General features: G+C 69.5%; 51 protein-coding genes and 3 pseudogenes (1 of these 54 running past the window's edge). 21 read left to right on the top strand and 33 right to left on the bottom strand.

Going from position 1 to position 56,175, the window contains the following annotated elements:
• A protein-coding gene (locus tag ABT114_RS02345) for an ABC transporter permease (protein ID WP_351137633.1) crosses the window boundary here: on the bottom strand, positions 1-50 show its start. It extends 631 nt beyond the left edge of the window; only the first 50 of its 681 coding nucleotides appear in the window; its start codon is at positions 48-50; its stop codon lies off the left edge, out of view.
• Positions 51-153: 103 nt separating this feature from the next.
• On the bottom strand, positions 154-723 hold the full coding sequence (locus ABT114_RS02340) for a TetR/AcrR family transcriptional regulator (protein ID WP_351137631.1): 570 nt from the start codon (positions 721-723) through the stop codon (positions 154-156).
• A 154-nt stretch (positions 724-877) separates the two neighbouring features.
• On the opposite strand from ABT114_RS02340, the gene ABT114_RS02335 reads away from it, so the two are divergent.
• A complete protein-coding gene (locus ABT114_RS02335) occupies positions 878-1,735 on the top strand; it encodes an AAA family ATPase (RefSeq protein WP_351137629.1) in 858 nt (285 codons plus the stop codon).
• Positions 1,732-3,090: a VWA domain-containing protein gene (locus ABT114_RS02330; RefSeq protein WP_351137627.1), complete on the top strand. Its 1,359-nt coding sequence runs from the start codon at positions 1,732-1,734 to the stop codon at positions 3,088-3,090. Before ABT114_RS02335 ends, ABT114_RS02330 begins: the two co-directional genes overlap by 4 nt.
• Positions 3,091-3,124: 34 nt before the next feature.
• Here the strand turns inward: ABT114_RS02330 and ABT114_RS02325 are convergent.
• The 7 genes and pseudogenes from ABT114_RS02325 to sigJ form a co-directional block, all read right to left on the bottom strand.
• Positions 3,125-3,291, bottom strand: a pseudogene (locus ABT114_RS02325) (cupin domain-containing protein); the annotation flags it as partial.
• A 148-nt stretch (positions 3,292-3,439) separates the two neighbouring features.
• Positions 3,440-4,417 (bottom strand): threo-3-hydroxy-L-aspartate ammonia-lyase, encoded by a 978-nt coding sequence (locus tag ABT114_RS02320; RefSeq protein WP_351137625.1) that lies wholly within the window; start codon positions 4,415-4,417, stop codon positions 3,440-3,442.
• Positions 4,414-5,115 carry a helix-turn-helix transcriptional regulator gene (locus ABT114_RS02315; RefSeq protein WP_351137623.1) on the bottom strand — a complete coding sequence of 234 codons (702 nt, stop codon included), beginning with the start codon at positions 5,113-5,115 and terminating at the stop codon, positions 4,414-4,416. The genes ABT114_RS02320 and ABT114_RS02315 overlap by 4 nt, the downstream gene beginning before the upstream one ends.
• Positions 5,116-5,369: 254 nt before the next feature.
• Positions 5,370-6,083 carry an alpha/beta fold hydrolase gene (locus ABT114_RS02310; protein ID WP_351137621.1) on the bottom strand — a complete coding sequence of 238 codons (714 nt, stop codon included), beginning with the start codon at positions 6,081-6,083 and terminating at the stop codon, positions 5,370-5,372.
• A 21-nt stretch (positions 6,084-6,104) separates the two neighbouring features.
• Positions 6,105-7,076, bottom strand: a complete 972-nt coding sequence (locus tag ABT114_RS02305) for an alpha/beta hydrolase (protein ID WP_351137619.1) — start codon at positions 7,074-7,076, stop codon at positions 6,105-6,107.
• A gap of 108 nt (positions 7,077-7,184) precedes the next feature.
• A complete protein-coding gene (locus tag ABT114_RS02300; RefSeq protein ID WP_351137617.1) occupies positions 7,185-7,313 on the bottom strand; it encodes a hypothetical protein in 129 nt (42 codons plus the stop codon).
• Between the two features lie 362 nt (positions 7,314-7,675).
• A complete protein-coding gene (gene sigJ, locus ABT114_RS02295) occupies positions 7,676-8,593 on the bottom strand; it encodes an RNA polymerase sigma factor SigJ (RefSeq protein WP_351137615.1) in 918 nt (305 codons plus the stop codon).
• A gap of 101 nt (positions 8,594-8,694) precedes the next feature.
• Here sigJ and ABT114_RS02290 point away from each other — a divergent pair, with 101 nt between their 5' ends.
• The gene (locus tag ABT114_RS02290; protein ID WP_351137613.1) at positions 8,695-9,069 is read left to right on the top strand and encodes a hypothetical protein; all 375 of its coding nucleotides are present in this window, start codon (positions 8,695-8,697) and stop codon (positions 9,067-9,069) included.
• Between the two features lie 91 nt (positions 9,070-9,160).
• On the opposite strand, the pseudogene ABT114_RS50530 reads toward ABT114_RS02290, so the two are convergent.
• Positions 9,161-11,113: pseudogene (locus ABT114_RS50530) on the bottom strand (AfsR/SARP family transcriptional regulator).
• A gap of 412 nt (positions 11,114-11,525) precedes the next feature.
• Here ABT114_RS50530 and ABT114_RS02275 point away from each other — a divergent pair.
• Entirely contained in the window at positions 11,526-13,409 is a 1,884-nt protein-coding gene (locus tag ABT114_RS02275; protein WP_351138189.1) for an ATP-binding cassette domain-containing protein, read from the top strand.
• Between the two features lie 199 nt (positions 13,410-13,608).
• On the opposite strand, the gene ABT114_RS02270 is transcribed toward ABT114_RS02275, so the two are convergent.
• On the bottom strand, positions 13,609-14,439 hold the full coding sequence (locus ABT114_RS02270; protein ID WP_351137611.1) for a class II aldolase/adducin family protein: 831 nt from the start codon (positions 14,437-14,439) through the stop codon (positions 13,609-13,611).
• Positions 14,440-14,733: 294 nt separating this feature from the next.
• Between ABT114_RS02270 and ABT114_RS02265 the strand changes: the two genes are divergently transcribed.
• The gene (locus ABT114_RS02265; protein WP_351137609.1) at positions 14,734-16,422 is read left to right on the top strand and encodes a PucR family transcriptional regulator; all 1,689 of its coding nucleotides are present in this window, start codon (positions 14,734-14,736) and stop codon (positions 16,420-16,422) included.
• A gap of 368 nt (positions 16,423-16,790) precedes the next feature.
• Here ABT114_RS02265 and ABT114_RS02260 read toward each other — a convergent pair whose 3' ends face one another.
• Complete coding sequence (locus tag ABT114_RS02260; RefSeq protein ID WP_351137607.1) at positions 16,791-17,108, bottom strand: SDR family NAD(P)-dependent oxidoreductase; 318 nt, start codon at positions 17,106-17,108, stop codon at positions 16,791-16,793.
• A gap of 248 nt (positions 17,109-17,356) precedes the next feature.
• Here ABT114_RS02260 and ABT114_RS02255 point away from each other — a divergent pair, with 248 nt between their 5' ends.
• The 6 genes from ABT114_RS02255 to ABT114_RS02230 all read left to right on the top strand — a co-directional run bounded on the left by ABT114_RS02255 (position 17,357) and on the right by ABT114_RS02230 (position 25,841).
• Entirely contained in the window at positions 17,357-19,672 is a 2,316-nt protein-coding gene (locus tag ABT114_RS02255) for a LuxR C-terminal-related transcriptional regulator (RefSeq protein WP_351137605.1), read from the top strand.
• A 321-nt stretch (positions 19,673-19,993) separates the two neighbouring features.
• Complete coding sequence (locus ABT114_RS02250; protein ID WP_351137603.1) at positions 19,994-21,451, top strand: aldehyde dehydrogenase family protein; 1,458 nt, start codon at positions 19,994-19,996, stop codon at positions 21,449-21,451.
• A gap of 14 nt (positions 21,452-21,465) precedes the next feature.
• Positions 21,466-22,935, top strand: a complete 1,470-nt coding sequence (locus ABT114_RS02245; protein WP_351137601.1) for an APC family permease — start codon at positions 21,466-21,468, stop codon at positions 22,933-22,935.
• A 41-nt stretch (positions 22,936-22,976) separates the two neighbouring features.
• Entirely contained in the window at positions 22,977-23,336 is a 360-nt protein-coding gene (locus ABT114_RS02240; RefSeq protein ID WP_351137599.1) for a cupin domain-containing protein, read from the top strand.
• Positions 23,333-24,619 (top strand): flavin monoamine oxidase family protein, encoded by a 1,287-nt coding sequence (locus ABT114_RS02235; RefSeq protein ID WP_351137597.1) that lies wholly within the window; start codon positions 23,333-23,335, stop codon positions 24,617-24,619. The genes ABT114_RS02240 and ABT114_RS02235 overlap by 4 nt, the downstream gene beginning before the upstream one ends.
• Positions 24,620-24,764: 145 nt before the next feature.
• Positions 24,765-25,841 carry a LuxR C-terminal-related transcriptional regulator gene (locus ABT114_RS02230; protein ID WP_351137595.1) on the top strand — a complete coding sequence of 359 codons (1,077 nt, stop codon included), beginning with the start codon at positions 24,765-24,767 and terminating at the stop codon, positions 25,839-25,841.
• A gap of 123 nt (positions 25,842-25,964) precedes the next feature.
• Here ABT114_RS02230 and ABT114_RS02225 read toward each other — a convergent pair whose 3' ends face one another.
• From ABT114_RS02225 to ABT114_RS02170, 12 genes are all read right to left on the bottom strand, one after another.
• Positions 25,965-26,756, bottom strand: coding sequence for an SDR family NAD(P)-dependent oxidoreductase (locus tag ABT114_RS02225; RefSeq protein WP_351137593.1), 792 nt, complete (start codon positions 26,754-26,756; stop codon positions 25,965-25,967).
• Positions 26,753-27,034, bottom strand: coding sequence for a dihydrodiol dehydrogenase (locus ABT114_RS02220; RefSeq protein WP_351137591.1), 282 nt, complete (start codon positions 27,032-27,034; stop codon positions 26,753-26,755). Before ABT114_RS02220 ends, ABT114_RS02225 begins: the two co-directional genes overlap by 4 nt.
• A gap of 29 nt (positions 27,035-27,063) precedes the next feature.
• Positions 27,064-27,585: an aromatic-ring-hydroxylating dioxygenase subunit beta gene (locus ABT114_RS02215; protein WP_351137589.1), complete on the bottom strand. Its 522-nt coding sequence runs from the start codon at positions 27,583-27,585 to the stop codon at positions 27,064-27,066.
• Positions 27,582-28,898: an aromatic ring-hydroxylating oxygenase subunit alpha gene (locus ABT114_RS02210; RefSeq protein ID WP_351137587.1), complete on the bottom strand. Its 1,317-nt coding sequence runs from the start codon at positions 28,896-28,898 to the stop codon at positions 27,582-27,584. Before ABT114_RS02210 ends, ABT114_RS02215 begins: the two co-directional genes overlap by 4 nt.
• Positions 28,899-28,901: 3 nt before the next feature.
• Entirely contained in the window at positions 28,902-29,939 is a 1,038-nt protein-coding gene (locus ABT114_RS02205) for a dihydrodipicolinate synthase family protein (protein WP_351137585.1), read from the bottom strand.
• Positions 29,940-29,975: 36 nt separating this feature from the next.
• Positions 29,976-30,818 carry a DODA-type extradiol aromatic ring-opening family dioxygenase gene (locus ABT114_RS02200; protein WP_351137583.1) on the bottom strand — a complete coding sequence of 281 codons (843 nt, stop codon included), beginning with the start codon at positions 30,816-30,818 and terminating at the stop codon, positions 29,976-29,978.
• Positions 30,815-31,069: a hypothetical protein gene (locus tag ABT114_RS02195; protein WP_351137581.1), complete on the bottom strand. Its 255-nt coding sequence runs from the start codon at positions 31,067-31,069 to the stop codon at positions 30,815-30,817. The genes ABT114_RS02200 and ABT114_RS02195 overlap by 4 nt, the downstream gene beginning before the upstream one ends.
• Before the next feature lie 54 nt (positions 31,070-31,123).
• Entirely contained in the window at positions 31,124-32,290 is a 1,167-nt protein-coding gene (locus ABT114_RS02190; protein WP_351137578.1) for an alpha/beta hydrolase family protein, read from the bottom strand.
• Positions 32,291-32,359: 69 nt separating this feature from the next.
• Positions 32,360-33,559 (bottom strand): NAD(P)/FAD-dependent oxidoreductase, encoded by a 1,200-nt coding sequence (locus ABT114_RS02185; protein WP_351137576.1) that lies wholly within the window; start codon positions 33,557-33,559, stop codon positions 32,360-32,362.
• Positions 33,556-33,762 (bottom strand): ferredoxin, encoded by a 207-nt coding sequence (locus ABT114_RS02180; RefSeq protein WP_351137574.1) that lies wholly within the window; start codon positions 33,760-33,762, stop codon positions 33,556-33,558. The genes ABT114_RS02185 and ABT114_RS02180 overlap by 4 nt, the downstream gene beginning before the upstream one ends.
• 30 nt (positions 33,763-33,792) lie before the next feature.
• On the bottom strand, positions 33,793-34,992 hold the full coding sequence (locus ABT114_RS02175) for an amidohydrolase family protein (protein WP_351137572.1): 1,200 nt from the start codon (positions 34,990-34,992) through the stop codon (positions 33,793-33,795).
• On the bottom strand, positions 34,989-35,570 hold the full coding sequence (locus ABT114_RS02170) for an amino acid synthesis family protein (protein WP_351137570.1): 582 nt from the start codon (positions 35,568-35,570) through the stop codon (positions 34,989-34,991). The genes ABT114_RS02175 and ABT114_RS02170 overlap by 4 nt, the downstream gene beginning before the upstream one ends.
• 396 nt (positions 35,571-35,966) lie before the next feature.
• On the opposite strand from ABT114_RS02170, the gene ABT114_RS02165 reads away from it, so the two are divergent.
• From ABT114_RS02165 to ABT114_RS02150, 4 genes are all read left to right on the top strand, one after another.
• Positions 35,967-36,974: a helix-turn-helix transcriptional regulator gene (locus ABT114_RS02165; protein ID WP_351137568.1), complete on the top strand. Its 1,008-nt coding sequence runs from the start codon at positions 35,967-35,969 to the stop codon at positions 36,972-36,974.
• Between the two features lie 179 nt (positions 36,975-37,153).
• Positions 37,154-38,521, top strand: a complete 1,368-nt coding sequence (locus ABT114_RS02160; RefSeq protein ID WP_351137566.1) for an aminotransferase family protein — start codon at positions 37,154-37,156, stop codon at positions 38,519-38,521.
• Entirely contained in the window at positions 38,522-39,988 is a 1,467-nt protein-coding gene (locus tag ABT114_RS02155; RefSeq protein WP_351137564.1) for an APC family permease, read from the top strand.
• On the top strand, positions 39,877-40,323 hold the full coding sequence (locus ABT114_RS02150; RefSeq protein ID WP_351137562.1) for a trehalase-like domain-containing protein: 447 nt from the start codon (positions 39,877-39,879) through the stop codon (positions 40,321-40,323). Before ABT114_RS02155 ends, ABT114_RS02150 begins: the two co-directional genes overlap by 112 nt.
• Positions 40,324-40,390: 67 nt before the next feature.
• Here ABT114_RS02150 and ABT114_RS02145 read toward each other — a convergent pair whose 3' ends face one another.
• Positions 40,391-40,531 (bottom strand): hypothetical protein, encoded by a 141-nt coding sequence (locus ABT114_RS02145; RefSeq protein ID WP_351137560.1) that lies wholly within the window; start codon positions 40,529-40,531, stop codon positions 40,391-40,393.
• A gap of 335 nt (positions 40,532-40,866) precedes the next feature.
• Here ABT114_RS02145 and ABT114_RS02140 point away from each other — a divergent pair, with 335 nt between their 5' ends.
• From ABT114_RS02140 to ABT114_RS02130, 3 genes are all read left to right on the top strand, one after another.
• Positions 40,867-41,598, top strand: a complete 732-nt coding sequence (locus tag ABT114_RS02140; RefSeq protein ID WP_351137558.1) for an SDR family NAD(P)-dependent oxidoreductase — start codon at positions 40,867-40,869, stop codon at positions 41,596-41,598.
• Positions 41,599-41,642: 44 nt separating this feature from the next.
• Positions 41,643-42,410, top strand: coding sequence for an IclR family transcriptional regulator (locus ABT114_RS02135; protein ID WP_351137556.1), 768 nt, complete (start codon positions 41,643-41,645; stop codon positions 42,408-42,410).
• Positions 42,411-42,614: 204 nt separating this feature from the next.
• A complete protein-coding gene (locus ABT114_RS02130) occupies positions 42,615-44,222 on the top strand; it encodes an FUSC family protein (RefSeq protein ID WP_351137554.1) in 1,608 nt (535 codons plus the stop codon).
• A 370-nt stretch (positions 44,223-44,592) separates the two neighbouring features.
• Here the strand turns inward: ABT114_RS02130 and ABT114_RS02125 are convergent, their stop codons facing one another.
• The 4 genes from ABT114_RS02125 to ABT114_RS02110 are packed head-to-tail and all read right to left on the bottom strand — an operon-like array spanning position 44,593 to position 49,409.
• A complete protein-coding gene (locus ABT114_RS02125) occupies positions 44,593-45,957 on the bottom strand; it encodes a glycine cleavage T C-terminal barrel domain-containing protein (protein WP_351137552.1) in 1,365 nt (454 codons plus the stop codon).
• A gap of 36 nt (positions 45,958-45,993) precedes the next feature.
• Positions 45,994-46,887, bottom strand: a complete 894-nt coding sequence (locus tag ABT114_RS02120; protein WP_351137550.1) for a bifunctional 5,10-methylenetetrahydrofolate dehydrogenase/5,10-methenyltetrahydrofolate cyclohydrolase — start codon at positions 46,885-46,887, stop codon at positions 45,994-45,996.
• Between the two features lie 45 nt (positions 46,888-46,932).
• A complete protein-coding gene (gene purU, locus ABT114_RS02115) occupies positions 46,933-47,826 on the bottom strand; it encodes a formyltetrahydrofolate deformylase (RefSeq protein WP_351137548.1) in 894 nt (297 codons plus the stop codon).
• Positions 47,823-49,409, bottom strand: a complete 1,587-nt coding sequence (locus tag ABT114_RS02110) for an MFS transporter (protein WP_351138187.1) — start codon at positions 49,407-49,409, stop codon at positions 47,823-47,825. Before ABT114_RS02110 ends, purU begins: the two co-directional genes overlap by 4 nt.
• 240 nt (positions 49,410-49,649) lie before the next feature.
• Between ABT114_RS02110 and ABT114_RS02105 the strand changes: the two genes are divergently transcribed.
• Complete coding sequence (locus ABT114_RS02105; RefSeq protein WP_351137546.1) at positions 49,650-50,642, top strand: Lrp/AsnC family transcriptional regulator; 993 nt, start codon at positions 49,650-49,652, stop codon at positions 50,640-50,642.
• 352 nt (positions 50,643-50,994) lie between these two features.
• Positions 50,995-51,548: pseudogene (locus tag ABT114_RS02100) on the top strand (transposase).
• Positions 51,549-51,632: 84 nt separating this feature from the next.
• Here the strand turns inward: ABT114_RS02100 and ABT114_RS02095 are convergent.
• From ABT114_RS02095 to ABT114_RS02080, 4 genes are all read right to left on the bottom strand, one after another.
• Positions 51,633-52,148, bottom strand: coding sequence for a nuclear transport factor 2 family protein (locus tag ABT114_RS02095; RefSeq protein WP_351137544.1), 516 nt, complete (start codon positions 52,146-52,148; stop codon positions 51,633-51,635).
• Between the two features lie 196 nt (positions 52,149-52,344).
• Positions 52,345-53,361: an LLM class flavin-dependent oxidoreductase gene (locus ABT114_RS02090; protein WP_351137542.1), complete on the bottom strand. Its 1,017-nt coding sequence runs from the start codon at positions 53,359-53,361 to the stop codon at positions 52,345-52,347.
• 110 nt (positions 53,362-53,471) lie between these two features.
• The gene (locus tag ABT114_RS02085) at positions 53,472-54,395 is read right to left on the bottom strand and encodes a nuclear transport factor 2 family protein (protein WP_351137540.1); all 924 of its coding nucleotides are present in this window, start codon (positions 54,393-54,395) and stop codon (positions 53,472-53,474) included.
• 112 nt (positions 54,396-54,507) lie between these two features.
• On the bottom strand, positions 54,508-54,882 hold the full coding sequence (locus tag ABT114_RS02080; RefSeq protein WP_351137538.1) for a MerR family transcriptional regulator: 375 nt from the start codon (positions 54,880-54,882) through the stop codon (positions 54,508-54,510).
• Positions 54,883-55,132: 250 nt separating this feature from the next.
• Here ABT114_RS02080 and ABT114_RS02075 point away from each other — a divergent pair, with 250 nt between their 5' ends.
• A complete protein-coding gene (locus ABT114_RS02075; protein ID WP_351137536.1) occupies positions 55,133-56,131 on the top strand; it encodes an LLM class flavin-dependent oxidoreductase in 999 nt (332 codons plus the stop codon).
• Positions 56,132-56,175 lie beyond the last annotated feature (44 nt).

The following is a 56,175-nucleotide window of genomic DNA, read 5'->3' as shown; positions in this document are numbered from 1 at the left end:
CCACAGATCCACTCGTTGCGCGCGAGGCAGTCGTCGGGGGACGCGGTCACGCGTCCATTGCACCGGCTGGGCCGTGGGGTCGGCTCGTTGTGGTGACCCGTACGGGCGGGTGGCCGACGGCCGCTCGGACGGCTGCCTCTGTTCCCGCGTGCGCTACCGCACGCCCGCCGCGTCCAGCAGCGCCTCGGCGGTCGTCGTCACGAGCCCGTCCAGCGTCTCGATGCGGGCGCCGGCGCGGGCGCTGGCTCCGTCGAAGAGCAGCATCAGCTGCCGGGCGAGCAGCTCCGGGTCGCGGGCGCCGCCGAGCTCGGCCTGGCCGCGGAAGGCGTCTTGCATGCGGTCCTTCCTGGCGCGGGCGACCGCGCTGGCCGGATGCGCCGGGTCCTTGAGCTCGACCAGTACGGCCAGGTAGGGGCAGCCACGGTAGTCGGGGTCGGCGGAGGCCTGCTCCTGCTGCCGGAAGACGTGCAGAATGCGCTCGCGCGGGGTGCCGGCCTCCTCGGGGCCGGGCACGAACAACGCCTCGTACCGGGCGCTCCGGCGCTCCAGGCTGGCGGCCAGCACCTCGTCCTTGCTGTCGAAGAGCTGGTACATCGACCGCTTGGAGACCCCGGCCGTCCGGCACAGCGCCTCGACTCCGATGGAGACGCCGTCGCGGTAGAAGAGCTCGGCCGCCGCGTCGAGCAGCCGGTCCCGGGTGGAGGCCTTGTCGGTCGTGGTCATGCGGCGAGGGTACCGCGCCGGCGCCAGCGAGGAAACCGATCGGTATCCAGCCCTGGTCGCACCCTGCCGCACCGGAAGCCGGATGACAGCAGCGGTGAACAAGCGCTTAGATAGTGCCCGGAAGCCGATTCGCCCGCGACCGCCGGAGGCCCTGTTGTTCACGTCCGTCGACGATGTCTCCGCCCGCCTGGCCGAGACCGGCTATCTGGCCTCCCCCGCCGTGGCGACCACCGTCTTCCTCGCCGACCGCCTCGGCAAGCCCCTCCTGGTGGAGGGCCCCGCGGGCGTCGGCAAGACCGAGCTCGCCAAGGCCGTGGCGCAGGTGGCGCGGGCACGGCTCGTGCGGCTGCAGTGCTACGAGGGCGTCGACGAGTCACGCGCACTGTACGAGTGGAACCACGCCAAGCAGCTGCTGCGCATCAGCGCCGGGCGTGACGAGAGCTGGGACGAGACGCGCACGGACATCTTCAGCGAGGAGTTCCTGCTTCCGCGCCCGCTGCTGACCGCCATCCGCGGCGACGAGCCGACGGTGCTGCTGATCGACGAGACCGACAAGGCCGACGTCGAGGTGGAGGGCCTCCTGCTCGAAGTGCTCAGCGACTTCCAGGTCACCGTCCCGGAGCTCGGGACCATCACGGCGACGCGCCGCCCGTTCGTCGTGCTCACCTCCAACGCCAGCCGCGAGCTGTCCGAGGCGCTGCGCCGCCGCTGCCTGTTCCTGCACATCGGCTTCCCCGAGGAGGAGCTGGAGCGGCGGATCGTACGGCTGAAGGTGCCGGAGCTGGGCGAGGCGCTGGCGGAGTCGGTGGTGCGGGTGGTCGGCGCGCTGCGGGCCATGGACCTGCGGAAGGTGCCGTCGGTCGCCGAGACCATCGACTGGGCGCGTACGCTGCTCGCGCTCGGCGCCGACACGCTCGACGAGACCGTCGTACGCGACAGCCTGGGCGTGCTCCTCAAGCATCAGGACGACGTCCTCAAGGCGGCCGCCAAGCTGGATCTGGACGCCGTATGACCGCGACGACGGATGTGGCGACGCGCCTGACGGGCTTCGTCGCCGCGCTCCGCTCGCACGGTCTGCGCATCGGCACCGGCGAGACCGTGGACGCCGCGCAGGCCGCGGCGGCGCTGGGCCTGGCCGACCGTGAGCTGCTGCGGGAGGGGCTCGCCGCGACGCTCCTGCACACAACGGATCAACGGCGGGTCTTCGACCCGGTCTTCGACCTCTACTTCCCGAGGAGCGTCGGCGCGCCCGACGCGGGCCCCGCGGACCGGGAGGACCTGCGCGACCGGCTCGCGGCGGCCCTCGCCGCCAACGACGTGGCCATGATGGAGCGGTTGGCCGTCGAGGCGGTCGACGGCTTCGGCGGATACGGGAATTCGCCGGGGTCGGACGGCTGGTCGTCGTACCAGGCCCTCGACCGGCTCCGCCCGCAGACCCTGCTGGCCCGCGTCCGGGACACCGTCCGTGCGCAGGACGGTGGCTCCGGGTTCGCCGAGCGACTGCTGGACGACGAGATCCGGCGGCGGATCGAGGTCTTCCGCGGGCAGGTGGCGGCGGAGGCGCGGCGCCGGGTGGCCGAGCGGCGCGGCCGGGACGAGATCGCCCGGCGGGCGGTGGCCCCGACCGCCGACCGGGTCGACTTCCTGTACGCCGGGAAGGACCGGGTCGCCGAGCTGCGCCGGACCGTGCAGCCACTCGCCCGCAAGCTGGCCACCAGGCTGGCCGCCCGCCGCCGCCGGGCCGCCCGCGGCACCATCGATCTACGGCGCACCCTGCGCGGTTCGCTGTCCACGGGCGGGGTGCCGATGCGGCCGGTGCTGCGCCGCCGCCGGCCCGTCCGTCCCGAACTGGTGCTGCTGTGCGACGTGTCGGGCTCGGTGTCCGGCTTCTCGGACTTCACGATGCTGCTGGTGCAGGCGCTGCACGACCAGTTCAGCAAGGTGCGGGTGTTCGCCTTCGTCAACCGGATCGACGAGGTGACCGGGCTGCTCGTGCGCGGCGCGGCCGACGCCGAGGGACTGAGCGCCCGCATCCGGGCGGAGGCGACGCTGACCGGCTGGCACGGCAGCAGTGACTACGGTGTCGCGCTGGGCGAGTTCGCGGAGCGGTACGAGGCCGCGGTCGGCCCGCGCACGACCGTCTTCGTCCTCGGTGACGCCCGGACGAACATGAGCGACCCGAACCTGCCGGCCGTACGGCAGATCGCCGCGCGCGCCCGCCGCCTCTACTGGCTCAACCCCGAGCCCCGAGCCCAATGGGGGACCGGCGACTCGGCCGCGCCCGCCTACGCCGAGCTGGTCGAGATGCACGAGTGCCGCAACGCCCGGCAGTTGGGCACGCTCGTGGGCCGGCTGCTGCCGGTCTGAACGCGGAACCGGTCCGCCTGAGCCAACCCTCCTGTGCCTTCGCGTACTCCTTCGCCATGGATCCCGCGAAGTCGTGGACCACGGCCTGTTCGTCGCCGACGACCCAGGCGTCGTGCCCGGGCGGGAGCACGAAGACGTCGCCGGGGCCGACCTCGCCCTCGCCGCCGTCGTCATGCGGATGTGCATGCGGCCCTGGACGACGCTTCTCCCCTCCCGCCCCTGCGGCCGGGGCCGGTCTCCGTCTCCCCTGCGGGCACAGGGCAACCGGCGGAGGCCGGGCCCCACCACTCCATCGTCCACCTGCCGGATCGGCGGCGCTGTTCGGGTGACCGCCGCTCGCCCGGCTTCGTCAGTCCGCCCTCCCGCACAGGCTCGCGAAGCGCTCGGCGTCGATGTTGCCGCCGGAGACGATCACGCCGACGCGGCGCGGTAGGCGGCCGGCGCGGCCCGCGAGGAGGGCGGCCAGCGGGGTGGCACCGCTCGGCTCGACGACGGTCTTCAGGCGCTCGAACGCGAACCTCATCGCGTCGCGGATGTCGTCGTCGGAGACCAGGGCGATGTCGTCGACGAGGCGTCGGTTGACGGAGAAGGTCAGTTCGCCGGGTGTGTGCAGGGCCTGGCCGTCGGCGATGGTGTGCGGCACCGGGATGGTGACGCGGTGGCCCGCCTCCAGCGAGCGCTTGGTGTCGTCCCCGGTCTCCGGTTCGACGCCGATCACGCGGATGTCCGGGCGCAGCCCCTTGGCCGCGGTGGCGCTGCCGGCGATCAGCCCGCCGCCACCGACCGGCGTGATCAGCAGGTCCAACTCGCCGACCTCCTCGAGGAGTTCGAGAGCCGCGGTGCCCTGTCCGGCCATGACGTGGGGGTGTTCGTAGGGCGGGATGAGCGTGAGTCCGCGCTCGGCGGCCAGGGCCTCGGCGATGGCGACCCGGTCGCCGGTGTAGCGGTCGTACGTGATGATCTCGGCGCCGTAGGCGGCGGTGGCGTCCCGCTTGGAGCGCGGGGCGTCCTCGGGCATCACGATGACGGCGGTGGTGCCGAGTTCCCGGGCGGCGAGGGCGACCGCCTGGGCGTGGTTTCCGGAGGAGTAGGCGGCGATGCCCCGGGCGAGCTGCTCGGGGGTGAGCCGGGAGGCCGCGTTGTAGGCGCCGCGGAACTTGAAGGCCCCCACGCGCTGGAGGTTCTCGCACTTGAGGAACACCTCGGCGCCGACGAGGCCGTCGAGGGTCCGTGAGCGCAGCACCGGGGTGCGGTGGGCGACGCCCTTGAGCTGCGCGGCGGCGTCGAGGACGTCGTCGAGGGTGATCGGCAGGGGTGGGGTGGTCACGGCTGTGCTCCCTCGTCGGTCCGGTCGGTGGCGGGCGCGGTCGTGGCGGCTCTCGCCTGGGAGAGGTAGGTGTAGGCGGAGGCGCGGGAGATGCCGAGGCGGGCGGCGACCTGCTCGACGGCACGGCGCACCGCGAACACGCCGCGTTCGTCCAGGCTGCGGAACAGCTCCAGGCGCTGCGGGCGGTCGAGCGCGGCCCAGGGCTGGTTCTGGCGCAGCTGGTGGGCGTCGAGAATGGCGTCGACGACCGAGTCGATGTCGTTGCCGTAGGTGGTGACGGGTGGCTCGGCGGAAACGTCGCCGAGGCCGGCGAGCGCGCCGAGCAGGGCGTGCGCCTGGCCGATGGCGGTCACGTCCACGTTGACGCAGAGCGCGCCGAACACCGTGCCCGTGGAGTCGCGCAGCACCATCGTGGACGCCTTGACCAGGCCGCCGGAGTCGGTCCGGGTCAGGTAGTTCAGCTCGTCGGACGCCTCGTCACCGCGGGCGAGGACCCGCATGCCGATCTCGCTCATCGCGCCGCCCACCACGCGTCCCGTCACCGAACCGGCGACGGCGACCACCGACTGCTCCGGCCGCCGGTAGTCGTGCAGCACCACCTCACACACCGGCCCGAAGGTTGCCACGATCCCCTCGACGATCGGGGTCAGCGCGGCGAGGATCACGTCCCGCTCCTGCTCCAGGGCTCGGTCGGCCACCGTGCCTCCCGTCTGGAATTCTCGTCCAGTGACTGTACGAAAAATCTAAGCACAGGGCGTGCGGGGACGACAAGACGTGGGCCCCTCAGGTGGTCCGGCGGACGTGTCGTGCCGCCATCCCGGCCCACGGGGCGCGCCCTGACCGTCCGCACGACCGGGTGGTTGCCGTCACCCCGTGTCCTGACGGGCGTACCCCGGGGCCGCACGGACGCCCTACGGGGGAGTGCGTCCGCGCGGCTGTCTCGGGGGGCCGGTCAGCCCGTCGCGCGCACCGCGTCACGGATCAGGTCGGCGACCTCCTTGGGCTGGGAGACGGCGACGGCGTGGGAGGCGCCCTGGATCTCCACGACGGTCGCTCCGGCGCGCTTCGCGGCGAAGCGCTGCACCTCGGGGTTGATCGCGTGGTCGGAGCCGGCGACGAGGGCCCAGGACGGCTTGGTCTGCCACGCGGCCGCGGCGGCCGTCTCCTCGAAGGCCCCGGCGGCCAGCGGGCGCTGCGCCACCGCGAGGACCTTGGTGACGTTAGCGGGCACGTCGGCGGCGAACACCGACGGGAAGGCGTCCTCGGCGATGGTGACCTCGACGGCGGGGTCGCCGCCCTCGACCGGGTACGTCCACTGCTTCAGGTTGCTGACCAGCGGGGAGTCGGGGAAGCGGCCCTGGAGTTCGCCGAGGCTCTCGCCCTCCTCGAGGACGTAGGCGGCGACGTAGACGAGCCCGACGACGTTGTCCGTGGTGCCGGCGACGGTGATGAGCGCGCCGCCGTAGGAGTGGCCGACCAGGATGACGGGCCCGTCGATCTGGGCGGCGACGGAGGCGACGTACGCGGCGTCGGCGGCGAGGCCGCGCAGCGGGTTGGGCGGGGCGATCACCGGGATGCCGCTGCTCTGGAGTTCGGCGATGACGCCGGACCAGCTGGCCGCGTCGGCGAAGGCGCCGTGGACGAGTACGACGGTGGGGGTGGCCATGGCTGTGGTGTCTCCTCCGGTTCAGGCGGTGTGCAGGGCGGCGCGCAGGGTGCCGGCGGCGAGCGTGATCGCGGCTTCGGCGGCGTGCGTCTCGCGCAGGGCGTTGAGCATCACGAAGTCGTGGATGATGCCCTGGAAACGCACCGCGGTGACCGGAACCCCAGCCTGGCGGAGCTTGTTGGCGTACGCCTCGCCCTCGTCGCGCAGGACGTCGGCCTCGCCGGTGATGACCAGGGCCGGGGGCAGGCCGGTGAGCTGCTCGGTGGTGGCGCGCAGCGGGGAGGCGGTGATCTGGGCGCGCTCGGCCTCGTCGGTCGTGTACTGGTCCCAGAACCACTGCATGCCGTCCCGGCGCAGGAAGTAGCCGGTGGCGAACTGGTGGTAGGAGCCGGTGTCGAAGGCGGCGTCGGTGACGGGGTAGAACAGCACCTGCTGCACCAGCGGGATGCCGCCGCGCTCCTTGGCCATCAGGGTCAGCGCGGCAGTCATGTTGCCGCCGACGGAGTCCCCGGCCACGGCCAGCCGCGAGCCGTCCAGGCCCTTGGCCGCGCCCTGCTCCACGACCCACTGGGCGACCGCGAAGTTCTGCTCGATGGCGACCGGGTAGCGGGCCTCGGGCGAGAGGTCGTACTCGGGGAAGACCACGGCGGCGCCCGCGCCCACAGCGAGTTCGCGCACCAGGCGGTCGTGGGTGTGGGCGTTGCCGAACACCCAGCCGGCGCCGTGGATGTAGAGGATCACCGGCAGGGTGCCCTCGGCACCCTCGGGCTTGACGATGCGGGCGCGGACGCTGCCGGTCGGCCCGCCGGACACGGTGATCCACTCCTCGTCGACGGCCGGCTTGCCGATGTCGCCGGACTGCACCTCGTCGACGGCCTTACGCCCTTCCGCGGGGGCCAGGTCGAACAGGTAGGGCGGATTGGCGGTCGCCTCGGCGAAGGCGGTTGCCGCGGGTTCCAGCACCGGCTGAACCGGCTCTACGGCATGGGACATGCGAATCTCCTGATGTTTCCTCGGTGTGCCCGCCACCGTAAATCCGTCCGACGGCCGTCAATTGCCCGTGAGTGCACGGCCGCTGATCCCGCAGCGAACAGCGCGAATTCAAAGGCCCACGAAGAGGTACTCACCGGTGTCACGGGCGGTCAGCCGGTGCTGTCGGCCGACCGGGCCGGGGCCCTCCCCCGGCAGTCGTACGGGCGGCTCGGCGAGGAAGACGATGTCGAGCCCCATGGGCATCCGGCAGACCGCGGTCTCGCCGTCCCGGGCTTCGAAGGCGGGCGGCCCAAGGTGTTCCCCAGGCCCCGCGTCGGCACCGCTGACCGGACGCCATAGCCCGTGCGGCGGAGCCGCCAGTTGCGCTCGATCTGCCCGGCGACAGCGAGCACGGCGAAGGACATGCGCCCATTCCGTCGGCGGCGACTGCACGCTCTGCCCATCGAGGGCTGAGCGCTCCGCTGGAAGCGCAATGCCGAACCCGCGGGCCGGTGGAGGCTGGTCGCGCCCACGCGGCGGAGCCGCATATCGACACAGCCCACGCGCCCGCGCCCCTTACGGGGCGCGATACCGCACCGGACTTCGTCAAGGCTGCTTGGCTAGCCCTCCCGCGCCCACGGCCGCAGCTTCGCCGGGTTGCGGACCGCCCAGATCCGGGTGACGCGCCCGTCGGAGACGTCGAACGAGGCTACGGTCATGACGACGCCGGCACGCTGGGCCACCAGGCCCGGCACACCGTTGACCGACCGCTCCAGGAGTTCGAGCCCCGGAGCCTTATCGGCAATGGCGACCATGTACTGGGCGATGCGCGCGCCGCCCTCGACCGGGCGCAGGACGGTACCGACCATGCCGCCGCCGTCGGCGGTCATCACGGCGGCCGGGTTGAGGAGACCGACGAGGGCTGCGATGTCCTTGGTCTCCCATGCCTCTTTGACCTGCCTCACCACGTCGGCCTGGCCGGTTGCCGTCATCGGAGCGCGCGCGACGCTCACCCGCCGCCGGGCGGAGGCCGCCAGTTGCTTACAGGCCGCAGGGGTCCGGCCAAGGACGTCGGCGATCTCCGCGAACGGGTACCGGAAGACGTCGTGCAGGACGAACGCCACCCGCTCGGCGGGCGTCATCGACTCCAGGACGACGAGGAAGGCCATGGCCACCGACTCGTCCAGGACGATCTGGTCGGCGGGGTCGGCAGGGCCGGCGGGGTCGGCGCCGCCCGCGTGGTCCCACTCGGTGCGGTCGGGCAGCGGCTCGGGCAGCCACGCGCCGACGTAGCGTTCGCGGCGGGCCCGCGCCGAGCCGAGCAGGTCCAGGCAGATGCGGCTGGTCACCGTCGTCAGCCAGGCGCCGGGGGACAGGATCTCCTCCTGCCGGCTTCGGGGCAGCGCGTACCAGCGTGTGTAGGCATCCTGTACGGCGTCCTCGGCCTCGTTCACCGAACCGAGCAACCGGTAGGCGACATTGATCAGTTGGCGTTGCTCGCCGGCTATCTCATCTGTGCTGGTCCCGACAGTCCCCATGCTTCCGGCCGCCCCCTCGCCTTACCTTTCGCAGGCCCGCGTCGTCGTGCTGGTGAGACCTTATCGATCTACTGCCCGAGGGCGGAAAAGGGGACTGTGACATGACCACTCAGGTGACGGCGCCGGCGAACGCACAGCGCAGCTCCTCGTTCCTGCAGATCGCGATCGCCCTGCAGACCCTGACCATCTTCCTTCAGGCGGTCTCCGCCGGACTGCTGCTGACCTCGTCCTACGGAGAGACGCTGCACAGTGTCGGAGCCCGGGTGATGTACGGGGCGTCGATGCTGTACGTACTCGCGGCGGTGCTGGCGTGGAAGCCGGGCGGCGGCTCGCCCCGGCCTGTCTGGCACGCGTCAGGTTTCCTCGTACTCGCCTCGGTCCAGGTCGTGCTCGGCATCGCGCACGTCCCGTCGGTCCATCTCCCCCTGGGTGTCTTGATGTTCGGTCTGAGTGTGCTGGCGCTGGCCCGGCGCTAAGGTCTGACAGGGGGCCCGCCGGGATCAACCAGGCTGCTTCTCAGGGAAGACTCCGTGTGCCGTCAGCCGCGACGGGGCCGGGCTCCGCTCGTCATCCCGCACAAGCCAGGCGACTCCGCTCTGGCGCACGTGTCGGAAGAATGCTGCGCTCGGCGGCATGCGCGCGGAGCAGGTCGTGGAAGGCGTAACGGCCGGGAGCCGACTCGTTGACGAGGTGTACGCCGGAGAGTTCGGCCAGCAGCGGGCGCACCCGGCGCACGGGCAGACCCGCCAGGGCGGCCGCGGCCGGTACCGAGAAGTCCGGGCCGGGATGCAGGGCGAGGAGCCGGAAGAGCCGGGCGGCTTCGGCCGGGACGGCGCGGGAGGACCAGGAGAACACCGTACCGACGTCGGCGGACGTGTCGGACCGGGTGAAGGCGTCGAGCCTGCCGTGGGCTTCGCGCAGTTCGGCGGCGACGGCCTCCAGCGGGAAGCCGGGGTGGACGGCAGCGCGGGCGGCGACGCAGGCCAGCGCGAGCGGCAGCCCCGCGCACAGCCGGGTGATCTCGTCCGCGGCCCCGGGCTCGGCCGCGATCCGCTCGGCTCCCAGCCGGCGGACGAGGAACGCCCGTTGCCTGCTCGGCGTCGAACGCAGGGTCAGGGAGCGGGCCCCGTGGGCGGCCACCAGCCCGGACAGCTCGTTGCGGCTGGTGACGATGGTGAGGCAGCCGGGGGTACCGGGCAGCAGCGGCCGCACCTGGTCGGTGTCCCGCGCGTTGTCCAGCAGCACGAGGAACCGCCGTCCGGCCAGCACACTGCGGTAGAGCGCGGCCTGCGCGTCCAGACCGTGCGGGACACGTTCGGGCGGCACGCCCAGCGCGTCGAGGAAGCCGCGTACGGCGTCGCCCGGTTCCATGATCGCCCCGGAGGGGTCGAAGCCCCGCAGGTTCACGTAGAGCTGCCCGTCGGGGAAGCGGTCGGCGACCTGGTGGGCCCAGTGCACGGCGAGGACGGTCTTTCCGACACCGGCCATGCCGCCGATGGCGCTGATCAGCACCGTCTCGGCGAGCTGTCCCGCACCGGTGGGTGGTGGGAGCAGGTCGTCCAGCTCCGCCTGCCGACCGGTGAACAGCGGTAGATCGTGGGGCAGTTGAGCGGGGGCCGGCGAGGGCGACCGCCGCGTTCGGGAGGGACCGGAGTCTTGCGCGGTCCGGGCATCGGCGTCGGCCGGTGGAGCGGATTCGGCCCGATCACCGCCGTCGGGCCGGCCCCCGTCGCCCCCGGCCACCTTGCCGGTCGCCGTGTCGAACGCATCGCCCATCACGGCCCGGTGAGCGTCGCGCAGTTCCGAACCGGGGCCGATCCCCAGCTCGCCGGCGAGTCGCGCACATACGGCCTGGTAGGCACTCAGGGCCTCGGGCCGACGGCCGGTGGCGGCCAGGGCGCGGACCAGGCTCGCCAGCAGGGGTTCGTCCAGCGGATGATCGGCGGCCGCCTACCGCAGGTCGGGCAGAGCCGTCTCGGACATGCCGATGTGCAGCGCCGCGTCGGCGGCGTCCCGTACGGCCGCGAGGCGCTCGCGCTCCAGCGCGCCGAACGCCGGGTGCGCGCGGGCGTCCGGGGAGATCCCGGACGCGATCGGACCTCGCCACAGCGACAGCGCCTCGGTGAGGAGCTCGACCGCCCGCGCGGTCGGCTTCAGCACACCGAACCGCCGGGCCTCCTCGCACAGCTCACGGAACCGCAGCAGGTCCGAGGAGCCGCCGTCGGTCAGCAACTGGTATCCGCCCGCTCCCCTGACCAGCCAGCGGCCCGATGCGCGAGCGGGCAGACCGGGCTCCAACTGACGACGCAGGGAGCCGACATGACGGCGGATCACATTGACCGCGCTACGTGGCGGCCTCGCACCCCACAGCACGTCGACGATTTCACTCACGGCGACCGGTTGCCCCGCCCGGACCAGCAGCAGAGCCAGGAACGCCCTCTCCTGGGGACCCCCGAGATCAAGCTCCGTTTCCGCACGCCAGGCCCGCACGGGCCCCAGGACGGTGAACCGTACCGGCATCAGCGGCACGCCCTCCCCCTCCGGTCGCCCGCCCGCCCTGGGCACCGACTTTACGTCACTGTGGAGGTGACCAGGCCGTTCCCTGTCCAGCCACCACAGGACGGCGGGCCTCAACTCCTGATGCGGGTCAGCCACTCCCAGGCGGCGCTGCTCACACCGCTCCGCGCCCTCCAGTCCCTTCCATCCCTTTCGTCTCTTCCGTCGCGCAGGTAACAGGCATCGGCGATTCGGCCAGCCCGGGCCGCCGCACATGCCTTACAGCACGGCGACCGCGTCTGCTGCACCTGGCAATTACGGGCGTTGCGCTTCGTCCGGAATCGAGCGCGTTCGATTCGCCTCCGGCGTCGTTGAGCCAGACACCGCCGGACCACCCAGGTGCGGCGCCGACCCCCACGAAGGGATACAGGTGACCTTGACCGACGCCTCGACCGACAGCTCCAGCACGCCACCCCCTCCCGCTCCGGCCACCATCAGCTATGAAGGAAAGCACGGCAAGAACCCCCTCGAAGAGGCCAGTTTCGCCGCGATGTGCAGGAGGCTCCCCTCCGTGCTGGGCCACACGGCCCGCATGGCGTGGGCGGTCGATCAGCGCGCCGTCGTCCTCCTGCTCGTCTGTCAGGCCCTCACCGGCGTCGCGGCCGGCGTGCTGCTCGCCTTCACCGCCAGGGCCATGACGCACATCCTCGGCGCAGGCACGGTGTCCGAACGCCTGCACGCCGCCCTGCCCGCGCTCGTGGTCGTCGCCGCGGCTTCCGCCACCGGACGGATCAGCAGCGCCCTGTCGTCCTACGCAGACGGGCGGATCGCCCCCGGCCTGATGACCGCAGCGGACACGGCACTCGTCGCCGCCGTGTGCCGCGTGGAATCCTCCGCCTACAGCGAGGACGGCTTCGCCGATCGCCAGGAAGCCGCGGAAGTCGGCGTCACCCGCACACGGATGATGGTCACCGACGCCCAGCGGTTCATGGCCGCCCTGATCCGTATGATCGCCGCAGGCGGCGTCATCACCGCCCTGCACTGGCTGATGCTTCCGCTCCTGCTGCTCGCCGTGCTTCCCGCCGGCCTCGGCGCCGTCCTGTCCGCCCGCGTCGACTACGAGACCCACTACGCCAACGTCGGCGACCGCAATGTGCGCGGCATGATGCGCTGGTGGGCCACCGACCCGCGCCACAGCGACGAAGTGCGCGCCAACAGCATGACCGGCTACCTCATCTACTGGTACCGGACCCTGTCGCAACGCATCGACCAGCGCACCCTCACCGCCGCACCCCGCATGCTCCGCATCGTCCTGGCCACCTCCGCCCTCGGCGGCCTGTTCCTGCTCGCCACCTGGGCAACCCTGGCCTGGCTCACCGCCACCGGCCGGGTCGCGCTGCCCATCGCCGCCACCGCTGTCGTCGCCGTCCAGACCGCCCTCGCCGCGCTCTCCCAGTTCGTCATCTACGGCGCCGCGCTCTTCCACACCTCCCTGTATCTCGCCGACATGCGCGGCTTCCTCGACTTCGCCACCGACCGGGCTCCAAAACGGGGCGAGTCGACCATCCCGGACCGTGTGGACGAGATCCGGCTCGACGACGTCGTCTACCGCTATCCGGGCAAGGACGAACCGGCCGTCGCCGGAGTCTCCCTCACGCTGCGCCGCGGCGAGATCCTGGCGCTCGTGGGTGAGAACGGCTCCGGCAAATCCACCCTGACCCGGCTGCTCGCCGGCATCCTCCTCCCCGACAAGGGCCGCGTCCTGTGGAACCACACCGACCTCGCCCAGGCGGACCCCGGCTCCCTCTGGTCCCGCACGGCCCTCGTGCCCCAGAACTTCGCCACCTGGCCCCTGCGCGCGCGAGAGAACATCACCCTCGGTCAGCCCCGCAGCATCGACGACGCACCCGTATGGGAGGCCGTTGACGCCGTCGGCATGCGCGACGCGATCGAGAAACTCCCCCACCGGCTCGACACCCTTCTTGCCCGCGAACTCTTCGGTGGCGCCGAACTCTCCGGCGGCCAATGGCAGCGACTCGCCTGCGGACGCGCCCTCTACCGTCGGACTCCGCTGCTGATCCTCGACGAACCCACCTCACAGATGGACCCACGTGGCGAGCACCAGATCTTCGAGAAGGTGAAGGCCATCGCCTCGGAGCGCATGACGATCGTCGTCACCCACCGGCTGGAGAACACCAAGCTCGCCGATCACATCGTGGTCATGGAGGAGGGCCGCATCACCGAACAGGGCCGCTATGACGACCTGGTCCACGGCGGCGGCACATTCGCCGAACTCCTGGCCCTTTCCCAAGACCGCTAGCCACGGTTCTCCCTCGCCCTGCCCCCTTGCCTGCCACGACCGGCGACGTAACGCGTGGCCGCCGCGATGCCGAGGTTCACCTGGTGGGAACTTCGCGTCGGCACCCACGGCCCGCCGCCACGGCCGGGCGGCGAGTCTGGCGTCGGCACGCACTCTCGGCACACGCAGCTGCCCGACCGGGGGCGGGCAGCTGTCGGGTTCAGTCCCGGTAGTCGGGGGCGATGCGCTCGACGAGACGGAGGAGCGCCGACCAGGCGAGGTCGTACGCCCCGTCGTCCTGGAAGTCGGAGCCCTGGTCCTCACCAGCCAGTTGGCGTGCGGTGAGTTCGCAGACGTCGGGAGCGGGGATGACGAGTTTCGCGCCGCCCGCCGTGGCAGTGGCCTGGATCTCGCAGGCCTTGTCCAGGTAGTACATGCGCAGGAAGGCCTGGGCGGGGGTCTCGCCGACGGTCAGCAGGCCGTGGTTGCGCAGGATCATCGCCGGGTGGTCGCCGAGGTCGGCGACGAGCCGCCGCTGTTCGGCGAGGTTGAGGGCGACGCCCTCGTAGTCGTGGTAGCCGAGCCTGCCGTAGAACTCCATGGAGATCTGGTTGAGCGGGAGCAGACCGTCCTCCTGGGCCGCGACGGCGCAGCCGGCCCTGGTGTGGGTGTGCAGGACGCAGTGGGCGTCGGCCCGGGCGGCGTGGATGGCGCTGTGGATGACGAAGCCGGCCGGGTTGACGGGGTGGGGGGTCTCCTCGACGGGGTTGCCGTCGAGGTCGATCCTGACGAGGTTCGAGGCGGTGACCTCCTCGAAGAGCAGACCGTAGGGGTTGATCAGGAAGTGGTGCTCCGGTCCGGGGAGCCGGACCGAGATGTGCGTGAAGATCAGGTCGGTCATCCGGAAGTGCGCCACGAGGCGGTAGACCGCGGCGAGTTCGCGGCGCAGCCGCAGCTCTTCGTCGGAGGCGGTCAAGGTGGTGGCCGGGGCGGCGGTCAGGGAGGCGGACCGGAGGGCGGTGCGGTCGGCGCGGGGCGTCGGATCGGTCATGGGGTCCTTCTGCAAGGGGCCGGTGCGTGTGGTGTCAGGCGCGCTGAGCTCGGGAGTGGCGGTTGCGGTGGCGGTCGGCTCCCCCACCAGCCGACGCCGATGATGCCCAACAGGTATGCGGCCATGACGAGGTAGTCGACGGTCATGGGGTGCTCCGAATCGGGGAGGGGGAGGTCTGGGGAGGTCAGTGGCTGCGCACCGGGCCGGGTGGCGTCTCGCTGGTCACACGACCGTACCGACGTTTCTTCCTGGCGCTGAAGTGCAGGATCTGTCCAATATGGAGGCGTCCATTGGATGAATCCGGCACTCCTGCGCAAGGCCGCCGGGCTGGGAGGATGCGTCCTCATGAGCGAGCCCCTGACCGAGTCCATGACCGAGACCGAGCAGCCGTCCGTGCCCCTCAGCGTGCTGCTCGCCGACCCGGGGCTGGGCCTGAGCCGGGTCGCCGGGCCGGCCGACGACCGTCCGGTCAGCACGGTCGGCACCACGGAGATCGAGGACCCCTCGCCCTACCTCGTCGGCGGCGAGCTCCTCCTCACCGCGGGGGTACGTCTCCCTCGCGACGCGGACGGCGTCGACACGTACGTGAGGCGGGTCGTCGCCGCCGGTGTGGCCGCGCTCGGTTTCGGCGTCGCTCCGGTGCACCCGGAGGTGCCGCCCGAGCTCGTCGACGCCTGCGACCGCCACGGGCTGCCGCTGCTGCGCCTGCCGCCCTCCACCCCCTTCGTCGCCGTCGGGCAGGCCACGTACGCCGCCATCGCCGAGGCCCGAAACCGCGAGCTGAGAGAGATCTCCAGGGCGCAGTCGGCAATGGCGTCCGCCGCCGCCCGCCCGGACGCGCTCCAGGCCGTCCTGACCCAGCTCAGCGCCCGCACGGGGGCCTGGGCGGTCCTCTGCGACGCCCAGGGCAATGAACTGTTCGGCGCGGGCCCGCGTCCTCCCTCCCCCACACCACAGCTCGTCCGCGACCTCGCCGTACGCACCGTCGCCGCCCACTCCGGCACAGGGCATGGGCATACGGCGGGCAAAGCACCGACGGCGGCAGCTCACCACCATCAAGGCATCCACCTGACCGTCCACACCCTGCCCGGCGCGGACAGCACCACCACGGCACTGGTACTCGGCCAGGCCGCCACCACGACCCCGACCCTGGTCCACCGCCAGGTGACCAGCATGGCGACGGTTCTGCTGGCCCTGCTCACCAGCCCGCGGCACGCCCTGAGCACCGACACCCACAGCGCCGGTGCGCTCGTCCGGCTCATGCTCGGGGCCACCCCCGCCGAGGTCGCGCCCGCCCTCGTGCCCGACGGCAGGGCGACGGGCGACCACTGGACGGTCGTCCACGGCCGGCACCGGCCCGCACGGTCCGCGCCGGCCCTGCGGCCCGGTGGCGACCCGGCCCAACTCGCCGCCTTGGGAGCCGCGTTGGGCACCCCCTACCTTCATATGGACGGCCCGAATCTTAAGGCGCTGATCCCCTGTTCCCCCGACGCCAGGCCGAGCGTCCCCGCCCGGGCCGCCGACCTCGGCTGGGTCCTCGGCTTCAGCGCGCCCGCGGCCGCGGCCGGTTTGCCGTACGCCGACGTACAGGCCGAACGCGCCCTGCAGCGCGCGATCGCCGCCGGGGCACCCGCCGTCGTCCACACCTCCGCCGCCCTCACCGTGCACGCGCTCGTCGCCCCCGACGACGGACGGGAGCTCGCCCGCGCCCGCTTCGCCCCGCTGGACCGCGCCGGCGCGCCGGGGGCCCCGGTCCTCCTCGACACCCTGCGGACCTGGCTGACTCTCCACGGCAGCTGGGACCGCACCGCCGCGGCCCTCCAACTGCACCGCAACACCGTGCGCCACCGCCTGGCCCGGGTCGCGGAACTCCTCGACGTCGACCTTCAGGATCCCGGCGTCCGCATGGAACTCTGGTTCGCCCTGCAGTGGCTGCCCGGCGAATCCGCCGACGAATCGGCCGGCAGCCATCGCACGCCCTGACGGCGCAGGGACAACACCACCGCCTTCGACGGTCACTCCTCAGTGAGCCGCACTCGCGTCCATCCTGCGCGGCTGCGCGCCGGAGTAGAGGAACGCAAGACAACGGGCCGGGCACACGGCAGGTGCGGGAAGGCCGACACCGCCACCTGGGCGGACGCCGTGAGCCCGCCGCAGCAAGATCGGGCTGGTCGGGGACCGCTTCTCATTCCGGGCGGGGCGCCCCGGGTCACGACCACTGTGCGGCTCCCTCAAAGGTGAGGGGCAACATCACACAGGACGAGACAGCGGGGCCGCAGTCAACCCCCGAAGGACTTCCGGAACCGACCACTTAGGTTCCTCGCGGGTGAGCCGGTGGAAGTAGGTGCCATTCAACGAGTGCGGGTCGACGGTGGCCAGCAGGGGTTGGGCGCCCTCCCGGGAGAGAGAAGAAAGGCCTTGCCCAACCGGGACTTCATCACAACCCGTTGCAGTGCCTTGTCGCGGGTGACCTCGGTGGCGACCACTCCGGGGTGGAAGGCCGAGGTGGTGAGACCTGTGCCCTGCATGCGGTGCGCGAGCTCCCGGGTGAAGCGGATCGTGGCGATCTTGGACGCCCCGCTGGCCGGTGGCCGGAGGCCTGAGGGTGCCCCCGAGGCGCTGGTGGTCCTGGATGCCGGATACGCACCCCACGCTGGTGGTTCGGTCACAGAGTGTCCAGCACGGCCCGGCGCCAACCGGTGCCAGTGGCTGGAACGGTCCCTGAGCTGCGCATAATCCGGATGCGCGATGCTTTCGGACCGAATTGGCTGGATGTCATCATGAGGCGCAGCACGGGATCACCACTGCCCTCCCCTGGCCTAGGGGGGATGCCGTGACCGGCACGGATACACCCATCAGCACCCTGCCGATACACCGAACGTATCGGGCCAGGCGTGGCTGAGATGCGAGGACTGAATTGATCGACGCCACCGTCGGGTCGCGCCCTGTCCGCTATGCCACGACTTTTGCCGGCAGGGAGCGTGAGAGGGAAACGCTGCGCCATGCGGTGCAGTCCAATCGTTTCGTCGGGCTCATCGGGCCAGCTGGTGTGGGCAAGACACGGCTGGTCACGGAGGTCGCCCAGGAGTGGGCTGGGCAATACGACAACGGCGTCTTCGTCGCCGATGTGTCCGAGGTGCGCGAGCCCGGGGAGCTGTGCTCTTGCATCGCCGCCGCCGTGGGCATGCGGGAGAACTCGTCGCTGCCCCTGAAGCAGATCACGGAAGGCCTTCAGCAGCTCGAAGCCGTGATCGTGCTGGACGGATGCGAACTATTGGGCGTCGATGGCGTCGCAATGGTTCAGGAGCTGCTGCAAGCCGGTGACCGCACCAGGTTTGTGGCAACGAGCCGGCGCGCGATCTATGTCGACGGGGGCACACTCATGACGCTCGCACCGCTGCCGGTTCCGTCTGCGAGCGCATGGACGACGGCCGAGGGCGCAGTGAGCTATGCGTCCGTCCAGCTCTTCGCAGAGCGGGCCCGACTCGTACGCCCGGACTTTTCCGTAACGGAGCACAACGCCGAAGCTGTAGCGTCACTGTGCCGACGCCTCGACGGGCTGCCGCTGGCCATCGAGCTGGCGGCCTCGTGGGTGAGGGCCCTGTCGGTGGAGCAGATCATCGATCGGATGCAGGCAAGCCCCGACTTTCCACGGGCTGGTACCCAGAACGTCGCGCCGCGCCATCGCGAACTGCGTTCCCTGACAGCCGGCACCTACGAACTCTGCTCGGAGGTAGAGCGTCTCCTGTGGTGCCGACTCACAATATTCGACGGCACGTTTGATCTGACGGCCGTTGAGGCGGTGTGTGGGGCTCCCCCGCTCGACGGCGTGGATCTTCTGGATGTACTCGTCTCCCTGGTCGACCAGTCCGTGGTCGTGGTCGACAACGTCACTGACCCGAGCCGTTACCGACTGCTGCGCGTCACGCGTGACTACGGGAATGAGAAGCTGGACAGCGCGGACATCCGTCAGCAGCTGGCAGACCGCCGCATGGAGCACTACGAACGCGTGCTGTCGCGGTTCACGCTCGACTGGCCAGGCCCGGGACAGTTCCGCCGCCTGGAACAGCTGCAGCTCGATTACCCCAATGCCATGGCAGCCATCGACCACGGCCTGGCGTCCTCGCAGGGTGCTGTTGCTGTACGCATGGCCGCCGACCTGTGGAATTTCTGGTTCGTCAGCGGTCGCCTGACCGAAGGCCTCGGTGTCCTGCGGCGTGTCCTAGCCGTTCCTTCTGGGGGTGTGGACGCGGCCGATCGCGTGCGTGCGCTGTATATCCAGGCGTACCTGTGCGTATTGCGGGACGAACTGCGCTCGGCGGAGAAGCTCCTGCAAACCGCCAGATCCGACTACCGGGGGACTAGAGACGGGCTCAATGAGGGACTCAGTCTGCAGGTTGATGCCATGGTCGAGATGGCGCACGGCCGGCTGAACACTTCGCGGGAACGGCTGGAACAGGCGCTGGCGATCTACGAGCGGCTGGACAGCGCGCGGGCTCGCGTGCTGTTCATGGACGCAAGCGGCGTAGCCGTTCTGCTGGCCGCATTGTCGGGGGACTCCGCCCAGGCTCTTGCGCTCGGGCATCGTGGGCTGACCGCCTGTGATGAGTACGAAGACGTGATGTGGCGCGGCTATATCGAGTACGCACAGGGCGTGAACGCGTGGATGCAGAACAACTTGCAAAGTGCACGGCAGTCGGCACTCTCGGTGCTGCGCTCATCTCACGATCAACTGTTGCTCACTCACTGCGTTGAACTGCTCGCATGGTGCGATTCCCGTGGCGGTCGGCATCAGGCCGCAGCCCGGCTGTTCGGTGTCGCCGACAGGATGTGGAGCGTGCTCGGTGGCTATTTCTCCGGTTTCCGGCTGCTCGCGGAGCACCGGGAACGATGTCTGGACGACAGTCGTGGCGTGCTGGGCGAGCCGGCGTTCGACAAGGCCTACATCGAAGGCGGGCGACTCAGCCGGGATGAACTGCTGGAGGCCGCGTCGGAGCAAGGCCCCGTGCGACCGAAGAAGGAGACCACCGCACCGCTGACGGCGCGGGAGCTGGAGGTAGCCCACCTGCTGACGCAGGGGATGAGTAACCGCCAGATCGCACGCACCCTGGCCATCTCGCCCAGGACAGCCGAAAGTCATGTCGACCACATCCTGACGAAGCTCGGACTGGTCAACCGCACCCAGGTGGCCACGTGGATGCTCTACGCCGACGGTGACGGTCAGTCCGGGTGAGCGGCGGACGTTCCCGGCCCTCCGACGCACAACGGACATCTGCCCTCGCATTCCGATGATCCCCACCCGAGTCTTACGGCTCGGGTGCGCGTGCCGGCTTCCCGCCCTGCCAGATCAGGGCCTGAACCCTGGAAAGTACCTAGTCCACATGTCTCCCGATGCAACATCGCCCGTCTTCGGAGCGAAGTATCCGTACCGCGCCTCCGTAGTCCCGTAGCCGCACCTCCGTAGTTCTACGGAAGTCATCCGCTGACGCTGGTGCCACGATCGCCCCCACAAGCCGGACCTCTGTGAGTCCGGTCACCTATTCGGAGGCGACTGATGGATACGGTGCGGTTGGCTCAGCAGTACATAGCAGGCCGTTGGCGGGACGGCTCCGGCGAGAAGAAACTCGTCGATCTCAATCCCTACAGCAGTGACCCGATCTGCGACTTCGCGGTGGCAACGCGGGAGGACGTCGACCATGCGTACCAGTCCGCGGCGACGGCACAGCAGAGGTGGAGCAGGCAGAGCGCCTACGCGCAGCGGACGGTGTTCGAGAACGCCGCCCGCATCGTGCAGGAACGGACGGACGAGATCACCGAACTGATCGTCGCCGAAGTGGGGGGAACCCGGCTCAAGGCGGCCTTCGAGATCGGGCTCGTGATCGACTGTCTCAAGGAGGCAGCGACCCTTCCCCTGCGCATGGAGGGCCGCATCCTTGCGTCCCCGGTCGAGGACACGGAGAACTATGTCTTCCGCAAGCCGGTCGGGGTCGTGGGGGTCATCAGCCCGTTCAACTTCCCGTTCTTCCTGTCGATGAAGTGTGTGGCACCAGCTCTGGCCACCGGCAACGGCGTGGTCGTCAAGCCGCACGAGGAGACTCCGATCACCGGCGGCACTCTGCTTGCCTCAATCTTCGAGGAGGCGGGACTGCCGGCCGGTCTCCTCAATGTCACCGTCACCGAGATCCCGGTGATCGGCGACTACTTCCTGGAACATCCTGTGCCCCGGGTCCTGGCCTTCACCGGGTCCACGGCCGTCGGCCGCCACGTCGGCGAGGTGGCGGCACGCCACTTCAAGAAGGCCATTCTCGAACTGGGCGGCAACAGCGCCTTCATCGTGTGTGACGACGCCGATCTGGACTACGCCGTCGACGCGGCCGTGTTCAGCCGGTTCACCCACCAGGGCCAGATCTGTATGTCGGCCAACCGCATCCTGCTGCATTCCTCCATCGCGGCGGAGTTCAAGCAGCGCTTCCTCGCGAAGGTGTCCGAACTGAGGACCGGTGACCCCGCCGCTCCCGACACGATCGTCGGTCCGCTGATCAACGCCCGCGCTGTCGCCACGCTGGAGCAGAAGGTCGACGCCGCGGTCGACGGCGGAGCGACCGCGCTGCTGCGCGGTTCGGCCCAGGGCAACGTGTTCGCCCCGACCGTGCTGGAGGGCGTCGAGGCGTCCGCGGACATCGCACGGGAGGAACTGTTCGGGCCCGTGGTGCTGCTGCTGGAATTCGACACGGACGACGAGGCGATAGCCATCGCCAACGACAGCGACTTCGGGCTCAGCGGCGCCGTCCACACCCGGGACATCGCCCGCGGGATGCGCATCGCCCGCCGTGTGGACACCGGCATGATCCACATCAACGACGCCACCATCGCCGACGAACCGATCGTGCCGTTCGGCGGGGAGAAGCAGTCCGGGATCGGCAGGCTCAACGGTCCGGCAAGCATCGACGAACTCACGACCCTTCAGTGGGTCTCGGTCAATCACGGCCGCAGGATCTACCCCTACCAGTGAGCAGGGACGCCCCAGTGAGTAGCAACGCCACATCGCCTGGGCCACCTGCCCAGCACACCGCTCTGCGGACCGGCTCGCTCGGCGTCACCGCGATCGTCTTCTTCGTGGTCGCCACCGTCGGTCCCATGTCCGCCCTCATCGGCGGGATCCCCCTGGCCTTCGCTCTCGGTCCCGGGGCAGGCGTTCCCGGCCTGTTCCTGTTCGTCGCAGCCCTGCTGATCCTCTTCTCGGTCGGCTACACCGCGATGAGCAGGCATGTCGTCGACGCCGGCGGGTTCTACGTGTACATCGGGTCCGCCTTCGGCCGCCGGGCGCAGCAGGCCGCAGGACTGGTGGCGCTCTTCAGCTACCACACCATGATCCTCGCCCTGTGGGCGCTGTTGTCGCTTACCACCTCCGCGTTCATCCACGAGGCCACCGGCTGGAACATCTCCTGGATCGTCCTGATGCTCGCCGGTCTCACCCTGGTCGGCATCCTCGGCCGTCGGGACGTCAACCTCAGTGCGGGGGTGCTCGGCATCCTCATGCTGGCTGAGGTCGCAGTGATCGCTGTCATGGATGTGGCGGTCATCTTCCAGACCCCGGCGAGCAGCTACACCTCCGCTCCGTTCGAACTGGGCCACATCTTCCACGGGGACGTCGGGGCCGGGTTCATGTTCTGCGTCGTGGTCTTCATCGGGTTCGAAGCGACCGCGATCTACAGTGAGGAGGCCCGGGACCCGCGGCGCACCATCCCGCGAGCCGCCTACGTGGCAGTCGGTGTCATCGCCCTGTTCCACATGGTCTCCTCGTGGGTGCTGGTGCTGGCCTACGGTCCGGACCACGTGCAGAACGCGGCGCTCACGGACATGACGAACTTCGTCTACACGGTCGCCGACAACAGCCTGGGCGGTGCCTTCGTCGTCGTCATGAAGGTCCTGTTCGTCACCAGCACTTTCGCGGCCTGTCTGGGCGTCCACAACGCTGTCTCCCGCTACCAGTTCTCCCTGGCACGGGAGGGCATGCTGCCGCAGAAGCTGGCGCACACCCACCCGGAGTGGAAGTCGCCCCACCACTCCAGCCTGGCGCAGACCGTGATCGCCATGGTCGTCATCCTTGCCTGCTACCTCTCGGGAGTCGCCCCGACGACCGTCTTCGCACTGCTGCTGGCTGTCGGCACGTTCGGACTGATCACGCTGATGGGGGTGCTGTGTATCGCGGTCATGTACTTCTTCGGCCGTGACCACCGCGGAGAGAACTGGTGGGTACGGCTGGCAGCCCCTCTGATCGCCGGGGCGGGCTTCACCACGGCGATCGTGTTCCTGCTGAAGAACTGGAACGTCCAGACCGGTTCCACCACCTGGTTCGCCAACTGTCTGCCCTGGCTCGTCCCGGTCCTCGCCGTGATCGGGTTCCTGCTGCCAGGCCGGGCCGAACGCCACGGCAAGCAACTGTCGAACAGCGCCGAGGGCCTGTCCGAAGACTCGAAGGCCGAGGCACGGTGACGGCCCGGCCAACTGTGGAGCACGACCGAAAGGATCTCACCATGGGAACCCAGCACACCGTCGTGGATGCCGCCCAACTGGAGCGCGGATACGTCCCGTTCCTGGTCGAGGGACGCGAGACAGGGCAGCTCTCCGAAGTCCGCGGCCGTGAGGACGTCCGCACGGGCGTCTTCCGTGTCGCCGAGGGGGCGTACCCGGACCGCACCGCGGTGCCCTACCTCTTCGAGGCCGACGAGTACGTCTGGATCATCGAGGGCGAGGTCCACATCAAGACCAGCGAAGAGGAGGAGCTGGTACTGCGAGCCGGCGACTCCGCCTTCTTCCAGCGTGGAAGCGAGTCCACCTGGACGTTCCACGCGCCCTTCCGCAAGTTCTCGGTGGAGATTGGGGTAGCCAAGTGAGCACTCGATACGATGTGGCGGTGATCGGCGGTGGTTTCGCCGGTCTGGCAGCCGCTCGGGAAGCCTCCCAGTTGGGGCGGTCCGTGGTCCTCATCGAGGCGCTGGACAGGCTGGGTGGTCGAACCTGGACTGACGACCGCCTCGGCACCCGGATCGAGATGGGCGGCACCGACATCCACTGGCTGCAGCCCCATGTGTGGTCGGAAGTGTCACGCTACGGTCTGAAGATCGAGGAGTTCGCCTCACCGGAGCACCTGCTCTTCCTCGACGACGGCGACGTCATAGAGGGCTCGGAGGAAGAGGTCTTCGGCCTCTTGGACAAGGGCATGCAGGCCCTGGCCGAGGCCGCCCGCGAGGCCTACCCTCGCCCGCAGGACCCGCTGTTCTCCCCCGCGGCCCTCGACTTCGACAAGCTCAGCCTCGGCGACTTCCTCGACCGGGTGGAGATGAGCCGGCAGGAACGGGCCATGGTGTCCTCGTTCTGGGCGGCCGCCTGCCAGGCTCCGCTCAGCGAAGCCGGCCTGACCCTCGCACTGCGCTGGCTGGCGCTAGCCGGCTGGGACTGGCAGGTCATGCTGGACGTCATCTCCCGCTACAAGATCACGGGCGGGACGGGGCTCCTGGTCGACGGCATCGTCTCCGACATCAAGGCCGACTTCAGGATGTCCACGGCCGCCAGGAAGGTGACCGAGACATCTTCGGGCGTGGAGATCGAACTGTCCGACGGGTCCACTGTCGTGGCGGGTGCGGTGGTGTGCGCCGTGCCGGTGAACGTCCTGTCGCAGATCGAGTTCTCGCCCAAGCGACCGCAGGTCACTGCCGTCGCCGAGGCCGGACAGATTTCCGGAGGCCTGAAGGTCGTCTGTCGTATCAAGGGCGACAGGACCCCGTACATGGCGTTCGCGCCGGAGGGGCACCCCTTCGTGCTGCTGCAGTACGACCGGCCGATCGGCGAGGACCACATCGCTGTCGCCTTCGGCCCTGACGCTACCGCGGTGAACGGTCATTCCTCCGCCGACGTGCAACGTGTGCTGCGGGCCTGGCTGCCCGACGTGGACGTCCTGGAGGTCGCCACGCACAGTTGGACCACCGACCCGATGTTCCGCGGCACGTGGGCCGTACCTGCTCCGGGACAGTTGCAGCAGCAGCTCGACCTCGTCGGGTCCCGAGCGGGCCGAGTTCTGTTCTCCGGAGCCGACCTGGCCAGCGGCAGCTACGCCCTGATCGACGGCGCAATCCACACAGGCATCAAGGCCGGCCGCGACGCGGCCAACCTGGTGTGACCAGCAAACCCTGACCGGCAAGACCGTATTGCTGGCCTGTCGGACCGGACGCGTGAGGCGGGGCAGCAGCTCCCACCCCCGCGTCCGGTCCGTGGTCGTTACGTAGCCGGACGCCGCATTCGTGCTTCAACCGTCTGGAGCCACCATGAGAACCACCAGCCCGAACCCCCGCAGCACAGAGCGGTTCGCCTTGGCCATGCAGTCGGCACTCACCCGAGGCGAAGTCGTCGACGCCTACCTCGCCCACGCGCGCGCCGTGATCCCGGCCAGTGCCGTCGGCCTGTACCGACTCGACGAGCACTCCAGACGAGTTCTGGACGTGCACGCCGTCACCTCGGACCAGTTCCTGGATGCCTATGAGGCGTACGGCCGGGACGACGACCCGATCCTGAGCCGGGTGATGGACGAGAAGACGGCTCTGGACTCGTCGCGTCTGCCCGGCGGGCAGTGGGACCGCAGCGGGGCCCGCCAGGCTCTGGCAGTGGCCCGGTACGAGCACTCGCTCCTGGCCCCCGTCATGTCGGGAGCGGTGTTCTTCGGCACGATCAACTTCGCGCGCAGCGCCTCCCAAGAACCCTTCTCACGCGCGGACCTGACTGCCGCCCAGTGCATCGCCGAACACGTCGGACGGAGCATGGAACGCTCACTGCGTTTTGAGGCGACGGCCCAGCGCACCGCGCTGATCGAGAACGCTTTCGATCATCTGGACTACCCGGTGATCATCACCGACCTCGGCGGTCGGGTGCTGTTCTTCAACCGTGCCGCGCGACGTGAATGGCCCGTACCGCTGGGCCCCGACGGCAGTCTGCCCACCGCCGACGGGCTGGCCCGCGCCATCATGGACGCCACCGCGGCATTCGCCCGCGACGGCAAGAAAGTGGTGAGCCGGACGGTCTCCACGGCCGGCGGGAAGAACGTCATCGCCAAGACGGTCCGTCTGGCGGGTGGCACGCCTGCCGCGGCGACGGTGCTCTTCGAGCACTCCGGGCGGCGGTCCGAGGGCCGGCTGCCGGACTGGCAGGTTCTGACCAACCGGGAGAGGGACATCGCCCAGCTCGTGAGCGAGGGCCTGACGACCAAACAGATCGCGGAACGCGCCTTCGTCTCCGAGAACACGGTCAAACAGCATCTCAAGCGCATCTACGCCAAGACCGACGTGGCCAATCGCGCCGAGCTGATCCAGCTGATATGGGCCTCGACACATGGCCCCGCAAGCCGATAGTGCCCCGACACTGCAGACAGATAGGGCGGGTGGCGGTCTTCCAAGACCGCCACCCGCCCTATTACGGCGTGGCTCACCATGACCTGCAGGACCCTGCTTCGCCCGCCAGCCGCACCCGGCGCACTACCGCAGGGCGCGGCCTCCGTCGCTGTTGATGACGAGGCCGGTCACCACCCGGGAGGCACTCGGGTCGGCGAGGTAGACGTAGGCGCCGGCGTGATCGGCCGGTGAAGGTGTCACCCCGAGCATGGTGCCCGCGGCGATCCGCTCGTCCCTGCCGCTGACCGCACCGACCGATGACTCGCTCTCCCCGAGCGCCGCGAGGCCGGAGAAACCAGTGCCGGTGGTGCCGCCAGGGGCTACGCCGTTGACCCGGACGGATGGGGCCAGGTCGGCCGCCAGGTGCTGCACCGCCCCGCGCAGAGCCCATTTGGAGGTGCCGTACAGCACCCCGCCGCCCACGGGGTGGAACGCCGACTCCGACAAGGTCAGAGTGACGGAGCCACCCGCCTCGTGCAGAGCGGGCCAGGCGATCCTGACCGCGACGAGCGTGGCCAGGACGTTCACCCGCCAGGTCTCCTCGGCCGCCGTGACGAGTTCGTCCACCGACAGCTCGCGCAGCGAGGCATAGTGGTCGAACACGCCGACACAGCAGGTGAGATGGTCGAGCCCGCCGGTCGTGCTGACGGCCTGCGACAGGGCCTCGTAGAGCACAGCTGGAGCGGTCGCGTCCCCGACGACCACCTCCAGGGGTCTGCCCTCGGTCTCCCGCCGCAGTGCTTCGGCATGGTGCTCGGACCGTTCGACTACGGTCACCACCGCGCCCTCGTCGAGATAGGCGAGCACCACGCCCTTGCCGATGCCGGCGCCGCCTCCCACGACGAGAACATGCATCCCTTCCAGGCACCCGCTCACGGTGCAGGCCTCCTGGCCAGCATCTCGGTGATGAAGTCGGGCTCCTGGAAGCTGAGGCAGTCCAGTGCCACGGCGTCCAGCAGCACGCGGCTGCCCCGGCGGGGCGACCAGATGTCCAGGCGCATGCCGTTCCTGGTCTCCACCTTGCGGATGACCACGTCCGCGAACTCGTTCGCGATGATGATCGGCCCGTCGGTGCTCGGGCCCTCGGGGTAGTGGGACTCCTCACCGATGTCCGGGCGTTCGATGTTCGGCGTGTGGCTCGACGTGTCCACCATGGCCTCCTGATCAGTGCGGCGGGAGCCGGCTAGACGAAGATGGACAGGTTGTGCGCGTTGATCAGCGACTGGTCGAACGCCGCCCACCTCCGCGCGAGCCGCCATCCGTCGCCTTCCTTACGGACGGTGTCCTTCCTGGACAGTGAGTAGAAACTGGGCGTCGGGCTGTCTCCTCGGCTTCGGTAGATGAAGCAGTTGGAGTGCACGAGGTACTCGTCCGGCAGGTCCGTGGCGTCGACGAGCACGTTGGTGACGTAGTGCCGGGTGCGGGAGGGCGGCTGCTCGGCCCAGGAGAAATCCGTCTCCAGCCGCCGCACGCGCACCTCCAGCGTCTGACGGTCGTCGTCGAAGATGCGCGAGGTGGGGGCCAGCTCCCAGTCGGCCTGGGCCTCACGAGTCACCCGGACAGGCACCTCGTAGGTGATGTCGTCGGTGAGCATGGCCAGCCAGTCACGGAACCGCCGTTCGTCGAGGGCGAGCGCCTCGCGGTACAGGAACGCCTGGATCTCGGCCACCGTGGTGTGATCCACGGCGAGTTGGTCGCCCATCATGCCTCCCCGGCCAGGTAGTCGCCCCAACGGGTCCACAGATTCCGGAAGTTGGTGTCGTTGACGTAGGGCGTGACGACATGGCCGGGACCGGCGAATTCGGGGTCGGGCTCGCTGTGCATGCCCATGATGTAGGGGAAGTCGAGGTCCTTGACCATGGTCGACCCTGCGGACTGGGTGACCTTGGTCCAGTTCTCGAAGTCGTCCTGTTCGAAGGTTCCGGCCTGGCCGAAGGCCAGGGTGTAGGCGCGGTAGGCCTCTGCCTTGTACTCCTCCGAGGCGTTCTTGGGCACCAGGCACCAGGAGTACATCTCCATGCGTCCGGGGCCGGCCGGGTGGTAGAGCCGCATGGTGACGAAGCGGACACCCGGCTCGCCGGGTACCAGGCTGAAGGGCTGCATGAGGAAGGAGAGGTTCGGGAAGACCGTGCCCACGGCCGTGCGGGTCTTGGCGAACACCTCGACCTGCTCGGGCGTCAGGGTCTGTTTCATCTCCTCGACCAGTTCGTCGGGGAATCCGCCGAAGGCCGGGAAGTTGGGGCTGTGGCCCAGTCCGATGCCGTGGCCCTTGCCGGGGATGCTGGCGGCCCAGCCCTGGCTGTGGGTGGAACCCGACGACGGGAAGTAGCCCAGGTTGAAGCCCCATTGGTGGGCCACGGGGGTGTGGTAGCCGTCGCCGGCGAAGTTCTCGGCGCAGATCTTCCAGTCCGTGTCGGCGATCCAGTGGTCCGGCGGCCCGTGCACCTCGCAGCCGCCGAAGCCGTGCTTGAGGTAGAGGTCGAGGTAGAAGCGGAAGTCGCCCAAGTACTCGGCCAGTGTGGGGGCTTGCCCGTCGAGCGTCCCGAAGACAAGGCCTTCGTAGCTGTCGACGCGGACGCTGACCAGGCCCCAGTCCTTGCGCTTGAGCTGGCCCTCGTAGCCCTCTTTCATGTAGGGCACGCCGATGAGTTCACCCGAGTTCTTGTACGTCCATCCGTGGTAGGAACAGCGGAAGTGCGAGGCGTTGCCCATCTCGGACTTGCACATCACGTTGCCGCGGTGCCGGCACATGTTCAGGCTGGCGTGGATCTCACCGTGCTCGTCCCGGGCGACGATGAGGTTGTTGTTGCCGATGGAGCGAGTGACGTAGTCACCGGGTGCGGGAATCTCGCTTTCGTGGGCGAGGAAGCACCACGCCTTGGAAAACAGGCGCTCCTGCTCGAGGTCGTACACGGCCTGGTCGTTGAAGGCCCGGGCGGGGAACCGGCCTGCGGTGATCCCCGCCCGGGTGTTCTCAACCCAGGCATCCAGCTGCTGCTGCTCCGCCTGTGGTGTCATCGGTCATCCCTGGTGCTTCGGCGTACGCGGCCCGAACCGCTTCTCGATCTCGGTCTTGATCTGCGCGTAGCGCTCGACGTGCTGGGCCGTGGTCTGGACGTGTACGTCGGGGACGAGGTCCTCGGTGTACGGCGGGCGGCACTTGCCGACGTTGATGTAGCCGGCGCCGTTCACCCGGATCTTCTCCAGCGGGATGTTGTACTTGGCGAACTCCATGAAGTCCTGGCCGACCAGGAAGGGCTCGTGGGCCCAGCGCAGCCGCTCGGTCAGCCAGCGGGCGTCGTCGGTGCGGCCCTGCTGCAGCGCGTCGCGCAGCTCCAGGACGGGGCCGGGCCCCATGGCGGTGGTGGAGGACCAGGCCATGCCGACGAGCTCCTCGCCGTACAGCTCCCAGGCCGGGAACCAGTCCGTCTCGATCGACATCAGCGGGAAGCTGGTGCCGGTGTGGGCCATGTCGTTGTGGTAGCGGAAGCCGACGGAGGCGCCACCGGCGTACTTGACAGCGACGACCTGCGGCAGCTCGACGAGGGTCTTGTACACGCTCCGGGGGATGATCCCGCGGAAGGCAGCGGTGTTGTCGTAGACGACGATGGCGAGTTCGGGCACAGCCTCTGCCACGTCGCGGTAGAAGCGGTCCATCACCGGGGCGACCATCTCGCCCCACATGGGCCGGCCCAGCAGCGTGCCGGTGACGCCGAGGTCGGCGAGGTACTTCATCCGGGCCACCGTGTCCCGGGTGTTGAGCGTGGTGGCTCCGATGAAGAGCGGGAAGTCGGGGTCGATGGCGCGGGCGGTCTCGGCCGCGCAGGCGGCGAAGGCCTTCCACTCCTCCAGGGTGAGTGTGGCCATCTCGCCGAGCGTGCCGTTGAGGGCGATGGCGTCGACGCCGTCGCGGATCAGGGCGCCGATCATCCGCTCGGTTTCCTGGAGGTCGACGGTGTCGACGGCGTCGACGCGCTCGGCGCCCGGCAGGGCGGGGGTGGGCGGGTAGGCCATCACGCCCCGCATGTCACGGCCGGTGACCTTGGGCAGCTTGCTCATAGGGATTCTCCTTGGACAGAGAGAGGGGAGGGTGTGTCACAGCCGGGCGGCTGCAACGGCGGTGCCCGTGAGCCACTCGGGCACGGGTTCGTAGGCCAGTACGTCGAAGCCGGTCTGGGCGGCGCCCGCGGCTGCGAGCCAGGTGCGGATCTCGTGCGCTCCGTTGCCGGCCGCATCGATGGCGTCCTGGGTGTAGTCGGTCAGGCGCGTGGGGTCTCCGGACTCAAGGCGTGAGATGAAGTCACGGTCGAAGTCCTCGTTGATGGAGCCGGATTCCGGCAGGCCCACCCAGTGCGAGAGGCCTCCGGTCGCCAGGACCACGACGCGCGAGGCGAAGCTCTGGGCCTCGACCGCATCACGGATCATCCGTCCCAGGTCGTAGCACCGCTTGGGGGTGGGCCAGGGCGGATTGACGCCGTTGACGATCACCGGGACGAGCGGATACTTCGAGTCCGGGTCGAGATGCTTGAGCGGGACGCAGAAGTTCTCGTCGAACTCCAGGCCGCCTTCGACCAGGGCGGGGTCGAACTCCGCCCGCAGAGCGTGGGAGTACAGGTGACTGCCCAGCTCCGCGTGACCGGGGTAGTGGTGCTGTTCGACATTGAGAAAGGCGGCCATCTCCGCGGTGGTGGGCCCCAGATAGGACTTGGCCGTGGCGATGGCGAAGGACGGCAGGTTGCCGAGGTTGAAGTTGGTGAAGTGCTCCACCGAGACGGCGATGACGGCGTCGGGCCGCAGCTCTTCGATCCGCTTGCGCACCTCGGCGTAGGCGTCTTCCACGGTGGCGCGGACATCGGCGGGTACCCGTTCGGGCCAGCCGGTGATGCCCGGCGAGTGGGAGGCCGCGAAGACTCCCACAATGCGTCCGTTGCGGCTCATCGTTGCGTCTCCCCTCGTATCTGGGCGTAGTACTGGGCTCGGTCGACCTGGAGCTGGATGGCGCAGAAATAGAGCAGGTAGGGGTTGATGCCGCTCTCGTACAGGGCCTTGAAGTCGAGGTCCTTCATCCACTGCCGGTATTCGCCGTCGATGCCGTACGAGTCGAGGACGGCGTCGGGGTCGGCCTGGTAGGCGTTCTTCACCTCTGGATCGCGGCGGATCTCCCAGAGGAGCTGGTGGATCGCGTACACGAAGTCACCTCCCTGTGGCCTGGGTCCGGTGGGTGCGGGGCGTGCCCAGGGGGCTCAGGCCCTCGCCTGGTCGACGTCGAGCTTGTGGAGGAACCAGTCCGCCAGGCGGGCGGTGGCCACGGAGAAGTAGTCGTAGCTGCAGTGCAGCGAACCGGCGCCGTCGTAGATGTCGACGGTGACGTCCTTGGTGGTCAGCGCGTCGATGAAGCGGCGGGCGCCGGCGATGTCCATGATGATGTCGTCGGTGCCGTGCATGACGTACACGGGGATGGACAGCTTGTCGGCGACACCGTCGAGGGTGAACGCGGCCAACTTCTCACGGGCCTCGGCGTCGTCCTTGGAGCCCGACAGCCACTGCAACTGCTGCTGCAGCGGCGGGTAGAACTCGTAGAAGTCGGTGAGGATGCTCCACGTGCCGCACCAGGCGGCGACGGCCTTGATACGGGGTTCGAAGGCGGCGGCTCGCGGGGCGTAGTAGCCTCCGAAGCTGACGCCGGCCACACCGATGCGGTCGGCGTCGACGTCGTCACGCTGCTCAAGGAAGTCGAGGATGGCGGCGACGGGGACTTCGTAGTCGGGGCGGCTGAACAGCTTCTTGAAGCGCAGCGAACTGCCGCGGCCGGGGGTGTCGACCATGACCACGTTCATGTCGCGGGCGGGGAACTCGGTGCCGCCCATGAAGTACAGCTCTTCGGCCCAGGAGTCGGCGCCGCCCAGGAACAGGACGGTGGGCCGTCGCTTGCCGGAGTTGTCGGGGCGGACGATGTAGCCGTCCATGGTGATGCCCTCGAAGGGCACCTTGATGCGCTCGATGACACCGTCGGAGAGCTCGACGGAGCGCTGGAAATTCTTCGTGCCGGTGGTGTACGCGAGTTCTCGGCGCGGGTCGTCGGAGTTGAGGAAGAACTCCGAGTGACGCCAGTAGCCGCAGGAGCGCATGAAGGCTCGGCGGGCGGTGGTGATGTTGCCCTCGGCGAGGGCGGCTTCGGCAGCGGCGGCGACCTCCTGCGCGGTGCGGCTCCATTCCTTCTGCCACAGTTCGCCGTCGGTGCTGGTGCGGCCGATGCGGGCGGCGGTGCGGGCACACTCGAACAGGTCGGAGCCACCGACGGCGACCTGTGCCAGCAGACGCATGGTCTGCAGCGACCAGTCTTCGTCCTGGGGGAAGAGTTCGATGGTGGAGAGGGCGTCGCGGTTGGCGGCGACTGACGACTGGGTCATCGGGCTTCCTTTACTCGGTAGATGTCCGGGCTCGGCTGCCGGGACGGCAGCCGGCGGGCAGAGGACGGGTCAGGGCGTTGTGGTCACCGGGGTGGCGCCGCTGCCGGTGATCTCGCGGAAGTCCGCGCGCTGCGCGATGGCGTTGCGCAGGGTGGCGAGCTGCCGGGGGGCGTTGACGCAGACCGCTCCGCGGATGGTGCCGTCGCGTCCGTAGGCGGCGACGAGCGAGTTCTCGTCGCGGCGCAGTACGGCGATGGTGTCGTCCGGGGAGATGCGTCCGACGCAGCGCAGCTTGGCTTCGAACTGGTCGGTCCAGAAGTAGGGAACGGACTCGAAGGGATCGCGCTCGCCCAGCAGTGTTCCCGCCGCGTGTATGCCCTGTTCGACGGCGTTGGTCCAGTGCTCGACCCGCATGGTCTCGTCGAAGACGTTGTTGTGCCAGCGGGCGACGTCGCCGGCGGCGACGATCCCTGGAACGCCGGTGGACAGGTCCGGTTCGCAGCGCACACCGTCGGCGAAGCCGACTGGCGAGCCCGTCAGCCAGGCCGTCGCCGGAATGCCGCCCACTCCCACGAGGAGCGTGTCGGCGGTCAGGGTCTCCCCCGTGTCGAGCAGCACGTGGGCGCGATCACCGGCCGCACGCAAGGAGTCGACGCCGGTGGAGCAGACGATCCGGACTCCGTTGCGCTCGTGCAGATCGGCGAACCAAACCCCTACCTGTTCTCCGAACCGGTACATGGGGGTGGGCATGACGTCGACGACGGTGACGTCCAGGCCGAGAGCGCGGGCGGTGGCCGCTGTCTCCAGGCCGATGAATCCGGCGCCGATGACCACCAGGTGACCGCCACGCTGCAGTGCCTGACGCAGCAGGTCCGCGTCGTCGTAGGTTCTGAGGGTGTGTGCGGTCGGCATGGACAGGGTCATGGGCATCCGGCGCGATATCGATCCGGTGGCGATGACCAAGCCGTCGTAGGCGATGGATGTTTCGGACCCGAGCCACAGTCGGCGGTCGTGGGTGTCGAGGGCGGTGGCTGCCTCTCCGAGTTGCAGCGTGACGCCTTTTTCGTCGAACCATTCCCTTTCCCGCAGCCGCAGCGCCGATTCACGCAGCCCTGCGGTGAGAGCGTCTTTGGACAGCGGGGGCCGGGTGTAGGGAAGTCGGTCTTCAGCGCCGACGAGGACGATGTCCCCTTGGAAGCCCCGTTCCCGCAGGGACTCGATGGCGCTGACGCCGGCCAGGGAGGCTCCGACGACCACGACGCGGTTCATGCCGCGCCCTCCACGCGTATGGCCTGGGCCGGGCAGCAGCGTGCCGAGGCCTCGGCGTGGGCGCGCAGGGTGTCGTCGGGGTTCTCCAGTCGCAGCACGGCGGTGTTCTTGTCCTCGTCGAAGTCCCAGAGTTCGGGTGCTTCGATCAGACAGTTGGCGTACCCCTGGCACTTGGCCGATTCGAAGATGACGTGGAGGGACATGACACGCTCCCTGGTTGCTTGTGGTGCGGCCTAGTGGCCGGCTGCGGACAGGTGCGGCATCGGCGGGGTGACGTCGACGAGGCGAGCGGCGCGCGGCGTGTTGCGGCTGGTCAGATTGCGCAGGACACCTTGGGTGACGACCGCGGTGATGCCGGGGATGTCGCCGATGGCGAGGGCACCGAGCGCGTCCGGGGCGGTGGATCCCCAGGGGGCGTCCATGACCACGAGATCGGCTGTCGCGCCGGGGGCGATGAAACCTGCGGGCAGGTCCCACGTGCGGGCGTTGTTGCCGGTGGCGGCGGCCCACACCTGTGCGGGGTCGATCCCGGAGAGCGAGGAGAGCTCGGCAACGGTCTTGATGACGCCCAGCGGCATCACACCGGTACCGGTCGGGGTGTCCGAGCCGATGACGACCCGAGCGAAATGGCCTTCCTCGTGGCACTTACGGAGGATGCGGACCGCCGACCGGAGGTTGCCGGCCTGCACGAGCTGCAACGCCATCCGCGTCTCGTCGATGATCTTGTCGACGCCCTCGACCGACAGCGAGGTCGGCCCCCCGTTGACATGCCCGCACACGTCGGGCGCCAGGTGCAGCAAGTGGTCCGGGGTGATCGGCTTGCTTCCGGGGATGCTGGCGCCGCCGGAGTGACACATCACGGTGATGCCGTGGGCCTGGGCCGAGCGCACCTGGTCGTATCCGTCGGCGGGGTCCTCGTACAGACCGAACCCGAACTTGGCCAGCCGTACACCGGCTTTCTCCAGGTCGGCGAAGTCCTCGTCGCTCAGGCTGGGCTCCAGCACCACGGAGCCGGCGTGAACGGTCATGCCTCCGGGATGGAAGTTCCTGAAACACGACATCGCGGCGATGGCCAGGGCCTTCACGCCCGTCGCGTCGTGCGGGCGGCCCTGGGCGTGGATCTCGCCCGGGGACACCACACTGGTGATGCCGCCGTGCACGTAACTGGCGAGGAAGTCCACGGTCTTCTGACGGGGTGTGTAGTCCCCCAGCACGACGTGGCAGTGCGAGTCGATGAGGCCGGGGGCTACGGTCGAGCCGTTCGCGTCGATCACCACCTCGGCGGTGTCGACGAGGTCCGCGAGATCACCGCGCCGACCGACCGCGACGATCACCCCGTCCTCGCTCACCACGGTGTCCGCGTCGGCGATCAACGGGCTGCGGTAGTCACCGGACAGCACCGTGCCGGCGCCGACGACAGCGAGGGTGCTCATGACGTCACCCGCGCCTGCGCCTCGGCCTTCGAGAGCCCGCCCACCCGCGCGTTGATCCGGCCGCGGTTGGCGACGACCGCGATGATCACCAGTTCGTCGGGGTGCGGAGCGTCGGGGATGTGCACTGTCATGGCGTCGTAGTGGCTGCGCACCCAGATCTCGTCCTTGAAGGCGAGCGGTACGTCGATGGTGGCGTCCGTGCCGGAGATCTTGGTGACGGACGTGATCCAGGCCTCGCCCCCGCCGATCGCCTTGCGCAGGGCGTTGCCGAACGTCGAGGTGACGGCGGCGTTGATGTGCTCCTGCTCACCCGCGGTGCCGACCAGCCCGCCCTTGCCGTAGCTCTCCGGAGCGGAGCCGAGCAGGCGGACCGCTTCCTCCCCGAGGTAGGTGCCGATCTCGTCCGAGCCCTCGACGATCGGGGAGAGGTCGGCGACGTATCCCTGACCGGCGAAGGGGTTACGGACCACCGCGCACACCGCCACCTTGCGCAGCGGGCCGCCCTCGTCGCCTTCGCCGGCCACGGACCGGATCTCCTCGATCTGGGCGAATGTCTTCCGCACAACCAGGCCGCTCACGCTGACTCCTTCGTCCTAGGACCCCGGCGGTCCATCTCGCTGGGGTGACACGAAGAACGTTATGAACGGCAACCACACCGCCGCCGTCCCCGAACGGGTGTATTCGCTGCGGCATGCCGGTCCAGAGAACAGGCACCTGTCGGCGCCGTTCCTGTCGAGGAACGGGGTGAGCTGATCGGTCGTCGGCGTAATCGAGCTTCCGGCCGAGTGGCGTAAGCAGGTCTGCCGTTCGCCAGGCTGTGCCGATGACGGCGGCCGCACCGATCGCGCGTCCTGATTCCTCCGAGTGCTGGGCGGTCCTCAGACACTGTTCGGGCGTTCCCCCGGCAGGTACATTCGACTTCCAGTGGGTCAGAGGATCTTTGTTCGTGGCGTGGTCAGGTTCGAGGGACATGCATGGTGGCCGGCAGTCGTAGCGCTATCGCGTTCGCGGGGGATCTGGTTCGTGCGGGTTCGTTCGACGAGCTCGCGCGGCGGCTGTATGCCGGGATCGATGACCTTTTCGGGCCGGTGTGCGTCGGCTTCGACCTGCTGGACCCGGACACGCGCGAGGTGCGGCGGACCTCCGCGCGTGGGGTCAGTGACTACTTCATGGCCCGGTACGACAGGTTCGCGCGGCGTACCGACCCTGTGCTCAACTTCGCGATCGACAACCGGGCGGTCACCTACAACCTGTCGATGATGTCGTCTGCTGAGTGGCGCTCCTTGGTGATCTATCAGGAAGTGTTCTCTTTGCACAGGATGACGAGCCTGGTGTACGCACCGGTGGTGGCCGACGACCGGGTGGTCGCGACGCTCAACCTCGGGCGGGAGGACGGGGCCGACGGATTCGACGCTGCCCATCTGGAGCAGGCCCGGGACCTCGCCGACCTCCTCGGGGCCGTGCTGGGCTCCCAGCGGCGGGCTGACACCCTCGCCCGGCGGGCAGACCAGTACGCCGCCGCCATCGACCTGTGCGACGAGGCGATGGTGGTTACGGACCTGCGGGAGGGCGAGCGGCACGTCAACCCCTCGGCCGCCGCGATCCTTGCCCGCCGTTCCCCCGCAGAACCCTCGCTGGACGAGGAGATGGCGCTCCATCATGCCCGCGCCGCCGGGTCGGTCGAGCGGTCGAGCGCGCTGGTCAAACGCTCGGTGACGTTGGAGGACAGCGACGCGCTTGTCACCTTCCTGCAAGCCGGCAAGGGCGGCGAGAGGCTACCGGAGTGGCTCTTGCAACGGCTGACACCCCGCGAGGCCGAGGTCGCGGCGCTGGTCGCCCGCGGCTACCGGGATGGAGAGATCGCGCGGCACCTGGTGTTGAGTACGCACACCGTCAAGGGCTACCTGCGGGAGATCTACCAAAAGCTCGAGGTTCGGTCCCGGGTGGAACTGACCCGGCTGGCCGCCGACAAGGGGCGGTGACCCCCCTCTTTCGAGGGGGGTGGCAAAGACCGCCCATGCGCGCCTGACCCGGCCGGGTCCGCCGAGCCTAGTGTCCCGGACTACCCGAGCGACGCTGCAGTGACCACCGATGAGGAACGGGCGTACGTCCGCCGAACACTGCGCGCCCGGGACCGACCATCGAGTACGGGAGCGGAGCCATGGCAGTTGCCTCCAACCAGACCAGCGAGGAACTCGCGGCGATCGACGCCGAGTTCCTGATCCATCCGCACGGCGCGCCCGGCCCCGGGGAGCGGATGATCGTCACCCGGGGCAAGGGAGCCAAGATCTGGGACTCGACCGGCCGCGAGTACATCGACGGTACCGGTGGCGGCCTCTGGGCCAACCTGGTCGGTCACGGCCGTGAGGAGCTCGCCGACGTCGCCCGCAGGGAACTGGCCGAGCTCGGATTCTTCTGCACGTTCTGGGAGTTCTCCAACCCCGCCCAGATCCAGCTCGCCCAGCGGCTTGTCGAACTGGCCCCGGAAGGTATCTCCAAGGTCAACCTGACCGCCGGCGGCACCGAGGGGATCGAGTCCGCGCTGAAAATGGCCCGGCTGTTCCATTTCGAGTCAGGGCACCCGGAAAAGCAGTGGATCCTGTCCCGCCGCAGCAGCTATCACGGCGTCGGGTACGGTTCCACCGCGGCCACCGACTTCGACTGGCTCCGGCACGGATTCGGGCCCCAGCCCGGCGGTTTCGCGCACCTGACGCCGCCATGGCCGTACCACTCGGAGTTGTACGGCGACCAGGACCCGAGCGACTTCCTCATCGCCGAGCTCCAGCAGACGATCGACCGGATCGGCCCGGAGAAGATCGCAGCCTTCGTCGGCGAACCGATCATGGGCGTGGGCGGCATGCTCGTGCCCCCGGACGACTACTGGCCGCGGGTCGAGGCGGTCCTCCGGGAGCACGACATCCTCCTGATCCTGGACGAGGTGGTCACCGGCTACGGCCGGGCCGGCCACCACTTCGCCGCCGAACGGTTCGGCCTGCGCCCGGACATCATCGTCACCGCCAAGGGCATCACCAGCGGATACTTCCCGGTGGGCGCCGTGTTGATGACCGAGCGGGTTGCCCAGGGCATCACCAGCGGGGACCACGGTTTCCCCATCGGCTACACCTACGCCGGACACCCGGCCGGGGCCGCAGTCGCCCTGGCCAACCTGGACATCATCGAGCGCGAGGGGTTGGTGAACCGGGCGGCGAAGATGGGCGAGTTCCTGGCCACCCGGCTGAATACCCTGCTGGACGTGGAGCTGGTCGGCGAAGTGCGCAACGTCGGCCTGATGGCAGCGGTAGAGGTGGTCACCGATCGGAAGACCCGGCGCCCCATGGGATCCGTCGACGCGATCGCGGCCGAGATCCGTGCCGCACACGGTGCCATCGTCCGGCCCTCGGTCGGGTCGGCGCTGATCTTGTCGCCGCCACTGATCATCGAGGAGGGCGAGCTGGATGCCTGTGTGCAGGCCATAGGTGACGTGCTGCGGCGGACGGACGCCGACGGCACCGTGAGGGCGAGGAGCTGAATGATCACGGATACGGACGCGGGGACAGATGTCGCAGCGGCTGGATCCAGCGGGTTGCGGGCCAATGCTGTGGGCGCGGCCGGCATCGTGTTCTTCGTCGTTGCGGCCGCGTCACCGCTGTCGGCCGCGTTGGGCGGGAGCCCGGCGGCGGTCGGTGCAGGCAACGGAGCCGGTGCGCCCGGCGCGTATCTGGCAGTCGGTGTCATGCTGCTGCTGTTCTCCGTCGGATACGCGGCGATGAGCCGGTACGTCACCGTCGGCGGCGGCTTCGCGGCGTACATCCAGGAGGCGTTGGGCACCAGGATGGGCCGTGGCGCGGCGTACCTGGCCACCGCGTCGTACGTCGCCATGCAGGTGGGCATCTACGGCATCTTCGGTTTCTTCGCCCATGTGGTGTTCGGCCGGCAACTCGGGGTCGACCTGCCCTGGTCGGTGTGGGCGTTCATCGCCATGGTGCTGGTCGGTGTGCTGGCCTATGTCGAGATCGACCTGTCCGCCAAGGTTCTCGGCGTGCTGATGGTCTGCGAGGTGGTCGTCCTGCTGGTGGTCGACTTCGCGATCGTCGGCAAGGGCGGTGCGCAGGGTGTCACGTTCACCAGCTTCAGCCCGGCCACTGTCACCGGCGGCGCGCTGGGCATCGCGCTGATGTTCGCGTCCGCGTCGTTCATCGGGTTCGAGGCGACCGCGATCTACAGCGAGGAGGCCCGTGACCCGAACCGCACCATTCCCAGGGCGACCTACGCTGCGGTCCTGCTCATCACAGTGTTCCTGGTATTCACCGTCTGGTGCTTCGTCATCGGCCATGGCGCCGACAAGGTCCAGGGTGCGGCGCGGCAGAGTCCGGACGCCTTCGTGTTCACGCTCTCCAGCCGCTACGTCGGCCCCGTGTGGACGGACATCATGCAGTACCTGCTGATCACCAGTTTCTTCGCCGCGCTGCTGGCCTTCCACAACACGATCGCCCGTTACCTGCTGAACCTGAGCCGCCGCGGTTGGGGCCCGAGCCTGCTGGCCCGCACACACCCGAAGTACCAGTCTCCACACGTCGCCGGCGTGGTCCAGAGCGTCGTCGGCGCCGTCATCGTGGGGATCTTCGTGGTGGCCAAACTCGACCCCTACACCGCGCTGTTCTCCTGGACAGTCGGCCTGGGCACCCTCGGGGTGATCGTGCTGCAGGCGTGGACCTGCCTTGCGATCATCACGTTCTTCCGACGGCGCAGAACCGGGCTGAGTGTGTGGCGCACGCTGATCGCGCCCGGCTTGGGCGGCGCGGGCCTGGTCACCGCGATCGTGCTGGCGCTCAAGAACTGGGGAGTGCTCGTCGGCGCGGGCACGGGTTTTCCGAACTACCTGCCGTGGATCGTTCCCGCGGTGATCCTCATCGGCGCCCTGCTCCCGGTGAGCGCCGGCCGGAATTCCGCCACTTCGAACCCCGCCAATTCGTTGACGGCCGCCGACCGTGGCTGACTCTCCCACCCCACGGTGGCCGAGACCTGCTCGGCCACGAGCAATACGGCCTGATCGGCGACATGCAGACCAGCGCTCATGTCTGCGACGACGGCTCGATCGACTGGCTGTGCCTGCCCCGCTTCGACTCCTCGGCCCTCTTCGCCGCACTGGTCGGCAGGCGGAAGCACGGGGCCTGGCGCATAGCCCCGGCCGTCGCGTACGAAGGCAGCTCCAGTGCGGCTGCCGAGCGTCGCTATGTCAACGAGTCGCTCGTCCTGGAAACGGTGTGGACGACGCCTTCCGGCCGTGCACAGGTCACCGACTTCATGCCGCCTCGGGACGGGGCGCCGTAGGTGATCCGGATCGTGGAGGGAGTGGCTGGCGAGGTACCGATCGTCCCACGCTGCGTGCCCGCCCCGGCTACGGGCGGGGCAGCCCGTGGATCCACGAGTTGAACGGACGCATGATCGCCGAGGCCGACGGGGATGCCCTGTGGCTCGACACGTCCACCGAGCAGGCCGAGAAGGACGGTGCCATCGTCAGCTCGTTCACGGTCGCCACCGGCGAGAGCGTCGCGTTCGTGCTGAGCTGGGGCCCCTCCCACGGTGCCGCGCCGGCGGGCTTGCTGCCCGTCGGCTGCCCGGCGGCCCCCTGGCCCCACAAGCCCCCTGGACCACCCGAGCGCGAGCCGGGCGTGCCGCGAGGCGACGACAGGGCATGGAATGTCCCCTCCCAAGCAGTGGAACTATGCTCTTCCCCACAGGCAGGCGCTATGTCTCTGCCTGTGAGACAGGCGCTGCGCCCGAAGCCCGTTCCAGCGCTACCTTCGTCAAGGGAGCTCGAAAGAGCGTCCCACTGAGAGAGACAGTGACAGGGCAGGAACGGAGCACAGGATCATGGGCAACGGACGGGTGCAGGGCAAGGTCGCGATCGTCACGGGCGGCGCCCGTGGGATCGGCGCAGAGATCTGCCGGGTCCTGGCCGAAGAGGGCGCGACCGTCGTGCCGGTCGACATGGCCGCCGGCGACGGGGTCCGGGCGATGAACGTCACCGACGAGAAGCAGGTCGCCGACGTCTTCGACGCGGTCGCCGCGGAGTACGGGCGGATAGACATCCTGGTCAACAACGCCGGGATCATCGGCCCGATCAAGCCGGCCCACGAGGTGGAGGAGAAGGAGTTCGACGCCCTCTTCTCCGTCGATGTGAAGGGCGTGTGGCTGTGCACCAAGCACGCGGTGCGGCACATGCTGTCCACCGGCGGCGGCAGCATCGTCAACCTCTCCTCGATCAACGGCCTGGTGGGCGGCTCGCGCATCCCGCTCTACCACGCGGCCAAGGGCGCCGTCCGGCTGATGACCAAGGCCGACGCCGCGACGTACGCCAAGCAGGGCATCCGGGTCAACTCGATCCACCCCGGGGTCATCGAGACCGAGCTCGCCAAGTCGGTGTCCGCCGGTGGATCGCCTGAGGCCGCCGCCCACGCGCAGCGGCAGATGGAGGCCACCCCCATGGGCCACCGCGGCGCCCCCGCCGACATCGCGTACGGCGTGCTTTACCTCGCCTCCGACGAGGCGGCCTTCGTCACCGGCGCGGAACTGGCCGTGGACGGCGGCTTCAGCGCAGTCTGACAGCGGCGTGACGCGCGGGACGAGACAGAAGGCGAGGGCTCACGATGGGTGACTACGTCATCGAGTCGCTGGACAGCGGGCTGCGGCTGCTCAGCCTGCTGGCCACCCACGACACCCTGTCGGTGACCGAGGCCGCGAGCCTGCTCGACGTCTCCCGCGCCACCGCCCACCGGGTGCTGAGCACCCTGGAGGCGCGCGGGTTCGTCACCCGCCGCGGGGCAAGGGGAGGCTACTGCACCGGCCCGGAACTGACCCGCCTGGGAACGCCGGCCGGACTGGACGACGCCACCCGTGCCCGGCTCGCGCCCATCCTGGACGACGCGTTGCGCCGCACCGAGAACACCCTGGAGGTCGTCTCGCTGCTCGGCACCCGGATCCTGGTCACCGACGGGCGGGAATCGCCCCGTCCGGTCCGGGTGACGCTGGAGCGCGGCAAGACCCACGCCGCGCACGCCACTTCCGGCGGCAAGGTGCTCCTCTCGTTCCTGACGGACGACCAGGTGCGCCTGCTCTACCCGCACGAGACGCTCCCGGCCGTCACCGACCGCACGATCACCAGCCGCGAGGAGCTGCTGGAGGAGCTGGCGCAGGTACGGCGACGCGGCTGGGCCAGCAGCGTGGGCGAGTCGGTGCCCGGCATGGACTCGGTCGCGGTACCACTCACCGGCGCGCACGGACACGACAGGCTCGCGGTGATGGCCTCCGCCCCCGCGACCGGGGACACCCCGTTCGCCCTGGCCCGCCGCGCCGCTCTGCTGCGCCTGGCGACCCGCGCCCGGCCGCACCACGCGCGGCCCGCGCAGGGCCACTGAACAGCCCCGCGGAACTCGGAACTGCTGGGGAACCTTTGCGTCGAGGCATTCGGCGCCACGGCACCACAGAGTTCACACGACACCACAGAGAACAGAACAGGGGAGAGTATGACGCCGGCGCGGGCCACAGGCCAGATCGCGGCATTCTTCCGGCTCGCGCCGACACCCGGACACACGCGACGGGCGACCCGGTCGACAGCGTGCATGGCCGCGTCCATCGTGGCGATCACCGCCGTCGTCGGACTGCAGGTCGGCCCGATGGCGATGTTCGGCTCGCTGATCGCCGCCTGGGACACCGGACAGCCGCTGCGGGCACGACTGCGCACCTACGCGGTCGTGGGTGCGGTGTTCCCCGTCTCCCTCGGCCTCGGTGTCCTGGCCGGACCCGCGCCCTGGGCGGCCGCTGCCGTCGTCATCGCGGTCGTGCTGCTGAGCGTCGCCCTGTACCACGCCGTCGCCCCCTCAGGGCCCGGACCACTCAACCTCTCCTTCGCCTGCGCCCTGGGCGCCTACCTCGGCGCAACCACCGACCTGGGCGGGCAGGTCGTAGGGGTCACCGTTGTCTCGGTCGCCCTCACCGCCCTGCTCACCCTGCACGACCTGGTCCGGCGCCCGCACGGCCCGGAGCAGGACGCGATCGCCGCCGCCCGCAGCGCCGTGGCGGACTTCGCCGCCGGACGCACCGAGCAGGGCGACACCGCGTCCGCTGCCGTACACCGGGCCTGGGAGGTACTGCGCTCCGCGGAACGCCGTCGCCGGCCATCGGCAGCGCACCGAGCCATGGAGGACGAACTCGCCGAGTTGAACCGACAGTTGGGCACCCGCCTACTGGAGGCGCACTACCCGGGCGACGCCACCTCCCCCCAGGGCTGGACAGCGGTCGACGCGGTGGCCATGCCCGGACGTCCCTCGCTCGGCTATCTGCTGCGGCGCGCCTTCGGACGCCGCTCGCTGCCCACGGCCCGCATGGCCGCGCTGCGCAACGCGCTCGCGGCCGGCATCGCCGTCTCGGCGGCCGAACTGGCCCACCTGGAACGCCCCTACTGGGCCGTGCTGTCGGCCACGGTCATCCTGCACGCGGGGGCGGACCGGACCTCGACCACCGTACGCGGGCTGCACCGCCTCGCGGGAACCCTGCTCGGCGTCGCCGCGGTCGCCGGGATGGAGGCGCTGCACCCCAGTCGCGGGCTGCAACTGGTGCTGGTGATCCTCGGCGCCTGGGGCATGAACCTGCTGCTCCCCCGCAACTACACCTACGCGGTGATCTTCGCGACCGTGATGGCCGTCGCCGCCAACATCGCCTCCGCGCCGACCTCGTCCGTCGCCACGATGCTCACCGCACGGGCCGAGGAGACCCTGCTCGGCGTCGGCTGCGCGCTCGTGGTGCTGTGGACCACCGGCCGCCGCCACCCCCACCGAGCCCTTGACCGCCAATTCCGGCGCACTGTCGCGGCGTTGGCCCGGGTTGTCGAACACGTGCACGCGGGGACGGTGACCGCCGACCCCGGCCGGGCCGCCCGCCGGGAACTGGGCTTCGAACTCGCCGCGCACCGCGCCCTGCTGGCCCGGACCAGCGCGGACGCCCCAGGGCTCGCCGCCTGGCAGTCGGTCGAGCAGGCCGTCAGCCGCCTGGGCCACCAGGCCTTCGCCGCCTGCTGGCACCCCCACTCGACCGACGCGGCCCAGGCCCTGCCCCACACCCCGCGACGCCTGCGCACCCTCCTCGACACCCTCCCGACCGTCGCCCCCGGCACCGTCGACCCCCACCGCCTCGCCACCGCCCTGGGCGGACCTGCGCAGACGTCGGCATGATCCGAGCCGGCGGACCATCAATGCGCGCCGGCTGACGCCGGACCGCGTCAGCGATCCGGGAGGCACGAGGGCCGCATCGAGCAGATGCGGCCCTCGCGATGGCTGATAACCGCGGGTGTCCGCCAGCGGGGTGTGCCGCACCGACGCCATCGTCCGTGACGCATCGCCCTCTTCGGCGTCGGCGCCGTCGGGTTCTCGGCGCTGCTGGCCGCAAAAATCCAGAGGTGAAGGTCTGGCCCTGCTCCCTACCGATCGTGCCTGTTCCCTGAGTCACGGCGTCGTTCGGATCGTAGAAAGGGGGCGCCGGCGGGCCGCAGAGTCTCTGGGTTGGACACGCCAGCGTCACCTCGGCCGGTGTCGCGGGTGGGTGTCAGAGGCTGGTGACGTCGGTGCGTCGGTTGTCGGGCTTGAAGGGGAGAGTGGTGACCGTCGCCCTGATGGTGCGCTGCGGGGTGCCCGGCCTGCCCCACAGCACCTCGACGTCGGTGCCGGGTTCGGCGTGTTCGCGGTCGATGACGCAGAGGGAGATCGTCGCCCGCAAAGTGGGGCTGAGGGTGCGCCCGGTGGCCACACCGACGGGTGCGCCGACTGCGATGACCTGGTCGAAGTTGGGGCCCGAGTTGCGGGGGACGTCCATCTGGTCGGGCAGCTCGCCGTCTTCGGTCAGCGAGGTGAGGATTCCGGCGACATCCTGCGCGTTCCACACCAGGCCGACCAGGACGCGTGCCGGGCCGCCACGTGCGGCTTCGGCAACGAGGGCGTCCCGGCCAATGAAATCGCGGTCGGGGACGCCCTTGCGGAAGCCCCAGCCGAGTTCGCCGGGGCTGCGGAAGTAGTCGGTGATGCCGTTGGACGGGACGAAACTGCCGCCCGGAGCGCCGCGCCGGAACTGGCGCGGCGCCCCGGGCGTGAGAATGGAGGCGGGCAGGTAGTCGAGTCCGTTGGTGGCGATGCCGGCCTCGATGTGCTGGACGGGCTGGGAGCGGAAGCCGAGTTGGCGGATGCCGAACTCCTCGCCTGATGCCAGTACTGCATTCCAGACGGCTTCGGCGTCGGCGGTGGCGCCGTGCAGTTCGTAGCCGAGTTCGCCGGAGATGCCGGTGCGCATGACGTCGACCGGAATGCCGGAGACCTCAGAGGGCCGGCCTCGACTGAAGCCGATGTCGCGCAGGCCCTGACCAGTGACCTTTTCCAGCGTGTGCAGGGAGGCGGGGCCCTGCACACCGAAGATGAACCGTTCAGGACTGATGTCGGTGACCTCGGCGTCCCAGTCGCCGAGGGAGAACTGCCACAGCAGCCAGTCGCAGCTGCCCGCGGTATAGACGAACTCTTGATCGCCTGTGCGGGTCAGGACTCCCTCGGAGGCGATGCGGCCTTGGTCGTCGAGCTGGACGTGATGTTTGATCTGCCCGGTCTCGAAGCGGGAGAGGTCACGCATGCCCAACCGGCTCAGGAAGGGCAGGGCCTGCGGCCCGCGGACGCGGACCTTGTGCAGGGAGGTCCAGTCGCCGATGTAGCAGGACCGGACATGGGCGGCGGCCTCCTCAGTCCAGTGGGTGTACTCCAGGGGCAGCAGGATCTGCGCGAAGCGTCCGTAGGTGCCCCGGATGTTCAGGGCGTCCTGCGCGGCGGCGGCCGGGCTGAACAGCGCCGGGCGTTCGGTCAGGAAGGGTGCGTCGGCACCGCTTTCCTTGAAGGCCTCGTAGGCGCTGCGCTGCCTGTCGGCGATGCTCATGGTCGGCTCCACTTCTTCGTTGGGTTGTGCGTCGTGTCACGGCCGGGTCGGCTGCGCGGCGGAAAGGCTGAGGGACGACGTGGTCCGGTCCTGTGTCAGGGCGGCTTTGAGGGTGTTGGCCAGGAGCATGGCGATCGTCATGGGGCCGACGCCGCCGGGCACCGGGGTGATGCGGCCGGCGATGCCGTCGAGCTCTTCGGTGCGGACGTCGCCGGTAAGGCCGGTGGGGGTGCGGGTGATGCCGACGTCGATGACGGTGGCTCCGTGTTTGACGTGTTCGGGGCCGATGAGGCCGGGGACGCCAGTGGCGACGACGAGGATGTCCGCTGCCCGGGTCACCGCGGCCAGGTCGGTGGTGCGCCGGTGGGCGATGGTGACCGTGGCGTCGCGCTGCAGGAGCAGCTGTGCCATGGGGCGGCCGACGAGGTCGGAAGCACCGACGACGACGGCGTGGGCGCCCTTGATGGCGATGCCTTCGGAGTCGAGGATTTCGATCACGCCGCTGGGTGTGCAGGGGCGCAGGCCGTCTGCGCGGCCGGCCAGCAGGCCGACGCTCTCGGTGGTGAGGCCGTCGACGTCCTTGACGGCGGGAATCCGGTCGATCAGCGGGCGGGCTTCGACTCCGGCGGGCAGGGGGAGTTGGAGCAGGATGCCCGAGACCTCCGGGGTGGCGGCCAGTTCGTCGATGACCGCGGCGATGTCGTCGTGGCTGGCGTGGGCGGGCAGTGACCGGTGCAGGTCCCGCATGCCCGCCTTGCGGACGGCAGCGCGTTTGCGTGCGACGTAGACGGCGCTGGCTGGGTCGTCGCCGACGAGGACAGTGGCGAGGCCCGGCACACGCCCGGACCGTTCTGCGAGGGAGGCGACCTCGGATGCCACGGCGTCCTCGATGCGGCGGGCGAGTTTCCTTCCGTCGATGTGCATGGTCATGGCGCGGGCGGGCTCCGATTTCCGGGAGACGGTGTGAAAGAGGGGTCAGGCGAAAACGATGGTGTGATTGCCGTTGCGGACGACACGGTCCTCGGAGTGCCAGAGCACGGCGCGGGAGAGGACGGCGCGCTCCACGTCGGCGCCGTGGCGCATCAGGTCGGCGGTGGTCTGCGCGTGAGTGACGCGTACGACGTCCTGCTCGATGATCGGTCCCTCGTCGAGGTCCTCGGTGACGTAGTGAGCGGTGGCGCCCACCAGCTTCACGCCCCGTTCCTTGGCCTTGGCGTAGGGGCCAGCGCCGATGAAGGCGGGCAGGAAGGAGTGGTGGATATTGATGATCGGCACACCGACCTGGTCGATGAACTCGGCGGAGAGGATCTGCATGTAGCGGGCGAGGACGACGAAGTCGACGTTGTCCTTGAGCAGCCGCAGGTGCTCTGCCTCTGCCGCCGACTTGTCCGGGCCGGCCGAAGGGACGTGGAAGAAGGGAATGCCGAAGCCGCGCACTTCCTCCGCCACGTCGGTGTGGTTGGAGATCACCATGGCGATGCTGACCGGGAGCTGGCCCCGACGGTGACGCCACAGCAGGTCCAACAGGCAGTGGTCGGTCTTGGACGCGAAGATCGCCACGCGCTTGGGCACCGACAGATCCCGCAGGGTGAACTGCACATGGAAGTCCTGGGCGAGTCGCTTGCCGAGGTCTTCTTCCAGCGCCGGGAGCCGGACGGGAGCATCGGCGAGGGTGAAGACGGCCCGCTGGAAGTAGGCGCCGCCTTGCGGGTTGTCCGAGTACTGGTCCAGCGAGGCGATGTTCGCTCCGTGGGCGCTGAGGACCTCGGTGACGGCCGCGACGATGCCGGGACGGTCCTCGCCCTGGACGATGAGCGAGATCTGCCGAGGTGCGGCCGCGGAAGCGGCCTTGGTGTGCGTGGCGGTCACGACGTGTGGTCCATCCTCTGGTCGAACGCTGAATCGTGGGACGAGGTCGGGGCGGGCGCGGTGGGAGGCGTTGTGCCCGCGGCGCCCGACGCGACAGGCGACGGGCTCGCCATCTGCCGGGCCGGGCGCAGCAGGAGCGCGCAGGCAGCGGCAGCGAGCAGCGTGAGGGCGGCCGACACGATCAGGCAGAGCTGCAGGCCGTCGAGGAAGGAGTCGCCCAGGGCGCTCAGCGCGCGGCCGGTACCGGCGCCGAGATCGAGGCCGGTCACGGCCCCCAGGCCCTGTTCGCGAACCGTGTCGACGATGTGTTCCCGGGTCGCCGGACTCACCCCGGCGTCCGTCAGGTGCGCGGGCAGCGTGTTCAGGGCGCGGGTCGTGAGCAGGGCGCCCAGCACGGCCGGGCCGAGGGCCGCGCCGACCTGCCGGAAGGCGTTGTTGCCCGCTGCCGCCATGCCGGCCAGCTGGTAGGGCACCGAGGAGACTGCGGAAGCGGTCATCGGCGTGAGGACGGCGCCCATGCCCAGACCGAGCAGGACCAGCCGCCAGGCGATGGAGACGAACGACGTTTGGGCGTCGATGCCGGTGAGCGACAGCAGCGAGCCCGCCGTCAGTACCAGACCGGTGGTGATCAGCACCCGGGCGGAGACCCGGTGCATCAGGCGGCCGACCGGCATGCCCGCGACGATGGCCGCCGCGGTCACCATCAGCAGCCGCAGGGCCGCCTGAAGCGTGTCCAGTTGCTGCACCATGCCGAAGTACAGGCTCAGCACGAAGAAGAAGCCGATCAGACCCAGGAAGCTGATCATGGCCACGAGCGTGGTGGCGGTGAAGGCGGGGCTGCGGAAGAGGGCCAGGTCGATCATCGGGCTGGCGCTGCGGCGCTCCACGGCGACGAAGGCACCGGCGCTCACCACCCCGATCGCCAGGGCGCCCAGTACGGCGGGCTGGGTGAAGCCGTCGGCGCCGCCCTCGATGACGCCGTAGACGATCGCGGTGATGGCGAGCGCGGCGGTGATCTGGCCGGGCCAGTCGAGCCTCCGGCCGTGCGGCGCCCGCGAGTCGGGCAGCAGGAAGGCCGCCGCAGCCAGCACGGCCAGCGACACGGGGATCGGCAGCAGGTAGATCCAGCGCCAGGCGACGTGCTCCAGCAGCACACCGGCGATCAGCGGTCCCACGGCCAGGGAGACCAGCAAAGACGTCGCCCACAGGCCGATGAACTTCCCCCGCTCCCGGTGATCGGGGATGGCATGGCTGATCAGCGCCAGGGTCGTGGGCAGCAGCGCCGCCGCCCCGAGGCCGGAGACCGCCTGGCCGATCCACAACGTCTGCACCGAGCCGGCGGTCAGGGATATCGCCGCGCCCAGGGCGCAGAAGGCGAGGCCCGCCTGGAACACCCGCTTGCGGCCGTGGACGTCACCGAAGACCCCGGTGGTCAGGATCAGCGCGGCCATGGGCAGCACGAACGCGTCCGACACCCACGACAGCTGCGACGTCGAGGCACCCAAGGCTTTCTGGATGGCGGGCAGGCTCACCGACACGGTGGTCACCGGAAGGTAGGCGACGAAGACGCCCAGGCAGGCCATGACGAGCGTGGCGGCTCGTCCGGTTCGGGGTTGTTGCAGGGGTGTGGGGTTCACGAAGTCGTTCCTTCAGCGGTGTCGAAGCCGCAGTCTCTGGCTGCCCGGCGGGGCGCGTCGGCTCAGCGATGCGCCTCTCCACGAATCGCCGAACAGCTTCACTCTGACTGAGAAGAATCACCAGATAGAACCCAGAAGACGTCGCGAAACTTCTGATCACTGCTGCGGGTGTGTGAATATTCCTCCATGCCGGACGATCTCGACGGAAGAATCATCCATTGCCTGCGCTGCGCCCCCCGCGTCTCGTTCCGCCGCATCAGCGAGGTGATCGGCGTGTCCGAGCAGACTGTGGCCCGCCGCTACAACACCCTGCGCCGCAGCGGCGTACTGCGCGTCGTCGGTCTGGTGAACCCCGCCGTGCACGGACAGGCCGAGTGGGTCGCCCGACTGCGCTGCCGTCCCGACCGCGTCGGCCCCCTCGCCGACTCACTCGCCCGCAGGCCAGAGATCGCCTACGCCAGCATCGCCTCCGGCGGCTCGGAGATCATCTGCATCATCCGCTCATCCACCGGCACGGAACGCGATGACATCCTCCTGCGCCAGCTCCCCAAAGCTGCCTCGGTCCTCGACATCAGCGTCGACCTGCTCATCCACCCCTTCAGTGCACCCGGTACCGCCGGCTGGACCGGTCAGGAAGCATCGCTCACGCCCGACCAGGTGCAACGCCTGACCATTGAGCAGCCAGTCCCCGTAGGTCCTCTCCTCGCCCCGACCACCGAGGACCGGCCCCTCCTCGACGCACTGGCCGAGGACGGCCGCGTCTCACACACCCGCCTCGCCGAACTCACCGGCTGGTCCAAACCGCGCGTCGCACGCCGGCTCGACACACTCGAAACGGCAGGCACCCTCACCTACGACGTCGACGCCCTCCCCGAACGCCTCGGATACGAACTCAACGCCACCATCTGGATCCAGGTAGACCTGCCCCAACTCCACCGCATCGGCCAAGAGATCAGCCGCCACGACGAATGCGCCTTCGCCGGAGCTATGAGCGGCCGCCACAACATCATGGCCGTCATCGTCGCCCGGAACACCCCGGACTTCTACCGCTACCTGACCGACCGCCTCGCCCGTATCGACGGCATCAAGGGCTACGAGATCAGCATCCGGGTGCGCCGCCTCAAACAAGCCGCCTCCCTCATCCACCACGGGCGACTCGTCCAACCCCCACACGTCTGACACCGCCCTCCTGGACACCGTTTCGGGCGGGCCCAGAACCAGTTCAGATCAGAGGACAGCCCCGACAGGAGCCCGGCCGGCAGCGTCTCTGTCACGATGACGACGAACGTGGTGCTGGACGTCGCCAGCAGCGCTGCCCAGGGAGCCGAGCAGCAGCCGTGCGGGCATGCGCTGCCGCCGGACGTTCCGCGACGGCGCTCAGGCACATTTGAATAACGTGCATCACTGAGTCTTTTCAACCTGGCCACCGATCGGGTGATGGCCGTGGCGGCGGGAACGGACCGCAACGCACGAGGCTGCCGTGCCGTTGGGGAGATGTTCGACGTCTCAACTCAGAGCTTCGGGAGCCTCGTTGGCTCCCTGCCCTGCTGCACTCGGCTTGCCTCACGACCAGTCGAGTGACTCACCATGCTTGTCGTCACCCGCGAGGGTGACCGCTGCTGCAAGCTTCCACCGCACCAGCGTGCGCTGGTCGTTCTGGTGTATCTACGCAGGCACGACACACTCGCCAGGTCGCGACCGGGTTCGGGATCGCGGTGGGTACCGCCCATACCTGCATCCGGGCGGTGGTCCGCCTGCCGGCCGCTCGCGCTCCCGGCCTGCTGAGGGTCCTGCGGGAAAGCAGGGCGAACTTCGTGTTGGTGGACGGGACTCTCGCGGAGCGTGACCGCGTCGGCGCCAGCCACACCGACTACTGCGCCAAGCACCGCCGCCACGGCGTGAACGTCCAGGTCGTCACCGACTCGGCCGGGCAGGTCCTGTGGATCTCGCCGACCCTGTCTGGCCGAACCCACGACCTGACCCCGGCCCCGCACGCACCGCATCATCCGGCGCAGGTCACTCGTCAGCCCGAACCGGATGACGTCCAGTGCGCGGGCCGTCCTCACCCTGGAGCGGCAACGCTGAAAGGCTCAACCATGGGGCCCCGCTACCGTCGGCGGCGTGAGCCGCAGTGGCGGGGCCCAGGAAGAAGCCCTCTCTCGTTGCTGCTCACTCTCGGAAGGGCTGCTTCACCCATCCCTGGTCCCAGTTGGATACCTGGTGGGTGCTCCCGCGAAGCTCCTGGAAGTACCACTGCCCGTCGCGCTTCACGAACCGGTCGGTGTAGTCGACCGTGAGGACCACGGCGTCCTGCGCTTCGGCATCGTCTGTGCGCGCGATGGTGCACAGGCACAGGAGGCGGAAGTTGCCGGTCGCCGACAGGCCGTCCTCGGCGAGCTCCACCTGCGGATTGATGATGTAGTGCTGGGCCCACGGGATCTTCTTCGGGAGGTCCGTGAAGTGTGCAGTGATCTCGGCGTGGCCGGTGTTGCTGCCTCCCTCGCCGTCGACCACCCAGCGGCCATCGGGGACGAAGAGGGACGCGATGCCCTGGGCGTCATAGGAGTTGTCGCAGTGGGCGGCGTACCGGTACTTCAGTTGCTCGACGGCGCGAGTGTCCTCGAGCCGGTTCAGGCGCGCCTCCAGCACGGCCAGGGCCGGCAGGGCTTCGTTGGCATCAGACATGGGGTGTTGTCCCTTCGTGGTGCAATTCCGTGGGGTGGAGCGGCTGATGAGTCGCCGCTGCCTGCATGACACCGCCCCGGGGAGGGTTGTGCCCAGGCTGGCCCCGGTCCGTTCCGACGTGGCGTCGCCACCGAGGTTCGCCTCGATGGATAGCAGGAGGTTCGACTGCCTGGGCGAAGCCCGAGGGCGCTGTGCGCTACAGCGGCGTCACCCGGTTCCAGAGGCTGGCGATGAGCTCGTAGGAGCGCAGGCGCGCTTCCTGGTCGTAGGTCTCGGACATGAAGATGACTTCCCGGGCTCCTGTCCGGGCGACGAGCGCTTCGAGCTGGGGGCGGACGGTGGCCGGGGTGCCGACGTAGGACTGGCCCAACTGCTCCTTCACCGCTGCGGCCTCGTCCGGCGTCCACAGCCCGTGCATGTCGTCCACCGGCGGGTCCAGCGGACGCATCCGGCCGCGGACCGTGGAGAGAAATCTGCGCTGGACGGAGGTGAACAGCCGGGCTGCCTCCCGGTCGTCATCGGCGAGGACCGCGTTCACGGACACCATCGCGTAGGGCTCGGACAGGGCCGGGGAGGGGCAGAAGGCGGAGTGGTAGAGATCCATCGCCTCCTGCAGCCGGGCGGGGGCGAAGTGTGCGGCGAAGACGAACGGCAGCCCCAGTCGCGCGGCCAGTGCCGCACTGTAGATGCCGGAACCGAGCAGGTGGATGGGGATGTCGGCGTCCTCTACCGGGACTGCGCGCACCTGTCGGCCGGTCCCGTGCAGGTAGGAAAGGAGTTCGGCGAGCTGCTCGGCGTACTCCTGCTGTGCGGGTCGGCCGCGACGGATCGCAGCCGTGGTCGACGGATCCGCTCCCGGGGCTCGGCCCAGGCCGAGATCGAAACGGCCGGGGTGCAGGGCGTCGAGCGTGCCGACCTGCTCGGCCACGACGAGCGGCGCGTAGTTGAGCAGGTTGAGACTGCCGGTGCCGACCCGGATGGACCGGGTTCCTCCGAGGACGGCACCCGCCAGGATGATGTTCGCGGAGCTTGCCATCGGCGCCATGTTGTGATGCTCGGCGAGCCAGTAGCGGTGAAAGCCCAGGCGCTCGGCATGAGCGGCGAGTTCCACGGTGCGGTGCAGTGCGTCGCCCGTGGTGTGGCCCTTGCGGATGGGTGCGAGATCGAGAAGCGAGAGCGCCGGGCGATCCGCGGGGGTGGAGGGGGTGGCCATGGGGTGTGTCGCTTCGGGTCGGGGAGAGGTTTGGAGTATGCCTGCGGCGCATCGGTCCGACGAGGCGCGGGGCCGATCGGCGCGCCGGGGCGCGACGGCGGCAGGAGGGACTAAGGCTCCTTGGTCGTGATCCAGCCAGGGATGTAGTCGAAGCTGGAGATCCGCCAGATGCCGTTCTGGCGGCGGAGGTCCAACTGGTAGTGGGCTCCGTAGAGGTCCTGGCCGTTGGGCGCGGCCGACTGCTGCGGAATGATCCTGCCCACGACGAGGTGAGCACTGGTTTGTGCCTCGTCGACCGTGACGTGCAGCGTGCGGCCGAAGTGCTGCATCCATGGCCACCCGCGCCGGAAGGACTTCATCTGTCCGATGACTTCATGACGCCCGTCCAGGTCGCCCATCGGGGGGAACGACCCCGAGACGTCCTCGGTGAAACAGTCGCGCAGGAGCGCGATGTCGCCCTGGTCGATGGCCCATGCGTAGCGTGCGTAGAAGTCCGCCGCCTGTTGCACGGCGTCGTCGGCATCGAGGTCGGGGACGCCACGGCTCCAGGGGGAGTCCAGCTCGCTCACGATGGCGGGTGTCGCGTCGCCGAGCTTCCAGCCTTCCGCGGACGGGAGGCTCCACGGGACGAACCGGGCCGGGTCTCCGTCGGTCCACGGGATGGACAGCCGCAGCTCCGCGAATTGCCAGCCGTCCTCGGTGCGTACCAGGTCGGCCAGGAGCGTGGCGCCGAAGGTGGAGGGCGTGGGGTCGGATGGGGAGCTGACGCCGTAGAGATACGACGTCAGTACGGTCCGCCGGTCGTCGCCGCTGACGGAGTGATTGGTGGTGACGACACGGAGGGACGTCTTGGCGACGAGGTCGGCGCTGAACAGGGAGGCGATCTCCGCCGCACCGCGAGCCTGCCCGTGTGCGCTGGAGTGCAGCACGCTCGATTCGGTGAAGAGGCTACTCAGGGCGGACTGGTCGCCCTCGGTCCATGCCGCGGCGAAGGTGTCCAGAGCGACGCGTACATCCTTGGTGATCGGGTTCATCGGCCGGACCTCCACAACGGAGGGGCGGAGCGTTCTTCCTTGCTGCGAGTCATGCCACCGACGTTAAACATTGACATCAATGTGAATGTCAAGCGCCGGGTGTGTGATCGCCTCAGGCGGCCTGCCTGGCGACATCCAGGTAGGCGCGAATGGCGTCGCGATTGCGCTCCAGGGTCTCGATGCGCCGCTCGATCTGGCCCAGTTCCCTCGCCAGGTTGGCGGCCAGCTCCGGGTCGACCATGGGGCGCAGCTCGGCGCCCGCGCCGAGGAAGCAGGGCACGATCTCGCGGATGACCTCGGTGCTCAGCCCTGCCTGGAGCAGGTCGCGGATCTGCTGGACGCGCTGCACCGAGCTCTCGGGGTAGTCCCGATAACCGTTGGGGAGGCGGTCGGGGTGGAGCAGGTCCTGCTGCTCGTAGTAGCGCAGTAGTCGGGTGGCAACCCCGGTGCGGCGGGAGAGTTCACCGATCTTCATAGTGGCGTACATCACTCCGTTCCGGCTTGACCTTGACATCGATGTGCAAGTTTAACGTCAGTGACGTAGCCACCAGGCACTAGGCACCCACCCGCCGCACTCCGGGCCGCACCCATGAGGCGGGCGTGGCAAGTCCTGACCGCGCAGATCGGTATCACCGCCCTGCGCCGCCCTCCTCGTACACCTACGGCCTGATCACGTGCTCCACGCTGACCGACCCCGCTCCGCATCCGCAGATCCGGAAAGGCAATCCCGCACCGCCATGAAGAAGCTCCGCGACATTCCGCTCTCCCTGCTCAACCTCGCCCCCATCCGGCACGGCGAAGGCACGGCCACCGAGGCGCTGCTCGAGACCATCGAACTCGCCCGTAGGGCGGATGAGTTCGGCTACAACCGTTACTGGATCGCCGAGCACCACAACATGTCCGCGGTGGCCTCCGCCGCGACCTCCGTCCTGATCGGACAGGTGGCCGCCGTCACCGAACGGATCAAGGTCGGCTCCGGTGGCATCATGCTCCCCAACCACGCCCCGTACGTGGTCGCCGAGCAGTTCGGCACCCTTGCCTCCCTCTACCCCGGACGCATCGACCTCGGCCTCGGGCGCGCCCCGGGCACCGACCCGTGGACCGCCCAGGCCCTGCGCCGCGGCGACGCCACCGCCAAGGACTTCCCCACCCAGGTGACGGAGGTGCGCCGCTACCTCGAGCCGGCCGCACCCACCCGGCGGGTACGCGCCATCCCCGGCGAGGGCACCAACGTCCCGCTGTACATCCTCGGCTCCTCCACCTTCGGCGCGGCCCTGGCTGCCCAGGAAGGCCTGCCCTTCGTCTTCGCCTCGCACTTCGCTCCCGCCCAGCTGGCCGCCGCCCTGGAGGTCTACCGAACGAATTTCCGCCCCTCGCAGAGCCTGGAGAAGCCGCACGCCATCGTCGGCGTGAACGTGATCGCCGCCGACACCGACCACGATGCCCGGCGCATCTTCACGACCCTGCAACGCAAGTTCCTCACCATGATCCGCGGCGAACTCCAGAACCTGCCCCCGGTCGACGACATCGACCAGCTGTGGTCCCCGAACGAGGCCGCTGCCGTCACGGACATGCTGCGCGAGTCCGTGGTCGGTTCACCCGGCACCGTGCGCGACGGCCTGGGTGCACTGCTCAAGCGCACCGGGGCCGACGAGCTCATCGTCCTGACCGAGACCTGGGACTTCAAGGACCGAGTCCGAAGCTACGAGCTCCTCGCCGAGCTGAAGACCGCGTGACGTGCGGATCCCCTCCTCCTCGTTCCGCCTTCGTTGCCCGCGCG

This window comes from Streptomyces sp. NPDC002088 (genome assembly GCF_040296605.1).
In the GTDB taxonomy this organism is placed as follows: domain Bacteria; phylum Actinomycetota; class Actinomycetes; order Streptomycetales; family Streptomycetaceae; genus Streptomyces.
The sequence above is the reverse complement of the archived record's forward strand: the minus strand, read 5'-3'. Positions and strand labels throughout refer to the sequence as shown.

What these genes read in the sequence shown, in the direction of transcription:
- ABT114_RS02330 (WP_351137627.1), top strand. Translation starts at nt 1,732, where the DNA reads ATGACCGCGACGACGGATGTGGCGACGCGCCTGACGGGCTTCGTCGCC.
- ABT114_RS02190 (WP_351137578.1), bottom strand. Translation starts at nt 32,290, where the DNA reads ATGACCCAGTCGTCAGTCGCCGCCAACCGCGACGCCCTCTCCACCATC.
- ABT114_RS02095 (WP_351137544.1), bottom strand. Translation starts at nt 52,148, where the DNA reads ATGTCTGATGCCAACGAAGCCCTGCCGGCCCTGGCCGTGCTGGAGGCG.
- ABT114_RS02270 (WP_351137611.1), bottom strand. Translation starts at nt 14,439, where the DNA reads ATGACCGATCCGACGCCCCGCGCCGACCGCACCGCCCTCCGGTCCGCC.
- ABT114_RS02155 (WP_351137564.1), top strand. Translation starts at nt 38,522, where the DNA reads ATGATCACGGATACGGACGCGGGGACAGATGTCGCAGCGGCTGGATCC.
- ABT114_RS02110 (WP_351138187.1), bottom strand. Translation starts at nt 49,409, where the DNA reads ATGGCCTGCCTGGGCGTCTTCGTCGCCTACCTTCCGGTGACCACCGTG.
- ABT114_RS02250 (WP_351137603.1), top strand. Translation starts at nt 19,994, where the DNA reads ATGGATACGGTGCGGTTGGCTCAGCAGTACATAGCAGGCCGTTGGCGG.
- ABT114_RS02140 (WP_351137558.1), top strand. Translation starts at nt 40,867, where the DNA reads ATGGGCAACGGACGGGTGCAGGGCAAGGTCGCGATCGTCACGGGCGGC.
- ABT114_RS02240 (WP_351137599.1), top strand. Translation starts at nt 22,977, where the DNA reads ATGGGAACCCAGCACACCGTCGTGGATGCCGCCCAACTGGAGCGCGGA.
- ABT114_RS02075 (WP_351137536.1), top strand. Translation starts at nt 55,133, where the DNA reads ATGAAGAAGCTCCGCGACATTCCGCTCTCCCTGCTCAACCTCGCCCCC.
- ABT114_RS02120 (WP_351137550.1), bottom strand. Translation starts at nt 46,887, where the DNA reads ATGACCATGCACATCGACGGAAGGAAACTCGCCCGCCGCATCGAGGAC.
- ABT114_RS02175 (WP_351137572.1), bottom strand. Translation starts at nt 34,992, where the DNA reads ATGAGCACCCTCGCTGTCGTCGGCGCCGGCACGGTGCTGTCCGGTGAC.
- ABT114_RS02205 (WP_351137585.1), bottom strand. Translation starts at nt 29,939, where the DNA reads ATGAGCAAGCTGCCCAAGGTCACCGGCCGTGACATGCGGGGCGTGATG.
- ABT114_RS02220 (WP_351137591.1), bottom strand. Translation starts at nt 27,034, where the DNA reads ATGGTGGACACGTCGAGCCACACGCCGAACATCGAACGCCCGGACATC.
- ABT114_RS02215 (WP_351137589.1), bottom strand. Translation starts at nt 27,585, where the DNA reads ATGATGGGCGACCAACTCGCCGTGGATCACACCACGGTGGCCGAGATC.
- ABT114_RS02200 (WP_351137583.1), bottom strand. Translation starts at nt 30,818, where the DNA reads ATGAGCCGCAACGGACGCATTGTGGGAGTCTTCGCGGCCTCCCACTCG.
- ABT114_RS02160 (WP_351137566.1), top strand. Translation starts at nt 37,154, where the DNA reads ATGGCAGTTGCCTCCAACCAGACCAGCGAGGAACTCGCGGCGATCGAC.
- ABT114_RS02290 (WP_351137613.1), top strand. Translation starts at nt 8,695, where the DNA reads ATGACCACTCAGGTGACGGCGCCGGCGAACGCACAGCGCAGCTCCTCG.
- ABT114_RS02180 (WP_351137574.1), bottom strand. Translation starts at nt 33,762, where the DNA reads ATGTCCCTCCACGTCATCTTCGAATCGGCCAAGTGCCAGGGGTACGCC.
- ABT114_RS02125 (WP_351137552.1), bottom strand. Translation starts at nt 45,957, where the DNA reads ATGAGCATCGCCGACAGGCAGCGCAGCGCCTACGAGGCCTTCAAGGAA.
- ABT114_RS02130 (WP_351137554.1), top strand. Translation starts at nt 42,615, where the DNA reads ATGGCCGCGTCCATCGTGGCGATCACCGCCGTCGTCGGACTGCAGGTC.
- ABT114_RS02310 (WP_351137621.1), bottom strand. Translation starts at nt 6,083, where the DNA reads ATGGCCACCCCCACCGTCGTACTCGTCCACGGCGCCTTCGCCGACGCG.
- ABT114_RS02210 (WP_351137587.1), bottom strand. Translation starts at nt 28,898, where the DNA reads ATGACACCACAGGCGGAGCAGCAGCAGCTGGATGCCTGGGTTGAGAAC.
- ABT114_RS02165 (WP_351137568.1), top strand. Translation starts at nt 35,967, where the DNA reads ATGGTGGCCGGCAGTCGTAGCGCTATCGCGTTCGCGGGGGATCTGGTT.
- ABT114_RS02135 (WP_351137556.1), top strand. Translation starts at nt 41,643, where the DNA reads ATGGGTGACTACGTCATCGAGTCGCTGGACAGCGGGCTGCGGCTGCTC.
- ABT114_RS02265 (WP_351137609.1), top strand. Translation starts at nt 14,734, where the DNA reads ATGAATCCGGCACTCCTGCGCAAGGCCGCCGGGCTGGGAGGATGCGTC.
- ABT114_RS02185 (WP_351137576.1), bottom strand. Translation starts at nt 33,559, where the DNA reads ATGAACCGCGTCGTGGTCGTCGGAGCCTCCCTGGCCGGCGTCAGCGCC.
- ABT114_RS02305 (WP_351137619.1), bottom strand. Translation starts at nt 7,076, where the DNA reads ATGTCCCATGCCGTAGAGCCGGTTCAGCCGGTGCTGGAACCCGCGGCA.
- sigJ (WP_351137615.1), bottom strand. Translation starts at nt 8,593, where the DNA reads ATGGGGACTGTCGGGACCAGCACAGATGAGATAGCCGGCGAGCAACGC.
- ABT114_RS02105 (WP_351137546.1), top strand. Translation starts at nt 49,650, where the DNA reads ATGCCGGACGATCTCGACGGAAGAATCATCCATTGCCTGCGCTGCGCC.
- ABT114_RS02340 (WP_351137631.1), bottom strand. Translation starts at nt 723, where the DNA reads ATGACCACGACCGACAAGGCCTCCACCCGGGACCGGCTGCTCGACGCG.
- ABT114_RS02085 (WP_351137540.1), bottom strand. Translation starts at nt 54,395, where the DNA reads ATGAACCCGATCACCAAGGATGTACGCGTCGCTCTGGACACCTTCGCC.
- ABT114_RS02090 (WP_351137542.1), bottom strand. Translation starts at nt 53,361, where the DNA reads ATGGCCACCCCCTCCACCCCCGCGGATCGCCCGGCGCTCTCGCTTCTC.
- ABT114_RS02300 (WP_351137617.1), bottom strand. Translation starts at nt 7,313, where the DNA reads ATGGGGCTCGACATCGTCTTCCTCGCCGAGCCGCCCGTACGACTGCCG.
- ABT114_RS02080 (WP_351137538.1), bottom strand. Translation starts at nt 54,882, where the DNA reads ATGTACGCCACTATGAAGATCGGTGAACTCTCCCGCCGCACCGGGGTT.
- ABT114_RS02230 (WP_351137595.1), top strand. Translation starts at nt 24,765, where the DNA reads ATGAGAACCACCAGCCCGAACCCCCGCAGCACAGAGCGGTTCGCCTTG.